The following is a 54755-nucleotide window of genomic DNA, read 5'->3' on the forward strand; positions in this document are numbered from 1 at the left end:
ATCGTCAGGCGATTGTTGTCGCCACCGGGCTCCCGGCATTGGCGCACTAGCATCGGTAACGTATCCGGACGATGTCGCGCCAACCCCTCCCGACATCCGTATATTAGCAGAAAATCAGATAGTGCATTCACAATCTCGGCGACTTCGTAAGTTGAGGGCAGGCTGAAACAGAGCCGAATTTTTCGCGACATCGTACCGAAACAGGCACCACGCAAAACGCCCGCTCCTCTGACGGCCGGCGCAAATCAGCGCTGCCGCAAACCTGACCGGACACTGCAGGAGCAACCTATGGACTGGTACTCGATCGTCAAATTCCTCCACGTCACTACCGCCATTCTGTGGGTCGGAGGCGGCTTCGTGCTGTTCCTGCTGGGCATGCTTGCCGAGCGGGCGGGCAACATCGAGGAAAAACTGCAGGCAATGCGCGCCAGCGGTCAGCTGGGCGGCAGGTTTTTCGCGCCGATGTCGATGCTGACGCTGATTTTCGGCCTCATCATGTGCTGGTTCTGGGTCGGCTTCTCCGACCTATGGATCCTCATCGGCCTGGCCGGCTACGCCACGACCTTTTCGATCGGCATGTTCATCTTCAAGCCGACCGGCGAGCGCATGGGCGCAATGATCGCCAAGGAGGGCGTCACACCGGCTGTTCTTGCCATCGGTCAGCGCATGATGAGCGCGGCACGCTTCGACTATGCGGTGATGCTGGTGATCATCGCCGACATGGTGCTCAAGCCGACCGCGCATGATATCGGCATCCTCGCCGGCATGGTGCTGGTCGTCGTGGCCGGCGCCACACTGGCCTTTGGCGGCAACCGTCGCCTCGTGCCGAGCGCCGCGTGACCCCCGGATAAACAGGGCGGCTGCGCGGCCGCCTTTCTACATCAAGCCAGCGATGCCGTCCCAAAGCAGCTTCAGCGCCACGACCGCGACGGTTGCGTAGGTGAAGGGATAGAAGGTTTCCGGGCGCATCCGTCGCACCAGCCACGCCCCGGCGATGGTCGACAGCGGCGCCAGCGGCATCAGCACCGCCGACGCCGTCAGGTTGGCGGTGTCGAACTGGCCGAGCGCGAAATAGGGCACGAGCTTCAGCGCATTGGTGGCGGCAAAGAAGATCGCGGCGGTGCCCGACAGAACCTTCGGATCGAGCCGGATTGGCAAGGCATAGACCTGGAAGGGCGGCCCGCCGACATGGGCGACGAAGCTGGTGAAACCCGCGACCGTGCCCCAGACGGCGGCGGCCACGCGGTTGGGCGCCGCCGCGTGATCGGCGCCATGGCGGAACTGCAGATAGAGCCAGCGCAGGACGAAGATGATGGCGACGGCGCCGACGATCAGCCGCACCGCCTCTTCGGTGACGAATGCCGCCGTCAGCCAGCCGAGACCAATGCCGATGACGGCGCCCGGCATCATGTCGACCAGCATCCTGCGGTCATAGACACCCCACCATGTCCACACCGATACGATGTCCATCAGGCACAGGATCGGCAGCAGGATGGCGGCCGCCTGCACCGGCGGCATGGTCAGCGCCATCAGCGGCACACCGACGAAGCCCACAGCGCCGCCGAACCCGCCCTTGGACAGGCCGACCAGAATGACCGCCGGAAGGGCAGCCGCATAGAACCACGGATCGAGAAGCAGGCCGGACATGGGAGGGGACTGGTCTGGAGGGAAGCGTATCGACGCTTGAATAGCCCAGAATCCCGAGCGGAGCGACAGCAAATATCGGCATGGCCGCCCCATCCGTTGGCTGACGGCGGCCTGTGCCTATCGACGGGCCGAGACCAGCAGGAACATCGGCCGCTCTAGTTCCTCGGCCAGTTCGGGTTTGGCCGCGATCTGCGCATCGGTCGGGCGGAACTCCTCGACATCGCCGATTGTGAAGCCGGACCGGATCAGAGCGTTGAGAGTGGTGCCGATCGTGCGGTGATGTTTCACGACACCCTTGGCCAGCCAGTTGGTGCTGCGCGGTCCTTCCACTAGATACTGGTCGACAGGCCATGTCTTGCGGCCCTCGGCATCGATCGCCCAGCCGGGATTGGTGGGTGCCATGAAGATCGGATGTTCCGTCGAAAAAACGAAATGCCCGCCAGGCGCCAGGGCCTGATGCACGGTCCCGAACAGATGCGACACATCCTCGACATAGTGCAAGGCGAGCGAGCTGTAGACGAGATCGAAGCTGGCTTCCGGCAGGCTGAGCCGATCGAGATCGGCCGTCTCATAGTCTATGCCCGCATCCGGGCCGGCGGCCCTTGCCCGGGCAAGCATCTTCTCCGACAGATCCAGGCCAAGCACCTGCGCCGCCCCATGCTCGCGGGCCCAGCGGCAGAACCAGCCGAAGCCGCAGCCGAGATCGACGACCCTCAAGCCGCCGACATCGGGCAGCATGGCGCGCAGTGCCGCCCACTCGGCGGCACCCTCCAGCCCTTCGACCGAACGGCCGAGCTGGCTGTAGCCTGCGAAGAAATCCTCACGGTCGTATATGTTCTGCGCCATGGTTCCGGCCTCGTTTGGGCCGGCACACTAACCAACCGGCCACCGGCTTTCCACCAACTCGATCAGGATGCCTGCAAGACCTTTGCCCTGTCGCGCGGTGAAGCTGCATCGAGCGGCGGTGGACGCCGCCGGATCGGCTGCGCCTTGATGATGGCGGTGCTTGTCTCGGCCTTGTCTGCGATACGGTCGAGAATCCCGTCGAGATCGCCGATCGAACGCACGAACAGCCGGGCGACGAAACAGTCATCGCCCGTCACCTTGTCGCATTCGCCGAATTCGGGGATGTCCTCGATCAGCTTCTGGACGATGTGCAGCTTGCCCGGCAAAGGCCGGATGCGCACGATCGCCTGCAAGGTATAGCCGAGCGCCAGCGGATCGATCTCGACGGTGAATGCGCGGATGACGCCGCGCTCCTCGAGCCGTCGCAGCCGCTCCGAAACGCTTGGCGACGACAGTCCGACCTGGGCGGCCAGCTCCTTCAGCGAGGTTCGCGCATCCTTGACCAGGATTTCAAGGAGATTTCGGTCGAGATCGTCCAGCATCTTTTTTCTTTCCCCGATAATTTGGAGTTTCTCCTAATATAATTAGGCCAACAGGCCATACACCCTTTCCAATCAGATGGAAAGCTTCGCGGCAGCATGAGATTATTGCGGCTCAACCGATACGGAGGTTTGTTGTGAACGAGACAGTACGCGGCACGGTCGAAATGTCCGCCGCAATGGCCATCCTGGGAACGATCGGATGGTTCGTCGTCCTGTCCGGCCAGCCGATCATGGATGTGGTGTTCTGGCGTTGCGCTTTCGGCGCGATGACGCTGCTCATCATCTGCGCCGGGCTGGGATTGCTGCGCAACAAGCTGTCGCTGCGCATCATCGGCATCGCCGCGCTCGGCGGTGTCGCAATCGTCGTCAACTGGCTGCTGCTGTTCAGCGCATTCTCGCGCGCGTCGATCTCGATCGCCACCGCTGTCTACAACACGCAGCCCTTCATGCTGGTCGGCTTCGGTGCGCTTTTCTTCGCCGAACGGCTGACCCTGACCAAGCTGACCTGGCTGGCCATCGCCTTCGCCGGCATGGTGCTGATCGTGCAGTCGGCCCCCGACGCCGGTGATGTTGGCACGGACTATTTTACCGGCATCGTCATGGCATTGGGCGCGGCTTTCTTTTGGGCCGTTGCCGCCATCGTCACCAAGAAGCTCAAGGGCACGCCACCGCACCTGATCGCGCTGATCCAGGTCTGCGTCGGCGTCGTCATGCTGGCGCCTTTCGCCAATCTTGCAGAGCTTCCGGCCGATGCCTGGAGCTGGACCATGCTGGCGACGCTCGGCATCGTCCATACCGGCCTGATGTACATACTGATGTACGGCGCCATCCAGAAGCTGCCGACGCATCTGCAGGGATCGCTGTCCTTCATCTATCCCGTCGTCGCCATACTGGTCGATGTCGTCGCCTTCGGCCATCGGCTGCATCTGAGTCAGGTCGTCGGCGCCACCGCCATCCTGATCGCCGCCGCCGGCATGAATCTCGGCTGGACGCTGTGGAAGGGCAAACCGCCCGTGGCGAGCCCGCACCCGATCAAATGAAGCGCCCCGCCGGCTGCCCGGCGGGTCAAACATCGCGATCCCGGCTGCCCGCCTGTTCAAAGCGGGCACTTTGCTCTATGCCGCAATCCAACCATCTTCGCCCGGCATAGGCGAGACGCGGGACCCGAAGAACCATGAATGAAGCAACGCCCCCCAATCGCTGTCGCATCGTGCTGATCGCGCCGTCCGGCGTGCCGGCTGCCCGAATCGCCGCGGCATTCGATGGCGGCGATGTCGCTTCGCTGATCCTGCCCGAGAACGGCATGGATGAAGCCTCCTTCCAGGCTTTCGCCGAACAGATCGTGCCAGCAGCGCAAGCCGCCGGCGTTGCTGTCATCATCGCCGGCGACACCCGCATAGCCGGCCGCGTCCAGGCCGACGGCATCCATGTCGAGGTCTCCAAGGCCGAGCTCGCCGAGACGATCGAGCATTTCCAGGCAAAGATGATGGTCGGCACCGGAGGCGCCAAGACGCGTGACGACGCGCTCGAGCTTGGCGAGACGCGGCCAGACTACATCTTCTTCGGCCGCTTCGGCTACGACAACAAGCCCGAACCGCACCCGCGCAACCTGTCGCTCGGCGCATGGTGGGCGGATATGATCCAAATCCCGTGCATCGTCATGGCCGGATCCGACATCGCCTCGGTCGAAGCCGTGGGCGCCACCGGTGCCGAATTCGTGGCGCTGTCGAGCGCCGTGTTCGCCGACGGCACCGATCCTAGGACAGCGGTCGCCAGCGCCAACGCGCTGCTCGACGAAACCGCGCCACGCTTCGAGGACTGACGTGCCCTCGGCGAGGCTTCCCCTCCAGGCCCTGCTTGCGATGCTGATGGTCCAGGCAGCGGCCGCGGAGACCATCCCGCTGCCGCAGCCCAAGCCGGAAATCGGCGTGCACACCGACAAGCCGATCGACAAGCCGCTGCCGCAGCCCGCCACCACGGCAGAACCGGCGCCGCTGCCGTCGGCCGACACGGTCAATCCCGACCGCTTCGGCGCAAAACCCGCCGACGCGGCCTATGGCGCCTTCCAGCGCGGTCTCTACAAGACAGCTTACAATTTGGCATTGGTCCGGGCGCAAAACGGCGATCCGGCGGCGCAGACCTTGGTGGCCGAGATCCTGTCGCGGGGGCTCGGTGTACCGGTCAATTCGGCGCAGGCGGCGAAATGGTACGCGCTGGCCGCCGAACAGGGTGTGCCGGAATCGCAGTTCCAGTATGCGCTGATGCTGCTCGACGGCCGCTATGTCAAAAAGGATGGAAAAGAAGCCTACGCCCTGATGCAGGCCGCCGCCGAAGCCGGCAACCGGCTGGCGCAATTCAATTTCGCGCAGATGCTGGTCCAGCAGGACCCCGGCGATGCCGGCATGGCCAAGGCGGTCTCCTACTATGAGCGCGCCGCCGCGACCGGCCTCGCGGACGCGCAATATGCGATGTCGCAGATCTACGCCAATGGCGTCGGCGGCAAGCCACGCGACGACGCCCAGGCAAGGCGCCTGCTGGCGCAGGCAGCCAGGCAGAACTACGACACCGCGCAGATCGATCTCGCCGCCTGGATGATCGAAGGCCGCGGCGGTGCGCGCGACCTGAAATCCGCCTTCGGCTGGATGAAGCAGGCGGCGGAAGGCGGCAATGTCGCCGCCCAGAACCGCCTGGCCAAGCTCTATATGCAAGGCATCGGCACCGATCCGGACCTTGTGCTTGCCGGCGCCTGGTACGTCGTCGCCCGTCGTGCCGGCCTCATCGACCCACAGATGGACGACTTCCTGCAGGGGCTGGACGACGACCAGACCAAGCAGGCGCTGCAGAAGGCCAACCGGCTGCCTTGACGGCGGTTCTCGCGGTCATTGCAAGTGTAACCTCGGCTCCCCTCGCCTGGCACCGACCTGCCCGCTCCCTTGCCTCTTCTGGCGATTTGTGGTCTTGGGAGCCCGAAATCGCTTTCCCAGCGAACATCCCATACCGACGGCGTGGCCGTTGGCATCATTCCGGATCATCTCATCATGGCCAAGATCAATGGCAACGAAATCCGTCCCGGCTATGTCATCGAGCATGATGGCGGCCTTTGGGTGGCGGTCAGGACCAACACCGTCAAGCCCGGCAAGGGCGGCGCCTACAATCAGGTCGAACTGAAGAACCTCATCAACGGCACCAAACTCAACGAGCGCTTCCGCTCGGCCGAGACCGTCGAACAGATCCGGCTCAACCTGAAGGATTTTTCCTTCCTCTACGCGCAGGAAGACGCACTGGTGTTCATGGACACCCAGAGCTACGAGCAGCTCGAATTGAACAAGGACTTCGTCGGCGATCGCGCCGCCTTCCTGCAGGACGGCATGATGGTGACGGTCCAGCTCTACGAAGAGCGGCCGATCGGCATTTCGCTGCCCGACTATGTGACGCTGACCATCACCGAGGCCGACCCGGTGGTGAAGGGTCAGACGGCGGCATCGTCCTACAAGCCGGCGATCCTGGAGAACGGCATCCGCGTCCTGGTGCCGCCCTTCATCGGCGCCGGCGAGCGCATCATCGTCGACACCAACGAAATCACTTACGTGCGCCGCGCCGACTGACGCATGTCGCCCCAAAGTGGCCTCGGTTCTGGGTCACCGACATGCATCGAGGCGGAGTTTAAAGCGCAGCACCGGGAAAAAGCACTATGGCACGCTCAGCCCTTCTCAACGTCATGGTCCAGGCCGCAATGAAGGCCGGCCGCTCGCTGTCGCGCGACTTCGGCGAGGTGCAGAACCTGCAGGTCTCGATGAAAGGCCCCGGCGACTATGTCAGCCAGGCCGACCGCAAGGCAGAGGACATCGTCTTTGCCGAACTGTCCAAGGCTCGGCCCGGCTATTCCTTCCTGATGGAAGAGCGCGGCGTGGTCGAAGGCGACGACGGCCAGCATCGCTGGATCGTTGACCCGCTCGACGGCACCACCAATTTCCTGCACGGCATTCCGCTCTTTGCCGTTTCGATCGCGCTGGAGCGCCAGGGCCAGATCGTCGCCGGCGTCATCTACAATCCGGCGATGGACGAACTCTACACCTGCGAACGCGGCGGCGGCGCCTTCATGAACGACCGCCGCTTGCGCGTCGCTGGCCGCATCAAGCTGGTCGACACCGTGATCGGCTGCGGCATGCCGCATCTCGGCCGCGGCCACCATGGCAATTTCCTCGTCGAACTGCGCAACGTCATGGCCGAGGTTTCCGGCGTCCGCCGCCTCGGCTCCGCCTCGCTCGATCTCGCCTATGTCGCCGCCGGCCGCATGGATGGCTTCTGGGAAACCGGCCTGTCGGCCTGGGACATCGCCGCCGGGCTGCTTTTGATCCGCGAGGCAGGCGGCTTCGTCTCCGACATGGACGGCGGCCAGGACATGCTCGATAACGGTTCGGTCGTCGCCGGCAACGAGGTCATCCAGCGCGCTTTGCTGAAGGTCGTGAAGAAGCCGCTCTCCTCCCGCTGACAGCCACGCCGCGCGGATGCGCCGCAGTCGCAAAACCGCAATGGAAGCTTGAAATACTGCCCGGCATGCGCCCAAATTGGAGGGCGCGGTGCAGGAACCCGGCTTAGTGAGAGACAACGAACCTTACCCCGATATCCCGTTCATCGGACGCTGGCACTATTCGCGTGCCGAGATGATCGCAGACGGTATCGTCCACGCGGTCGGCATCGTGCTGGCGATATCGGCCGGTTCGGCACTGCTGGCGCTGGCGGCGTTCCGTGTCGGACCGGGCGAATACATCGCCGCCGCCTTCTACGTGGTTTCGCTGCTCACCGTGCTCTCGGTGTCGATGACCTACAATCTGTGGCCGGTGTCGTCGCCGGCAAAATGGGTGTTGCGGCGTTTCGACCACGCCGCGATCTATCTGCTGATCGCCGCGACCTACACGCCTTTCCTGGCGCAGCTCGAAGGCTCGCCGCTGGCGCGCTGGATGATCGTGCTGGTCTGGACCGCGGCAGTGCTGGGCATTGCCATCAAGGTGTTCTTTCCCGGCCGTTTCGACCGGCTGGCGATCGGCTTCTATCTCGCCATCGGCTGGAGCGGCATCATCCTGGTCAAGCCGCTTGTCCAGACACTGCCGACGACATCGATAGCGCTGATCGTCGCCGGCGGCATCGTCTATTCCTGCGGCGTCATCTTCTTCGCCTGGAAGGGGCTGCGCTTCCACAACGCGCTGTGGCACGGTTTCGTCGTCACCGGCGCCGGCCTGCATCTGGCCGCCATGGTTGACTGTCTGGTCATCAATCGCCTCTGACACTATCGACGCGGCAATATTGCCAAGCGCCATTCAATTTGGTCACAATTCCGTTTAGAGTCGCGGTTTACGTGATCGGCGGCGGCATCGGAAACGGGGCACGGATGGCTTTTCTCAGATCCTTCGGCATGGGCAGACGTTCTGATGTCCTGATCTACGACCCGCATAAACTATCGAGCCCGCAGGTCTTTTTGCTGACCATGGTGATCTTCCTGGTCATCGTCGCCTTCATCGCCGCCATTCTGACCCGACAAATCTCGACCGCCTTTGGCAGCAATCCCGGCCTCAATGGCCTGATCGTCGGCGTGCTGGTGGTCGGCATCCTTTTGGCCTTCGCCCAGGTCGGGCGACTGTTTCGCGAGGTGCGCTGGGTCAACTCCTTCCGTGCCGGCTCTGAGACGACAGAACCGGTGCTGCTGGCGCCGATGAAGGCGATGATCGGCCGTTCCTCGGCGATGGCCTTCTCGACCAGTTCGATGCGCACCATGCTCGATTCCATCGCCACCCGCCTCGACGAAAGCCGCGACACCTCGCGCTATCTCGTCGGCCTGCTGGTGTTCCTCGGCCTGCTCGGCACCTTCTGGGGCCTGTTGAACACCATCGGCTCGATCCGCGAGACCATCGAATCGCTCGATCCCGGCACCGGTGACGCCGCCGCGGTGCTCGATTCCCTGAAGCAGGGGCTTTCCGCGCCGCTGGCCGGCATGGGCACGGCCTTCTCGTCCTCGCTGTTCGGCCTCTCCGGCTCGCTGGTGCTCGGCTTCCTCGACCTGCAGGCCGGCCGCGCCCAGACGCGCTTCTACACCGAACTGGAAAACTGGCTGTCCTCGGTGACCGACCTGTCGTCGGACATCGTAGTCGCCGACCCAGCCAAGACCGAATCCTCCGACGAGATCCGGGTGCTGTCCGAACGGCTGCGCAGCATGCAGGAGAATGGCGGCGGCTCCAACCCGCGCGTCGCCACCGCCATGGCCAATCTCGCCGACGGCATTTCCGGCCTGGTCAAGAACATGCGCTCGGAACAGCAGATCATGCGCGACTGGGTCGAGGCCCAGTCCGACGAGCAGAAGGCGATGCGCAACACGCTGGAAAAGATCGCCGATGCCTTGAAGAAGCCCGGGGTGCACTGAAGTGGCACTCGCCAGGGGCCGGCGCACCGATCGCCGCATCGACTACTGGCCGGGCTTCGTCGACGCGCTGTCGACGCTGCTTTTGGCGATTATGTTCCTGCTCACGGTCTTCGTGCTGGCGCAGTTCCTGCTGGGACGCGAAATCTCCGGCAAGGATACGGCACTCTCGCGCCTCAACTCCCAGATCAACGAACTGACGCAGCTGCTGGCGCTGGAGCGCTCGACGGCGCAGGACAAGGATGACTCGCTGGCCAATCTGCAGGCATCGCTGTCGGCGGCGGAAGCGGAAAGGAGCCGGCTCCAGCAATTGCTGGCGCAAGGTGCGGGCGCCGGCGACGCCGCCAACCAGCGCGCCGCGGCGCTCGGCGGCGAACTCGACAGCCAGCGCCAGATCAGCCAGCAGGCACTGAGCCAGGTCGAGATCCTCAACCAGCAGATCGCGGCACTGCGCAAGCAGATCGGCGCGCTCGAGGATGCGCTCAACGTCTCCGAAATCCGCGACCGCGATTCAAACACCAAGATCGCCGACCTCGGCCGTCGCCTCAACGTCGCACTGGCACAGCGCGTGCAGGAGTTGAACCGCTACCGCTCCGACTTTTTCGGCCGCTTGCGCGAAATCCTCGCCGACCGCGAGAACATCCGCATCGTCGGCGACCGCTTCGTCTTCCAGTCGGAAGTGCTGTTCCCGACCGGCTCCGAGGTGATCAACGATGCCGGCAAGGTCGAGATGAAGAAGCTCGCCGACGCCATCATCGAGTTGCAGAAGGAAATCCCGCCCGAGATCAACTGGGTGCTGCGCGTCGACGGCCACACCGACAACAAGCCGCTCTCCGGCGCCGGCCGCTACCGCGACAATTGGGAACTGTCGACGGCCCGTTCGACCTCGGTGGTGAAATTCCTGATCGAAAACGGCGTGCCTGCCAACCGGCTCGTCGCCGCCGGTTTCGGTGAGTTCCAGCCGCTCGATCCCGCCGACACCGAAGAGGCGCGCAACAAGAACCGCCGTATTGAACTGAAGCTCACCGAACGTTGATCCATCATCACGCGAACTCACGCGAACTTGTTCGTCGGCTCAACTCTAGGGCGCATATCGAGGCCGGCAAGGCCTGAAAAGATTATCTTTTTTTAATTACACATTGTCGCGGGGCGGTCCTAGCTTGCCGCCTGGGCCGAGAACCGCCGGCGATGAATCCCCGCTCATCGCGACGCGACGGAACCGGACGGCCCAAGGCCGGAAGGCGGGCGGACAACCGCCGCTTTCCTCTACAAGAGGAGACGCGTGATGCGCTCTTTCAAGACCTCGCTTAGAACTGCGACACTCACGGCGTTCCTCATCGCCGTTCCGCTTGCCGGCGCCTATGCCGCGGGCCATCACAAAGGCGCTCTCGACGCGACCGATCCGACCGACATGACTGGCCCGCGTGTCGAGGCGCTCATCCAACAGGTGCAGGGCGTGCATCAGGGCATCGTGGACGCGAGACAGGCCAACAACATCACCCCAGCCGTGGCGGAACGCCTGGAAATGCGCACGGCCTACATCGGTCAAACGGCCGAGAAAGTCGCCGCGTCCTATCATGGCAGGATACCGGCCGCGCAATACCATGACCTGTTGCGTCGTCTCGACAATATCGACCGGCGGTTGATGGTCGATACCGGCAGTGGTTTTTTGATAGGCGACGGCGCCGACGGCGGCAATTACCCGAACGGCTAAACGGTCCAAGAGGACGGCTGAAACGGTCCAAGAGGAAGGGACCGCCTGACGCCTTCGGGGGCCTCCCGCGGGCGTCCTTTTTACCAGCCGAGCCACACCGCGATCAGGGCAGCCGCCGCCGGCACGGTCTGGATGAACAGGATCTTGCGCCCGACCGTTGCCGCGCCATAGAGGCCGGCAATGGCCACGCAAGCCAGAAAGAAGACTTTGACCTGGAAACCGGCCGCACCAAGGTATAACCCCCAGATGAGCCCGGCGGCGAGGAACCCGTTGTAGAGTCCCTGATTGGCGGCGAGCACTTTCGAGGCACTGGCGAATTCCCGGGTCAGGTTGAAAGCCTTGTGTCCGCGCGGCGTGTCCCACAGCACCATCTCCAGATAGACGATGTAGGCATGGATCAAGGCCACCAGCCCGACCAGGATGTTGCCGATCATTTTTTCCCCCCTTGATGTGTTGCCGGCAGCATTTCATGCGCGGCCTCGCCTGCGCAAGGTGCATCTGCTGGACGGCGTCTGAGGGTTGCCAACGCCTTTGCGTTGGTATCTTTTCGCGCCGTCCCCAATCACGGAAGCCGCCATGTCCTTTCAGAAACTCGATAATCTCGGCCACAAGCTCGAAGCACTCGAGCATGCGCTGGCCATCCTCGGTGCCGACGAGGCCACCCACATGGCCGTCGGCGGCGGCGAGAAGCGTGCCGAGGCGATGTCGGCACTGGCCGGCATGTATCACACCAGGGCAACGGCGCCGGAGATAGCAGACTGGATCGCCGCGGCAGAGCAGGAAGCGTTGGGTGAAGAGCAGCGCACCGCGGTCTCGGAACTGCGGCGCCAATATACCAACCTGACCTGCCTGCCGGTCGAATTCGTCGAACGCCAGACGACCGCGCGCATGCGTTGCGAGCAGCTGTGGCGCGGCCTGCGCGGCAAGAACGACTGGGCAGGCTTCCAGCCGGCGCTGGAGGGCGTCGTGGCGCTGGTGCGCGAGGAGGCGGCGCTGCGTGCCGATGTGCTCGACCTAGCCCCCTATGACGCGCTGATGGAGCAATACGACCCCGGCAACCGCACCGCCGACATCACGCCAGTCTTCACCGACCTGAAGGCTTTCCTGAAAAGCTTCGTGCCGGAGGCGCTGGCGGTCCAGGACGCGCGGCTGCGCAAGCGCCCGCTGAAGCCGCTCTCAGGCACCTATGCGATCGACCGGCAGCGCGAGCTCGGCCTTGCCATGATGGCGGCGGTCGGCTTCGACCTGACACACGGGTCGCTGTCGGTGTCGCACCATCCTTTCTGCGGCGGCGTGCCGAGCGACGTGCGCATCACCACCCGCTACAAGACGTCCGACTTCCTGTCGGCGCTGATGGGCGTGCTTCACGAGACCGGCCATGCGCTCTACGAACAGAACCTGCCCAAGGCATGGTCGCACTGGCCGCTCGGCAAGGCGCGCGGCATGGCCGTGCATGAAAGCCAGAGCCTGTTCGTCGAAAAACAGCTCGGCCGCAACCCGGCCTTCTGGAACTGGGCGCTGCCGGTGGTTGAAAAGCATCTCGGTGAGGCCTGGTCGCTCGACGATATCCTGCCGCATGTGCATCGCGTCGAGCGCGGCCTGATCCGTGTCGATGCCGACGAGGTGACCTACCCCCTGCATGTCATCCTGCGCTACGAACTGGAGCAGGAGCTCGTCGCGGGCCGGCTGGAGGTCGCCGACCTGCCCGAAGCCTGGGACGCCAAGATGCGCGATTACCTCGGTCTTTCCACCATCGACAATCCGGCCGACGGGCCGATGCAGGACGTGCATTGGCCAGGGGCCGCCTTCGGCTATTTCCCCTCCTATACGCTGGGCGCGATGATGGCGGCGCAGCAATGGGCGGCGCTGACGCGGGATCATCCTGCCGCCGATGACGATCTCGCCAAAGGCAATTTCGAGGCGATCAACGAGTGGCGCCGCAAAAAAATCTGGTCGCAGGGATCACGCTGGTCGACGCCGGATCTGCTCGAACGCGCCACCGGCGAAAAGCTCAACGCTACCTATTTCGTGAACCATCTGAAGCAGCGCTACGGAACCGCGTAGAGCGGCACATCAGGAACGTAGTTGGTTCTGACTACTCCGCCGCGCCCCTGAAAGCAGTGGCGCCGGTTTCGAACTGCAGCTTGGCCAGCCGCGCATAGATGCCGCCCTTGGCGACAAGGCTTTGATGCGTGCCTTCCTCGACGATCGAGCCGCCATCCATGACCAGGATCCTGTCGGCCTTCAGCACCGTTGCCAGGCGGTGGGCGATGACGATCGTGGTGCGGCCCTGCATCAGCCGTTCCAACGCCGTCTGCACCAGCGTCTCGCTTTCGGCGTCGAGTGCCGAGGTGGCCTCGTCGAGCAGCAGGATCGGCGCGTCGCGCAGGATGGCACGGGCGATCGCCACCCGCTGGCGCTGGCCGCCTGACAGCGTCACGCCGCGCTCGCCGACCTGGCTGTCATACCCGTTCTTGAGCTTGAGGATGAATTCGTCGGCAAGCGCATCCTTCGCCGCCGTCTCGATCTCGGCCTTGCTGGCTCCCGGCCGGCCGAAACCGATATTTTCACGCGCGCTTGCCGCGAAGATGGTGACGTCCTGCGGCACGATCGCGATGCGCTGGCGGACCGAAACGGGATCGGCCTCGCGCACGTCGACGCCGTCGATCAGGATCTTGCCTGTTTCGGGATCGTAGAAGCGCAGGATCAGTGAAAACACGGTGCTCTTGCCGGCCCCTGACGGCCCGACGATCGCCACCGTCTCGCCCGGCATGACCTGAAAGCTCAAGCCATGCACGGCGGCACGGTCCGGCCTTGCCGGGTAGGAGAAGGAGACATTGTCGAAGGCGATCGCGCCCTTGGCGACGGCCGGCAGCGGCTTCGGAGCGGCGGGAGCCTGGATCGCCGGCTTCTCGGCCAGGATCTCGGTCAGCCGTTCGGCAGCACCCGCCGCTTGCGCAAGCTCGCCCCAGACTTCCGACAACGCGCCCAGCGCGCCGGCGGCGAACACCGAATAGAGCAGGAACTGACCGAGCGTACCCGGCGATATCGAGCCTTCGAGCACGTCGCGCGAGCCAAACCACAGCACCGCCACGACGGACGAGAAGATGGTGAAAATGGCGAAGAAGGTAAGGAAGGAGCGCGCGAAGATCGAGGAGCGTGCCGCCTCGAAAGCGGCTTCCACGGCAGCCGAGAAGTGCCCGGTGACCAGCTTCTCATTGGTGAAGGCCTGCAGTGTGCGCACCGCGCCGATCTGCTCGCTGGCATAGGCGGTGGCATCGGCAAGCGTATCTTGCGCCTGGCGTGATTTGCGCCGCACCGAACGGCCGAAAGCGACCAGCGGCAGCACGATGACAGGAATGGCGGCAATGACGAGGCCTGATAGCTTCGGGCTGGTGATGACCATCATCCCCACCGCGCCGAGACCAAGGATGACATTGCGCAGCGCCACCGAGGCCGTCGCTCCGACCGCCGACTTGACCTGCGTCGTGTCGGCGGCAAGCCGCGACACGATCTCGCCGGACTGGGCGGTGTCGAAGAAGGCAGGCGACAGCGTCGTCACATGGGCAAAGACATCGCGCCGGATGTCGGCGACGACGCGCTCGCCCAGCGTGATGACGAAATAGTAGCGGCCGGCGGATGCCGCCGCCAGCAGGGCGGCCATCGCCACCAGGGCGGCGAAATATTCGGCAATGAAGGTAGTGCTGGACGACGAAAAACCATGATCGATCATGCGTCGCACCGCCAGCGGCAGCGCCAGCGTGGTTGCCGCCGCGATGACCAGCGAGATGATGGCGCCGACGACCAGTGTGCGATAGTGCGTGATGTACGGGAACAGGCGCCGGAGCGGCTTGAGCGAACGCCGGCGCTCGTCTGCGCTGGTGATTTGCGCCATCCCGATGTTTCCTCCAGCCGCCCTTGGGGTCTGCGCCTCAATATGCGCTTGCCGCGGCCTTGTGATTCAATTCCGGCTGATGTATAGGCTCGCCGACCGTTTTAGAAGCCGTGGCTCCTCAATAGCTGCGGCTTCGAGTTTTAAAAAGAGGCGCATCGACGCAGGCTTATGCCCGTCGGCAGCGCCGGCAAGCCAGGAACCGAGCCATGAAGAGCGCTATTCATCCCGACTACCACACCATCAAGGTCGTCATGACCGATGGCACCGAATACACGACCCGTTCGACCTGGGGCAAGGAAGGCGATACGATGAACCTCGATATCGACCCGACCACCCACCCGGCCTGGACCGGCGGCCAGCAGACCCTGCTCGACCGCGGCGGCCGCCTGTCGAAGTTCAAGAAGCGTTTCGAAGGTTTCGGCATTTAGGCCAAACGACCTATCGCAGATCAAAACCCGCCTCCGTGGCGGGTTTTTTGTTGCGGCGCGGCGCTACTCGGCCAGCAATTCCCTTAGCGCCATGCGCTTGTAGGCGGCGACCAGCCTGTCGCCCTCCTGGCGCTCGACGGAGATCGCCAGCCGCATGGCGGCCTCGCCCATCTGCCAGACCAGAAACGCCGTGGTGTCCAGTGTCGCCGGATCGACCGCCGGCCGCAGCCGTTTCAGCACCGCGGTGAGGAATTCGGCGTTGGCGCGGCTGTCGGCGAGTTCGAGTTGGCGCAGCGCCTTGTCGGCCTGCGTGCCCGACCAGATGTCGCGCATCACCGGTTCGGCCAGGAACAGCCGGTAATAGATGTCGACTAACTCTGAAAACGCGGACTGCAGGCCTTCGGCGTCGCTGACACTAGCCAGTGCTGCCGAAATGCAGGACTGGCTTTCGGCGGTGTAGCGCTCGGCCAGCGCCCAGATGATCGCCCGCTTGTCCGGAAAGAACTGGTAGAGCGACCCGATCGACACCCCTGCCCGTTCCGCCACCTCCCCCATGCGCATGGCATCGCTGCCTTGCTCGGCGATCAGCGCCGAGGCAGCCGCCAGCATGCGCTCGACCCGCTCGCGGCTGCGCTGCTGGCTCGGCGCGCGGCGCGGTGAAGCAACCTGCTCCCGCGGGGAGACCGGCGCGGCCGTGTCTTCCATGACTGACTCCAATGCCAGCAAAATCGCTTGACTCGCAAAATACGAGGGTTTATCACGTTTTGCAAATGTGAGGATTATTCATGTTTTGACGCGAAGGAAAACACAACGGGCATATGGAGCAAATGACATGATCGCGAAACTTCTTCCCACCCTCATCTTCATTGCCGCACTCGGCTCAGGCGTCGTCGGCGGCGTCTTCTTTGCTTTCTCCAGCTTCGTCATGCCGGGCCTCGCCCGCATGCCGGCCGCAAGCGGCATTGCCGCGATGAATTCGATCAATGTCACAGCTGTAACCCCGCTGTTCATGACAGCGCTGTTCGGCACGGCGCTCGTCTGCATCGTTGTCGCCATCGGTGCGGTGATTGGCTGGAGCCAGCCGGGTTCGCTCTGGCTGATTGCCGGCAGCCTGCTCTATCTCATCGGCATCGTGGTGGTGACGATGATCTTCAACGTCCCGCTCAACGATGCGCTCGCCGCCGTCGATCCAGCCAGCAGCAATGGCGCAGCCCTGTGGCCACGCTACCTCAATGAATGGGTAATGTGGAACCATGTCCGCGCCATCAGCGGCATGGCCGCGCTGGCATCCTTCTGGTTCGCCACGCGTTGACGACGATGGAGCGACCGATGAAGGATCAATACGCAAATATGGCCTTCGGCATGGCAATCGGAGTTGGTGTCGGTGCCGCGATCGGCACCGCTCTGGATGACCTTCCGATGGGCGTTGCCGTGGGTATTGCGATTGGCGCCGCCTTCGGTGCGTGGCCACGCAAGTGACGGCAGCGCCGGCGGCCTCTACGCCTTTGTCTTCCGATCGGAATGACCGAGGTCGCGATCCGGGTCGATGACATCGCGGACCAGCTGCTTCAGTTTGGCCGCGTCCGGAAAACCGCCGTCGCGCTTGCGGTCCCAGACCAGCACGTCATTGCAGCTGATGGTGAAGATGCCCCCAGTGCCGGGCACCAGCGTCACTTCACCAAGGTCCGTGCCAAAGGTCGACAGCAGTTCCTGAGCCATCCAGCCGGCGCGCAACAGCCACTGGCACTGCGTGCAGTAGGTGATGACGACGCAATGCTTCCCTGACGCGTTCATTGGTCCACCTCCAGAACGCGCACGGTCGTGCCGGCAACCCGGTCATGTATTGGCTCGTTGCCGAGTGCGACGGTCAGCGCGATCCAACATGGCCAGAGAATAGCTAGGGCAGACGCGGTAAAGGCGATTACGATTTCCAGTCGGGAATAGTTCAGCATGGGCGCCGGAGCGGTTTTCCAGGTCTGGAAAGCAAAGAAAGCTCCGACCAGCGTGGCGGGTAGATAGCCCAGGAATTTTACCAACTGCCGACAAACGGTTTTTTGCAAAGCGAGGCCTTCCCTATGCCAATCCAGCTCGTCATGGACGAAGAGGGCCAGGACCCCCTTGCCAAGCGACCGACTGAAGGCCCCTTCCATCACAAGAAGATAGGTCGCAAGGACCAGCACTTGGAGAAAGCCTAGATCCAGTGCCGCAGTTCGAAAATTTCCGTTTGAATCAAGGTCTATCGAAAGGGTTGATACTGCCTTCGATTGAGCGTCCGTGCTCGTGCCGGCTGCCCATCTGGCCACCGGAAGACCGAAGAAGGATGTTGCACAAACCTGCCAATCGTAGCGGGAAAGGACAGGATCGCCTGTTCCTTTCAGACTGGCGGACTGGCAGGTTTTCCAGTTCAGCCAGAAGCTGCCTTTCACTCCGCCGTCGGTCATCAGAAACAAGGCCGCAACCAACGCATAAAGAGCGACGAAGATGACAAGGTAGTCGATAAGCGAAGCGAAAAGCCGTCGCCAAAGGCCGCCTGGACGAGGCCAGGTCACTGCAAGTTCAACGCCTTCGTCAGTCATCTTCCCCCTCGCCGACAACCGACTGCGCTACACCTTTGGCGGAAGTCTCAAGCAGCGAGGCCATGCTACCCCGCCTGTAGCGCCGTTGGCCACCACCTTGCAGTCCTATGCCGCGCTGAGCTTGGCCATGGTCTCGTCGTCGACTTCAAAGTTGGCGTAGACGCTCTGCACGTCGTCGTCGTCCTCGAGCGTGGCAACCAGCTTCATCAGCGACTGTGCCCGGTCCTCGTCGACCGGAACATTGTTTTGCGGCTTCCAGATCAGCTTCACCGATTCCGCCTCGCCGAGCGAGGCTTCCAGCGCCTTCGACACTTCGCCGACATTCTCGAAGCCACAATAGATCGTGTGGCCTTCCTCGTCGGTTTCAACGTCATCGGCACCGGCTTCGATCGCCGCATCCATGATCTTGTCGGCGCTGCCGGCCGATGCCGGATAATAGATTTCGCCGGCACGGTCCCACATGAACGACACCGAGCCGGTTTCGCCCATTGCCCCACCGGCCTTGGTGAAGGCGGCGCGCACATTCGAGGCCGAACGGTTGCGGTTGTCGGTCAGCGCTTCGACGATGACGGCGACGCCGCCTGGGCCATAGCCCTCATAACGCACGGCTTCGTAGCTCTCGGCATCGCCCATCGAGGCCTTGTTGACGGCACGCTGGATGTTGTCCTTCGGCATCGACACCGCCTTGGCGTTCTGGATAGCCAGCCGCAGGCGCGGATTCATCGATGGATCGGGCGTCCCGCTCTTGGCGGCGACGGTGATTTCGCGCGCCAGCTTGGAAAACATTTTCGACCGCACCGCATCCTGGCGGCCCTTGCGGTGCATGATGTTCTTGAACTGTGAATGGCCAGCCATGGCACCCCTGTCGTCTTCTCGGCTAGAGCATCCCGAAGCGAAGTGATCTGACCTCGTCTGCCGCAATGCCCGAATTCAAAATTTCAGAGCGTCCCAGGTGCAACTCGTGGAAGCACGGCGTTCTCTGTCGGAATGGCCGGCTTATAGATAAATCGGCTCAATTCGTCCAGCCGCACCGCGCAAGACATGGCACTGCATGGCATGCTGCGACCGCTCACGCCTCGAGATCCGACTTCAGCCGGTCGATGATGCTGAGCGCATGACCGGCATACTGGCTGATCCAGCGATCATGGATCTGCTTGATCGGCAGCGCGTTGAGATGGTTCCAGCGCTCGCGGCCGTCGCGCCGCGCAACGATCAGGTCGGCCTCCTCCAATACGTTGAGATGCAGCATGACGGTGCAGCGATCGATGTCGGGAAAGGCCTCGCACAGCATGCCGGTCGTCTTCGGCGTGTCCTTCAGCTGATCCAGTATTTCACGCCGGCGCGGATGCGCCAGCGCCTTGAAAACATTGTCGTCTTGCGATCGGCTTGACATGTTATGTTTCTATAACATATTGTTGGGCCGATCAAGGGAAGGAGTTGTGGATATGTCACTTGGATTCAGCGTTTCCGGACGCATCGGCAAGCCGGTCGCCGACGTCTTCGACGCGGTCGTCAATCCGAAGAAACTGAGCGGCTATTTCACCACGATCGGCGGCGCCAGCGCCCCGCGGAAAGCTGGCGCCAGCGTCGTCTGGTGGGGCAAGGTGCCGGTCGAGGTCGACGAAGTGGTCAAGGACAGCCGCATCGTGCTGCGCTGGGATGCCACCGACGACGGCAAACCCGCCTACAAGACCCGCATCGAGATGAATTTCGAGCCGCTGGACGATGGCGGCACCTTCGTCACCATCGCCGAGAGCGGTTGGCAGGAAGGCGCGGTCGGCCTGAAGAAGTCCTACCTCAATTGCGAGGGCTGGTCGCAGATGCTGGCCTGCATGAAGGCCTATGTCGAGTACGGCATCAATTTGCGCGACGGCTACTACCGCAGCGAGATGAAGGGCGAACCCGCCAACGAGACCAATATCTGAGCGGCCCCCATATCTGAGCGCCAGGGAGCAAGACGGAGGTCAACGATGAAGAAAGTAACGCCATTCCTGATGTTCGAGGGCAAGGCCGAAGAGGCAATGACCCTCTATTGCGAGACCATTCCCGGCAGCAGCGTCCTTGACGTCACACGCTACGGCCCCGGCGAAGACGGCCCGGACGGCACGGTCAAGCTTGCGCGCGTGTCGATCGCCGGCCTGGAAGTCATGATCTTCAATACCCCCGTCAACCACGCTTTCACCTTCACGCCGTCGGTCTCGCTGTATGTGGACTGTTCCGCCGAGGACGAACTGGACCGGATTGTCGAGACACTGGCCAAGGACGGTGGATTTCTGATGCCGCCCGACAATTACGGCTTCAGCTTCCGTTTCGCATGGCTCAACGACAGGTTCGGGGTCTCCTGGCAGGTCAATCTCGCATAACCAGCCTGGGCAAGGGCGACCAACAACAGCTGAACACGACAAGGGAGCCAGCAATGACCGCGACAATCACCGGCGGCATCAACATCGCCATGAAGGTGCCGCCGCACCAGTATGAGGCGACGATCGCCTTCTACCGCGACGTCGTCGGCCTGAAGCCCTTTACAGACAAGGCACCGGCCATCGGCTTCGAGCTTGGCCCCAACCGCCTGTGGATCGATAAGGCGCCGATGATGAGCCACGCCGAAGTGTGGCTGGAGCTGTTCACCAAGGATTTCCCCATGGCTGCGGATCATTTAGCCAAGGCTGGCGTTGTGCGTTGCGATGCCATCGAGCCACTGGGCGAGGGCTTCCGCGGCGGCTGGATCACCAACCCCGCCAACATCATCCACATGCTGCGCGAACCGGACGCCTGGTGAACGCCAAGCCTCGAAAGGAGCATCCGATGGACATCCGCGAAAAGCCAACCGCCGCGGCCGGCATGCTGATCCGGCGGCCTGTCGCCGATGTATTCGAGGCCATCGTCGATCCGGCCACAACCACGAAATTCTGGTTCACCCATGGCAGCGGCCGGCTGGACAGCGGCAAGCAAGTCCTCTGGGAGTGGCGCATGTACGGTGTCTCGACGACCATCGACGTCAGCGAGATCGTCGCGAATGAAAAGATCGTCATGCAATGGAGCGATCCGCCAACCACCGTGGTCTGGAGCTTCACCGAAATGCCAGGCGGTACGACCTTTCTCGAGGTTCGCAACTTCGGCTTTGCCGGCAATGGCGACGAGCAGGTAAAAGAAGCCATCGGCTCAACCGGCGGCTTCACGCTCGTGCTGGCCGGCGCCAAGGTCTGGCTTGAGCAGGGCCTGACGCTCGGCCTGATCGGCGACCGCCACCCGAAGGGCGTGCCGGCTAACTAAATCGGATCAACCTCGCCGCTTTTCCTGTTCGGTCACATGATGGCGAAGTACGCGATTGATTTCGGTTTGATAGCCACCGCCTCCGACATGTTCCTTAAACCAGGATAGCACATCGGCATCGAGCCTAATGGTGACCGGCTGCTTGAGTGGTCGGTAAAGATGTCCACGGCGAGCATGAATCCAGTTCTCGGCCGGAGCTTCTGGAATGTCCGAGGTATCAATCTCGCTGTCGGGCAAATCGGCCAGCTTGGCAAGTTGATTGCGCAGATCCTGGCTAAGGTCCTTCCTGTTCATAGCGCTTCCTTTCATGCGTTGTCGCTTTCCGAGCACCAACGATCCGAACCCGTTCTTCATCTTCGCGACCGGGGTAGGTATGCACAACCAGCAATACCGCGACAGCCTCAATCATCCCGATCGCGTGCCATCGTTGCTCACCATCTTCAAACCGGTCAGGCACGATGAGATGGAGCGGATCATCGAACACCTTTCGTGCAAGATCAAAGGCGATGCCGTGCTTGGCAAGATTGCGCCTCGTTTTTTCAGGATCCCATTCAAACTGCAAAGTAGCACCATCGACTACAGTATTGTATGTACAAATCCGTAAAAGTCAATCCAAACGCGGCATGCGCCCAAGCCCAAGCTCAGTGCCCGCCACCCGATTTCGCCTTCCTACGTCGCCGCGCCAGCATGTTGAGTCCCTCGACCAATGCCGAAAAGCCCATCGCCGCATAGATGTAGCCCTTGGGCACATGGTAGCCCATGCCGTCTGCGATCAGTGTCATGCCGATCATCAGAAGGAAGCCCAGCGCCAGCATGACAATGCTCGGGTTCTTGGCGATGAAGTTGGCCAGCGGCCCGGCCGCCAGCATCATCACGCTCACCGCCACGATCACGGCGATGTACATGATGGCGATCTCGTCGGTCATGCCGACGGCGGTGATGATCGAATCGATCGAGAAGACCAGGTCGAGCAGCAGGATCTGGAAGATCGCGCCGGCAAGGCTGATCTGCAGCGTCTCGCCCATCATCGTATCCTTGTGGTCGTCGGGATCGACCGTGTGATGGATCTCCTTGGTCGCCTTCCAGACCAGGAACAGGCCGCCGGCAATCAGGATCAGGTCGCGCCAGGAAAAACCGTGGCCGAAGGCCGTGAACACCGGCGTGGTCAGCTGGACGATGATCGAAATGGTGGCCAGCAGCACCAGCCGCATGATCAGCGCCGCCGAGATGCCGAGCCGGCGGGCACGGGCCCGTTGTGCTTCCGGCAGCTTGTTGGTCAGGATCGAGATGAAGATCAGGTTGTCGATGCCGAGCACGACCTCGAGCACAATCAGCGTCAGCAGCGCGACCCAGGCGGTCGGGTCGGACACGAATTGGAAATGCGGCGCCAGGAATTCGATGAGCTGCATGGAGGTCGTCCCCTCTTTTAACGATCTAGAGCAGTGTCGCCGGCAGTTAGGTACTAAGCGTGCCTATATCAATGTCAGGACCAGAAGGACGGTGCGGTTTCTTCCAGCCGTGGCCCGCGACGAAACGGCGCGATCCGCTCGGTCAGCCCTGTGCGGTCGGAAATATCGACGCCAACGCCGCACAAGGTCGCCGGTCCGGTCGCCGCCTCGAAGCGGCCTTTCGGCACCTTCGACAGGAACCGGTTGAGCGGCTCCTCCTTGTCCATGCCGAGCGAGGAATCGTAGTCCCCGCACATGCCGGCGTCGGACATATAACCGGTGCCGCCGTTGAGGACCTGGTGATCGCCGGTCGGCTGGTGGGTGTGGGTGCCGACGACGAGGCTGGCGCGGCCGTCGACGAAATGCGCGAAGCACATCTTTTCCGAGGTCGCCTCGGCGTGGAAGTCGATAATCACGGCATCCGCCTGCTCGCCGAGCGGACAGGCGGCAAGCTCGCGTTCGCCGGCCTGGAACGGATCGTCGAGCTCGGGATGCATGAACACCCGGCCCATGATGTTGGCGACCAGCACGCGCGCGCCGCTCCTGGCGATATAGACACCGGAGCCGCGCCCGGGCGTGCCCTTGGGAAAGTTGGAGGGACGCAGGAAGCGCTCTTCGCGCGGCGCGAAGGCGAGCGCGTCGCGTTGGTCCCAGACATGGTTGCCGGTGGTGACGACATCAGCACCAGCGGCGATCGTCTCGCGAAAGATATCTTCGGTGATGCCGAAGCCGCCCGCGGCGTTCTCGCCATTGACGATGACGAAATCGAGTTTGAAGTCGGAGATCAGGCCGGGCAGTTGTTCCCACACCGCCGTCCGTCCTGTCTTTCCAACCATGTCACCGAGGAAGAGAAGTCTCATATGATCCCGCACCGAAGGTCAGCGAAAGCTGCATGACGCCAGTGAAGATCATGCGTCCCTTGTACTTATCTACAATTTTGGCGCGAAGCGGCGCAACCCGCTCTCGGTCAGTATTTCCGGAATGACGACGTCATGTTCCTCATCCGGCACCATTGCCACCTCCTGGCAGTCGAAGGCGATGCCGACCAGCCGCGGCGGCTGTCCCTTGTCGATCAGCTTGGCGATGGCGCGGTCGTAATAGCCGGCACCATAGCCGATGCGATGGCCGCGCGCATCGAAAGCGGCGAGCGGCACCAGCATCACAGAGGGGTCGAGCACCTCGGCTTCCTCGTGAGGGCCGACCGTGCCGAAACCCATCTCGACCATCGGCGCGCCGCGCACCAGTTCGCGAAAGACGATGGTGGTCTTGTCGAGAATGGCCGGCAGGCAAAGCCGCGCGCCCTTTTCACGCAAGGCAAACATCAACGGCCGAACGTCGACTTCGGAACGCATCGGCCAGAAGCCGGAAACGATCTGGCCCGGCTCGACGTGGAGGAGATCGCGTGCCGTCTCGGCCATTTCAAGCGCGACCTCCACCCGCCAGAATTCATCGAGCGCATCGCGGCGTCCGAGGGCCTCACGGCGAAGCTGCTTTTTCAGGTCTTTGAGAGAGGTCATTCAGCCAGGCTAGAAAAGGTCAGATCTGGATGGAGTTTTGGGAGCGACGTTTTCCACCGCAATCATCCACCGAAATGCGGGACGCGTGGCAATAAGTGACGATCCACACAACCGGTGGAGAGAGCGATCCCGGGAACCTACAAAGTAGGTGGGCGCCGTGTGAGAAAACCCACGGGTCTTCCCAGGGACAGCTCCCTAAGGATCGTTAAGGCCCCGGGGAAAATGTTCTCCTGCCGGGAAGCACAGACCGTCCCGCCCAATATAGGCTGCCGGCCGGCTAAGCGCCAGTGAGACGGGCATATGTTTCCATCAGGGTTCAAGCCCATTCGTCGCGGCCGGCGCACCCTTGCACGGGGTGAGCCGCGTCCTTACGGTTGCCATGATCAACCGAGGAGCAAGAATGCGTTTCGAAGGCACGGCGGCCTATGTCGCCGACAAGGATCTGATGGTGGCCGTCAACGCGGCGATCGCGCTGGAGCGGCCCTTGCTGGTCAAGGGCGAGCCAGGCACCGGCAAGACGGAGCTGGCCCGCCAGGTGGCGTCAGCACTTGGCCTCGACCTCATCGAATGGCACGTCAAGTCGACCACCAGGGCGCAGCAGGGCCTTTACGAATATGACGCCGTCTCGCGCCTGCGCGACAGCCAGCTTGGTGACGAGCGCTTCAACGACATCAGGAACTACATCAAGCGCGGCAAGCTCTGGGAGGCGTTCGCCGCCGGCAGGAAGGTCGTGCTTTTGATCGACGAGATCGACAAGGCCGACATCGAATTCCCCAACGACCTCCTGCAGGAACTCGATCGGATGGAGTTCTTCGTCTACGAGACCGGCGAAACCATCCGCGCCGCCGTCAGGCCGATCGTCATCATCACCTCCAACAACGAGAAGGAGTTGCCGGACGCGTTCCTGCGCCGCTGCTTCTTCCACTACATCCGCTTTCCCGACGTCGACACGCTGCATAGAATCGTCGATGTCCACTATCCCGGCATCAAGCAGAACCTGGTGCGCGCGGCGCTGACCCAGTTCTACGAAATCCGCGACGTGCCCGGCTTGAAGAAGAAGCCGTCGACCTCCGAGGCGCTCGACTGGATAAGGCTGCTGGTCGCCGACGACATCGCGCCGGAAGATCTGCGCGCCGATCCGAAGAACGCCCTGCCCAAGTTGCATGGCGCATTGCTGAAGAACGAGCAGGACGTGCATTTGTTCGAGCGGCTGGCGTTCATGGCACGAAGGCAGCAATAGGTAGCAGCAGCGCTTTCGCTTCTGTGGACCGTTGCCAGCAGCCGAACAGGCAGGCAGCCTCGGCCAAACCTTCAGAGGAGATGACATGGCTGAGATTATCGTCCGCCCGCTCGCGCAGTCCGACCGCGCCGATTGGCGGCGGCTGTGGACCGACTACCTCACCTTCTATGAGACGAAGCTGCCGGAAGAGGTCTACGCCATCACCTGGAAGCGGCTGTTCACCGAGGGTGAGTTCGAGCCGAAAGGCTTCATCGCCACGCTGGACAGCAAGGCGGTTGGCCTCACCCACTATCTCTACCACCGCTCAGGCTGGTCGGAAAAAAACAACTGCTATCTGCAGGATCTGTTCGCCGACCCTGACGTGCGCGGCAAGGGCATTGGTGCTGCGCTGATCGAGGCAGTAAGACAAGAAGCCGCGAAAATCGGCGTCAAGAACGTTTACTGGATGACGCACGAAACCAACACCACCGCGCGCAGACTCTACGACCATGTCGCGCGCCGCACCGGCTTCATCGAGTATGATCTGCTGTAGATAGACAATGTTCATCCCCTTCTTCCTCGAACTGAAGGCCGCGCGTGTTCCCGTTTCGCTCAGGGAATATCTGTCGCTGCTGGAGGGACTGGAAGCCGGGCTGGTCGACTACGACGTCGAAGGTTTTTATTACCTCGCCCGTGCGGTGCTGGTGAAGGACGAGCGCCATATCGACCGCTTCGACCAGGTGTTTGCGCATGTCTTCAAGGGCATCGAAGCGCTGGGCGGGCCGGATGCCGTCGATGTCGCTGACATTCCCGAGGAATGGTTGCGCCGCATCGCCGAAAAGCACCTGACCGACGAAGAGAAAAAACTGGTCGAGGCGCTGGGCGGTTTCGAGAAATTGATGGAGACCTTGAAGCAGCGGCTGGACGAGCAAAAAGGCCGCCACCAGGGCGGCTCGAAATGGATCGGCACCGGCGGCACCTCGCCCTTCGGCGCCTATGGCTACAATCCCGAAGGTGTGCGTATCGGCCAGCATGAAAGCCGCAACCGCCGCGCGGTGAAGGTGTGGGACAGACGTGAGTTCAGGAATTTCGATGATGCCGTCGAACTCGGCACCCGCAACATCAAGATCGCGCTGAAGCGCTTGCGTCGCTGGGTGCGCGAAGGCGCCGAGGAGGAATTCGACCTGCCCGGCACCATCCACGCCACCGCCGAACATGGCTATCTCGACGTGCAGACGCGGCCCGAACGGCGCAACGCGGTGAAGCTTTTGATGTTCTTCGATGTCGGCGGCTCGATGGACGACCACATCAAGAGCGTCGAGGAGCTGTTCTCGGCCGCCCGCGCCGAATTCCGCCAGCTCGAATATTTCTATTTCCACAACTGCCTCTATGAGGGTGTGTGGAAGGATAATCGCCGCAGGCATGCCGAGGTGATTCCGACCTTCGACCTCCTCCACAAATATGGCCCGGACTACAAGGTGATCGTCGTCGGTGACGCCTCGATGAGCCCTTACGAGATCGCTCATCCCGGCGGTTCGGTCGAGCACTGGAATCCGGAGGCAGGCAGTGTCTGGCTCGGCCGTCTGCTGCAGCAATGGCCGAACGCGGTATGGCTGAACCCCGAAGACCCCAAGAACTGGGGCTACACCCATTCGACTGCGATGATCCGCGACATCTTCGGCGGCCGCATGTTCCCGCTGACTTTGGCCGGGCTTGAGGGCGCGACCAGGCAGCTTTCAAGAAAACACTGAAAGACTGACAGGAGATCCGATGACCTGCTTTCTCTGCCTGCAATGCGGCGTCCAGTTCGCGGCGACAGAGACGCCTCCAAAACATTGCCCTCTGCGAGGACGAGCGCCAATATGTGCGCTGGGAAGGGCAGGCGTGGATCACGCCGGAGGAACTTGCTGAAGGGCATCGGCTTGTGATGAAGGATGATGCCGGCGTTCTCGCCTTCGGCATCGAGCCGCGCTTCGCCATCGGCCAGCGGGCGCTGCTGGCACAGACGCCACACGGCAACGTGCTGTGGGACTGCGTTTCGATGGTCAGCGACGAGGCGGTGGCCGAGATCAACCGCCGCGGCGGCCTGGCGGCGATCGCCATCTCGCACTGCCATTATTATTCGGTGATGGTCTGTTGGAGCGAGGCGTTTGGCGGCGTGCCGATCTATCTCCACGCCGATGACCGCCAGTGGATCATGCGGCCGCACAAGGCGATCGTCAGCTGGGAAGGCGAGACGCTGGCCATAAACCCTTCGCTGACGCTCATCCGCTGCGGTGGCCACTTTGCCGGCGGTCAGGTGCTGCACTGGAAACGCGATGGCGGCGACGTCTTGCTGGCCGGCGATATCCTGCAGGTGACGCCGACGCGCCGCCATGTCAGCTTCATGTACAGTTATCCGAACTACATTCCGCTCAATGCAGCGGCCGTGCGCCGCATCGCGGCGGCGCTGGAGCCATTCGCATTCGAGCATATCTACGGCGCGTGGTGGAACCAGAATGTCATCGGAGGCGCAAAAGCGGCGTTGGCTGCTTCGGTCGATCGCTATCTGGCGGCGATCGCATGAAGGTCACGATCGAAAATGCGGGAAAATGCCGTAACAAATGCCTATCTTGGTGCGAATATGAGGTTGCAATCCGCGCATGACCCCGAGCCTCCGGTTCGGAAAGGATCGTGCGCAAAACCAAAGTGCTACAGCGTCCCTTGCGCGTCCGATGGACGCGCGGCGCTGTAGGAGCGAGCCGGCAAGGCTGAGGAGATCACATGGACACCCACACCTACCCTGTAACTCGCACCGACGCCGAATGGCGCGCCCGGCTGACGCCCGAGCAGTATGCCGTCATGCGCGGTCACGGCACCGAGCGGCCGGGAAGCTGCGCTTTGCTCTACGAGAAGCGCGCCGGCACCTTTTCCTGCGCCGGCTGCGACCAGCCTTTGTTCGAATCCAAGCTGAAGTTCGAGAGCGGCACCGGCTGGCCGAGCTTCAACGACCCGGTGCCGGGCTCGGTCGAAAACACCGTCGACCGCAGCTACGGCATGGTTCGCACCGAATGCCATTGCGCCCGCTGCGGCAGCCATCTCGGCCATGTCTTCGAGGACGGCCCGCCGCCGACCGGCCTGCGCTATTGCATCAACGGCGTGGCGCTGAAATTCGAGCCCTCGGCCTGAGCCATCCGGGTTCGACACTATGAAAGGGCGGCATCTGTCGCCCTTTTCGTTTAAATATCCGTCGCCCCCCTCTGGGCAGACGATCAGACCACGGTCATCGCCACCAGCCACAGCGTGGCGCCCAGCGTCATCATCCAGGCCTTGGCCCCGGGAATCTTTTCGGTGGTCCGCCACACCGCCAAGGTCAGGAACAGGCTGTAGGGCACCGACGCGAAATGCACTGCCAGCACAAGCCCGAGCGGCAACTTCAATCCGAGCAAGACGAGCGCCAGCACCGATGCGACGATGCTGACCGCGGTGCCGACGAGGACAAGGTCGCGCCAGAACAGCCGGTCGAGCGGCACCTGGCCTTGCCAGCGTGAGCGGAAAAAGGAGCCGATACCTTCTGGCAACACCGGATATCTATCCCTGCCCCAGGACTTCGGTTACCGCACGCTCGAAGCGCGAACATTCGGTCACCAGCCAGTCGGCCATGGCTGGCCAGTTGTCCTCGGCATAGCAGTTCACCCGCCACATCGAATTGATGCCGAGGCCCTCGCAACTCTGTTCCGGCCTGAGCTTCAGCCTGTCTTCGATTTCACGCTGAAACGGCTTCAGCCGCGACCAGGCTTGCGTGGCGCCGAACTTCTCGTTGCGACCGAAGAAGACGCCGACCTGGTTCTGCGCCGGCGCGACATACATGGAAAGGACCAAGGCGAAGTCGGGCAGCCCGCGCTGCCAGAACCAGGGTCCGCGCCGCGCCATCAGAGCCCTTTCTTCCGGATGCCGCTCAGCGAACAGCGTCCAGAAGCCGCGCTGGCGGAATTCAGAGGCGCGGCGGGCGCCGAAGTCGAATTCGCTCATGGCTTAAACCGTATCTCCGGCAACCGTGTCGGTGCCGGGGCCGGCTGATCTTACACCATGCCGAGTGCGGCCTTATACAGATCGAGGATGGTTTCCTCTTCCTGCCGCTCGGCCTGGTCCTTCTTGCGCAGCCGGATGATCGTGCGCATCGCCTTAGTGTCGAACCCAGTGCCCTTGGCCTCGGCGAACACTTCCTTGATATCGTCGGAAATGGTTTTCTTCTCTTCCTCGAGCCGCTCTATGCGCTCGATGAAGGCACGCAGCTGGCCGGCGGCAACAGTCTGGCTGGTATCGGTGATATCGTCGGCCATATTTTTCTCCAAAAGCATCGGCTCCGCGACTCGCGGACGACTGCGGCAAAATTTGAGCCGGTTCGATGCCCGACCGGCGGCGACGGGTCAAGCCGTTATCGACCAAGCCACGCGGGCTGCCGCCAGAAGCCGACAACCAGTCCGTTTTGCGAACTCTAATTGAAAGCGATCAGCAGATCCTTGGCATCGATCTGGTCGCCTGCCTTGACCAGCACCTCGGCGACCGTACCGTCGCGCTCGGCATGCAGCGCCGTCTCCATCTTCATCGCTTCGATGGAAAGCAGCACGTCACCGGCCTTCACAGCCTGGCCGGCAGCCACCGAAAGCGCCGAGACGACGCCCGGCATCGGTGCGCCGACATGCGCCTCGTTGCCGGGTTCGGCCTTGCGGCGGGCCTTGGCGGCGGACGCGCCATGCGCCCGGTCGGGCACCTTGACACGACGCGGCTGGCCGTTGAGCTCGAAGAACACGGTGACCATGCCCTTTTCGTCGACATCGCCGATGGCAAGGCATCGGACCACCAGCGTCTTGCCTTTCTCGATGTCGACGAAGATCTCGTCTTCCGGCTTCATGCCGTAGAAATAGGTCGGCGTCGGCAGGACGCTGACCGGCCCATAGGTTTCCTGCGCTCCGGCGAAATCCGTAAACACCTTTGGATACATCAGCCACGAGGCGAATTCGAACTCCGATAGCTTGCGCTCGAGCTTCTCCTCGATTTCCTTGCGGTTGGCCTTTAGGTCGGCTGGCTTGAGCAGTGAGCCGGGCCGCACCGTGATCGGCTTGTCGCCCTTCAGCGCCTTCCCCTGCAGCGCCGCCGGCCACCCGCCTGGCGACTGGCCAAGGTCGCCGCGCAGCATCGAGACGACCGAATCCGGGAATGCGATATCCTTGTCCGCGTTTTCGACATCGGCAACGGTGAGATCCTGGCTGACCATCATCAATGCCATGTCGCCGACGACCTTGGAGGACGGCGTCACCTTGACGATGTCGCCGAACATCAGATTGACGTCGTGATAGGTCTGCGCCACCTCGTGCCAGCGCGTCTCCAGTCCGAGCGAGCGCGCCTGTTCCTTCAAATTGGTGAACTGCCCGCCCGGCATCTCGTGCAGATAGACTTCCGAAGCCGGCCCCTTGAGGTCGCTTTCAAAGGCGGCGTACTGGTTGCGCACCGCTTCCCAGTAGAACGAGATTTTCCTGATCCATTGCGGGTCGAGACCGGGGTCGCGTTCGGTGCCCTTCAGCGCCTCGACGAGCGAGCCAAGGCATGGCTGCGAGGTGTTGCCGGAGAAAGCATCCATCGCCGCGTCTATGGCGTCGACGCCGCTTTCCACCGCCGCCAGCACCGTCGCCGCCGACAGGCCCGACGTGTCGTGGGTGTGGAAATGGATCGGCAGGTCGGTCGCCTCGCGCAGCGCCTTGAACAGCACGCGTGCCGCCGCCGGCTTCAGCAGTCCGGCCATGTCCTTGACGGCAATGATGTGGGCGCCGGCCGCCTGCAATTCCCTGGCCAGGCCGACATAGTATTTGAGGTCGTATTTCGCCCGCGCCGGATCGAGGATGTCGCCGGTGTAGCAGATCGCCGCTTCGATCAGCTTACCCTCGGCGCCGACCGCATCCATGGCGACGCGCATATTGTCGACCCAGTTCAGGCAATCGAAGACCCGGAACAGGTCGATGCCACCGCTTGCTGCCTGCTTGACGAAATGCTGCACGACATTGTCGGGATAGTTGGTGTAGCCGACGCCATTGGCGCCGCGCAGTAGCATCTGCAACAGCAGATTGGGCGCCGCCTCGCGCACCAGCGACAGCCGCTCCCACGGATCCTCGGTGAGGAAGCGCATGGCGACATCGAAGGTGGCGCCGCCCCAGCATTCCAGCGATAGAAGCTGCGGCAAGGCACGCGCATAGGTACCGGCGATGCCGGCAATGTCATGCGTTCGCACACGCGTGGCGAGCAACGACTGGTGGCCATCGCGCATCGTCGTGTCCGTGACCAGCACTTGCCTCTGATCGCGCATCCAGGCGGCGAACTTCTCCGGCCCGAGCACATCCAGCTTCTGCTTGCTGCCGCCGGGCACATTGCCGTTGAGGTAAGGCACCACGGGTGCGGCCGCATCGGCCTTCGGCTGCGGCCGGCCGCGCGTCTCGGGATGGCCGTTGACGCTGACGTCGGCGAGATAGTTGATGAGCTTGGTGGCGCGGTCCTGGCGCTTGACCTGCTGGAACAGTTCCGGCGTCGTGTCGATGAACTTGGTCGTGTAGGAATTGTCGGCGAAGCTCGGGTGGTTGATGATCGCTTCGAGGAAGGTCAGATTGGTGGCGACGCCGCGGATGCGGAACTCGCGCAGCGCCCGGTTCATGCGGGCGATCGTCTCGGCCGGCGTCGGCGCCCACGCCGTCACCTTCTCCAGCAGCGGATCGTAGAAGCGGGTGATGACAGCGCCCGAATAGGCGGTGCCGCCATCGAGGCGGATGCCGAAGCCTGTTGCGCCGCGATAGGCGGTAATGCGTCCGTAATCGGGGATGAAATTGTGCTCGGGGTCTTCCGTGGTGATGCGGCACTGCAGCGCATGGCCGTTCAGCCTTATGTCCTTCTGCGCCGGCACGCCTGATTCCGGTGTGCCGATGGCAAAGCCGTCGAGGATATGGATCTGCGCCTTGACGATATCGATGCCGGTCACCTGCTCGGTGACGGTGTGCTCGACCTGGATGCGCGGGTTGACCTCGATGAAATAGAATTTGCCGGTGTCGGCGTCCTGCAGGAACTCGACCGTGCCGGCGCCGATATAACTGGTCTCGCGGGCGATCTTCAGCGCATGGCCGCAAAGCTCCTCGCGCTGCGACATTTCGAGATAGGGCGCCGGCGCCCGCTCGACGACCTTCTGGTTGCGGCGCTGGATCGAACAGTCGCGCTCGAACAGGTGCACCGCATTGCCATGGGTGTCGCCCAGCACCTGAACTTCGACATGGCGCGCGCGCTCGATCAGCTTTTCGAGATAGACCTCGTCCTTGCCGAAGGCGGCTTTCGCCTCACGCTTGCCTTCGGTGACTTCACGGGCAAGGTCGGCTTCGGCGCGGATGGCGCGCATGCCGCGGCCGCCGCCACCCCATGATGCCTTCAGCATCACGGGATAGCCGATTCCCTTGGCCAGTTTCTTGACCGCCTCCATGTCATCCGGCAACGGATCGGTGGCGGGGATCACCGGCACCCCGACCTCGATGGCGAGATTGCGCGCCGCGACCTTGTTGCCGAGCCGCCGCATTGTGTCCGGCTTCGGCCCGATGAAGGTAATGCCGGCTTCGGCACAGGCGTCGGCGAATTCGGGACTTTCCGACAACAATCCGTAGCCGGGATGGATAGCATCGGCACCCGACAGCCTGGCGACGCGGATCACCTCCTCGATCGACAGATAGCTTTCGATCGGCCCCATGTCCCGGGTCAGATGCGGTCCGCGCCCGACCTGGTAGCTCTCGTCGGCCTTGAAGCGATGCAGGGAGTATTTGTCTTCTTCGGCCCAGATCGCCACGGTTTTGAGGCCGAGTTCGTTGGCCGCGCGAAAGACGCGAATGGCGATTTCGGACCGGTTGGCGACGAGGATCTTCGTGATGGCCAAGGACTGGGCTCCAGCAACGGAAGGAAGAGAAATCGGCGCAATGATTAGCGTGAAAATGCTGCAGTGCAAACAAATTTGACGCGCATTTAAACCGATTGAAATGGAATCATTGCGCCAGAGGCCATCGCATTCATCCAAACAGCCAGAAAAAGCGCCGGCTCTGCCGTGACGCACGATCATTCCCGGCTAAGGGACCCGGCTCCATCGGTCGCCCCCTGAATGGCAAAAGAAAATGCCCGGCGCGAGGCGCCGGGCATCCGCAAACGGTCTGGAGACTGACGAGTCTTACATCTTCTGGATGTAGGTGTACTTGCCGTCGTCGCCCTTCTTCCATTCGTACATCACGTAGCCGGGCAGCGTCGGGTCGCCCTTGGCGTCATAGGACAGATCGCCGAGCACGGTCTTGAACGGGCCGTTTTCATGCAGCGCCTTGGCAACTGCCTGCGGGTCGTTCGACTTGGCAGCGGTCGCTGCCTCGGCGATAGCCTGTACTGCGGCGTAGGAGTAGAGCGTATAGGCTTCCGGTTCGAAACCCTGCGCGCGGAACTTCTCGACGAGTTCCTTGTTGGCGGGGATCAGGCGCGGATCCGGACCGAACGTGTTGAGCGTGCCTGCAACAGCGTCGCCCGCGATCGAAGCCAGTTCGTTCGACACGATGCCGTCGCCGGAAATCAGTGTCGCCTTGAGGCCCTGGTCGGCCGCCTGGCGGATGATCAGGCCTGCTTCGGTGTGCAGGCCGCCCCAGTAGATGATCGAAACGCCGGCTTCCTTCATCTTGGCGATCAGCGCCGAGAAGTCCTTGTCGCCGACATTGATGCCTTCATACATGACTTCCGTCAGGCCCTTGGCATTCATTGCCTTCTTGGTTTCGTCGGCAAGACCCTGGCCATAGGTGGTCTTGTCGTGGATGACCGCGATCTTGGCGTCCTTGAAGTTCGCGGCGAGATAAGCACCGGCAATGCTACCCTGCTGGTCATCGCGTCCGCAGGTGCGGAACACATTCCACAGGCCGCGCTCGGTGAACTGCGGGTTGGTCGCGGCCGGCGTCACTTCGACAATGCCGTTTTCCGCATAGACTTCCGAAGCCGGAATCGAAACGCCCGAGTTGAAGTGGCCGACCACGAACTTGACGCCGTCGCCGACGAACTTGTTCGCAACCGAGATGCCCTGCTTCGGATCGGAGACGTCGTCGCCGACTTCGAGCTTGATCTGCTCGCCGTTGATGCCGCCCTTGGCATTGATGTCGGCGACGGCCGCTTCCGCACCCTTCTGAAGCTGTGCGCCGAAGGCGGCGTTCGGACCGGTGATCGGACCGGCGACGCCGAACATGACGTCAGCCCACGCGTTGCCGCCGAACGCGACCAGCGCGGTCAGGGCGACGGCGGACAAAAGTGACTTTTTCATTTAAACGCTCCCATTTACGGAGTGGGCGTGGATGAAGCTTTCATGCGATGCCCACCCTTATCGCAGAAAGCATAGTTTGCCGATTTTCAGGCACTTGTCACGCCGATTCAATTTCGAGACGGCGTTAATGATGAACGTCAGCCTTTCGGTTTCCAGCTCAAGAGTGAAGCTCTTTCGTAGAGCCAATTATACTGTGTCACCATCTGGTTGGTGCGCGTGTATTGATAGCCGACGAAGCCGAGGATCATCAGCACGATGGTGTCGACGACATAATAGTGCAGCGAGAACATGGTGCCGCCGAACAGCGCGTGATGGATGAAGCGGATCGCGATGCCGAGGCCCAGCATATAGGCGAACAGCTGGATGAAGCTGCGCCACGTCTGAGCACTGGCCTTGCCGGTCATCCACGCCGCCCAGCCGCCGAGCAGACAGGTGACGAAGAAGAACTGCCAGATCGAGGGTTCCTCGTAAAGAATGCCCTGCATGGTGAAGTCTCCTTAGCATGATCCCGAAAAGTTGCGGACTTTCCGGACAAGATCATGCGACAAACAAACAATCTGGAGCGGAATGGCGAATGCACGCATTCCGCTCCGAACTCAGTGGTGTCCGCCTTCGAGATAGGCGGCGCGCACTTCCGGATTGGCGAGCAGCTCCTTGCCGGTGCCGCTCATCGTCACATTGCCGTTGACCATGACGTAGCCGCGCGTGGCGAGCTTGAGCGCGCCGAAGGCGTTCTGCTCGACCAGGAACACGGTCAGCCCCTGGGTGCGGTTCAGTTCGCGGATGGCGTCGAAGATCTGCTTGACGATCAGCGGCGCGAGACCCAGCGACGGCTCGTCGAGCAAAAGCAGCTTCGGTCGTGCCATCAGCGCGCGTCCGATCGACAGCATCTGCTGCTCACCGCCCGACAGCGTGCCGCCGCGCTGGGTGATGCGCTCTTTCAAACGCGGGAACAGCGTGAACACCTTCTCGACGTCCTCGTCATAATGCTTGAGGTTGTCGAGGCTGGCGCCCATCTGCAGGTTTTCCATCACCGTCATGCGCGGAAAGATCCGCCGGCCCTCGGGCGACTGGGCAATGCGCATGCGCGCGATCTCGTGCGTCGGCATCTGGGTTATGTCGGTGCCGGCAAAGGTGATGGTGCCGGCGCGAGCCCGCGGCGCGCCGAAAATGGTCATCATCAGCGTCGACTTGCCGGCGCCATTGGCACCGATCAGCGCCACGATCTCACCTTCCTTCACAGTGACATCGACGCCGTTCAAGGCTCGGATGTTGCCGTAGTAAGTCTGCACGCCCTTGATATCGAGCAGCGTTGTCGCGGCCATCACTTGCCCCCTCCGCGCTTGCCCGCCACGGGCTTGGCAGCGGTCTTGCTCGCGGTCTTTCCGGAGGCTGCCTTTGCAGTCTTTGCGGAAGCATGGCTTGTCGCCACCTTGCCCGCATCGACGCGGCGCGAGAATTCCGTGTCCTTGCCTTGGCCGAGCAACCTGGCCTGTTTGACCCATTCCTCGCGCGCGATACGTCCGTCAAAGGCGAGATAGGCTTCGGCGGCCTCGACGTCGGCCTTTTTCCAGGCGCCGATCTGGTCGAAGTGGAAGATGCCGTGATCGTTGAGCTTCTTCTCGTTGACCGTACCGATGCCCTTGATGCGGGTCAAATTATCGGCCTTGCCGCCGCGAGGCGCCGCCAGCCGATTGGAGATCTCTCCAGCCTTCGCCGTGGCCTTGACTGCCGGCTTGGCCGACGCGGTCGACTTCGCCGCCGTGCCGGTTGCCGCCTTTGAAGCCGCTTTCGGAGCAGGCTTTGCCTTCGCCGCCGGTACGGCTGCCAGCGAGGCTGCCTTGTTTGCCGCGGCGAGCGACCTGGCGTCGACCTGACCGGCCTTTGACGCTCCCTTGGCCACCGTAACCCGCTCGCCCGAACTGTGGCCGACCGTGTCGGTCACCGGCCCGGCGAGATAGGACGACGATGTTCCCGGACCATGCGCGGCATCCGGCCCTGTATCCAGCTGTTCAATGACATCTTCGTCGCCGACTTCGGTAAGGACGGCTTCGACTTCTTCGTCGTCGACGCCGAGATAGGCGGCGATGACGCGCGGATCTGTGCGCACGGACTGCGGGCTGCCGTCGGAAATCTTGCGGCCATACTCCAGCACCACGACATGGTCGGAGATTTGCATGACCACCGACATGTCGTGCTCGATCAACAGGATCGAGGTGCCAGATGTGTTCTTGATGTCGATCAGCAGCTCGTTGAGCGCCGCCGATTCCTTCGGATTGAGGCCGGCCGCCGGTTCATCGAGGCACAGAAGCTCGGGTCCCGTGCACATGGCGCGAGCGATTTCGAGACGGCGCTGCGCGCCATAGGGCAGGTCGCCGGCCGGGTCGTCGGCACGGTCGACAAGATCGGCCTTTTCCAGCCAATGCTTGGCGAGCTCCACCGATTCGGCCGAGGCCTTGCGATAGCCGCTGAAGCCGAACAGGCCAAGCACCGTGTAGCCCGATGCCTTCATCAGTTTGTTGTGCTGGGCGACCAGCAGGTTCTCCAGCAGGGTCATGCCGGAGAACAGGCGGATGTTCTGGAAGGTGCGCGCCACCTTGGCGCGCGCCGGGATTTCATGGTTGGGCAGCCGCTCGAGCAGGAAGGTCGAACCATCGTTCCGGTTGAGCGTGATCATGCCTTCCGAGGGCTTGTAGAAGCCGGTGATGCAGTTGAACACCGTGGTCTTGCCGGCGCCATTGGGGCCGATCAGCGCGGTGATCTCGCCGCGCTTGGCGGCGAAAGACAGATCGCCGATGGCCACCAGACCACCGAACTTCATCGACAGATGATCGACCTGCAGGATAGCGTCGTTCGTGCCCGAAGTGGCTTTCTGAACAGGGTTCGCATTCATCAGCCGTGTCCCTCCTTGGTGAAGGAGCTTGAGACAGCCTTTCGCTCCTTGAGGAAGGCGGTTGGTTCACGACTGCCGACGAAGCCGCGCGGCTTCCACAGCATGACGATGACCATGGCCATGCCGAACAGAAGCATGCGGTAGAGTTCCGGTGTGAAGTCCGGTCCGAAGACCTGCTTGAGGAAGTCGAGTTCGCGCAACGCCTCGGTACCGCCGATCATCACCATTGCGGCGACCGCGATGCCGACCAGCGAGCCCATGCCACCGAGAACGACGATGGCCAGGATGATGGCCGATTCCAGGAAGACGAAGGATTCCGGGCTGACGAAGCCCTGCCGTGCGGCGAAGAACGCGCCGGCGAAGCCGCCGAACATCGCACCCGTGGCAAAGGCTGTAAGCTTCGTAGTGGTGGTGTTGATGCCGAGCGAACGGCAGGCGATCTCGTCCTCCCGCAACGCTTCCCAGGCACGGCCGACCGGCATGCGCCGCAGCCGGATGGTAACGAAGGCTGTCAGCAGCGCCAGCGCCAGGATCAGGTAATAGAGGAAGATCTTGTAGTAGGCGCTCGATGTCGCGAGATGCAGCACCTTGGCGATGTAATTGGGGTCCGACACGTTGAAGGTCATCAGGCCGAAGAAGGTGACCTTCGGAATGCCGGAAATACCGGCCGAACCGTTGGTGACCTCACGCCAGTTGATCAGGACCAGGCGGATGATCTCACCGAAAGCCAAGGTGACGATCGCCAGATAGTCGCCACGCAGGCGCAGCACCGGAAAACCGAGCAGCACGCCCCAGAAGGCGGCCATGGCGCCGGCGGCCGGCAAAAGGATCCAGAACGACAGGCCGTATTGCGTGCCGAGCAGCGCATAGGCATAGGCGCCGACCGCGTAGAAAGCGACATAACCGAGGTCGAGCAGGCCGGCGAGGCCGACGACAATGTTCAGGCCCCAGGCCAGCATCACATAGATCAGGATCTGGATGCCGAAATTGTCGACCCATTTCAGCGAACCTTGCAGACCGCCGACGAACGACCAGGACATCAGCGACAGGATCGCCACTACCAGGATCGGATAGAGGATCAGCGCGGCAATGCCGAGTTTGGTGAAGTTAGCATGGATGAAGCCCCGGAAATAATAGATCACGCAGGCCAGCACATAGATGACTGCCAGGGCGCGCAGGAACTGCAGATAGCCCGCCGGCTCGGCTCCCACCCATCCGACGAGAGAGCTGTTGACCGCAAACAACACCACCGCCGCGACCAAGGCCACGATGAAGGCCGGCAACTGGAAGAAGCGTGACGCCACGCTGGCCGGCAGCAGGCCGGTGGCGACGTCGGTGATCTTCTGGTTGGCGAGGAAGGGCTGGCCATAAGCGACATAGAGGAAGCGCCCGACAGCCGTGGCGATCACCACGGCGGCAAGCAGGCCCCAGCGTGTCGTCAGGACCAGTTCATTGGAAATGTTCTGGCCGGTCTTCAGGCCGATGAACAGCACGAACAGGCCGAACGATATGGCAGCGGCATAAAGTGCCTCGCGCAACGCGCGCTGCATGGGGGTGGCGACGGTGTCGCGCTCCGGAGATACGGTGACGGCCATAGTCTCAGACCTTTTCGACTTCTGGCCGGCCCAATATGCCGGAAGGCAGGAAGATCAGCACGATGGCCAGGATCGAGAACGCCGCGACGTCCTTGTAGTCGATCGAGAAATAGGCCGACCACATGCTCTCGATGAAGCCGATCATCAGCCCGCCGACCACCGCCCCAGGCAGCGAACCAATGCCGCCCAGCACCGCCGCCGTGAAGGCCTTCACGCCCGGCGTGAAGCCATCCGAGAAGGCAATGACGCCGTAATACATCAGGAACAAAGTGCCGGCGACCGCGGCAAGGGCCGCACCCATGATGAAGGTGATCGAGATGGTACGGTCGACATCGATGCCGAGCAGCGCCGCCATCTTGCGGTCCTGCTCACAGGCCCGTTGCGCTCGCCCGAGCGAGGTCTTGTTGACCAGATACCAGAACAGCGCCAGCAGCAGCGCCGTGACGACGACGATGATGATCTGCTTCAGCGACACGCTGATGCCGTTGATGTTGTAAACCTGGCTGACCATCGGCGGGATCGGCTTGTTGCGTGGACCCTGCGTCACCTGGACGAAGTTCGACAGCGCGATCGACATGCCGATGGCAGTGATCAGCGGGGCCAGTCGGAACGAACCGCGCAACGGCCGGTAGGCGACCTTTTCGATCGTCCAGTTATAGAGGCTGGTGAGCAGCATCGCCACGATCATCATGATCAGCAGCGCCAGCACAACCGGCACCGAATAGAACAGCGCGCCAAGGGCGAGGAAGACGATCAGTGCCGTGAAGGCACCCACCATGAAGATGTCGCCATGGGCGAAATTGATCATGCCGATGATGCCGTAGACCATCGTGTAGCCGATCGCGATCAGCCCATAGATCGATCCCAGCGTCAGCCCGTTGATAAGCTGCTGGACAAAATACTGCATGTGTACATGGCTCCCCTGGAATGTCGCCCATGCAGACGCATTCCTTTTCGTATTTCCCCTAGTCGTAAAGTTTCGAGCCCGGATTGCAACGTCATTTTTCAATCGTCATGCGTGTTTTCGAAGCACGCTGTCCGATTGCCCGTTTTCCATCATCCAGCCCCTGGACTATCGCGGACCCTACCATTGGCATAACGCAATGTCTTTGACGATTCGACCGCATCATGCGCTCCGTTTCGAAGAAATCGCCGTCAAAATTAGGTGATGAAAGGAATCCTTGCGTTTTTGGCACGATCCATTTTTCAAGCCGTTGCTTTCCGCAAGGTCAGGATCCCCATCACTTGACAACAAATCCGTGAGCGAACGGGTCGCGGTCGTCGATGAAGATGGTGTTCAGTCCGGTCATCCGCGCCCAGCCGCCGATCGAGGGAATGATGGCCGGCTTGCCGGCCACGCTGACATCCTTTTCGACCTTGCCCTTGAACAGCGAACCGATGATCGATTCATGGACGAAGCTGTCGCCGGCCTTGAGTTTGCCCTTGGCATGAAGCTGCGCCATGCGCGCCGAGGTGCCGGTGCCGCAGGGCGAGCGGTCGATCGCCTTGTCGCCGTAGAACACGGCATTGCGGGCATCCGCGCCATCCACCGTCGGCGCACCGGTCCACAGCATGTGCGACAGCCGGTTGATGCCAGGGTTCTCGGGATGGACGAAGGAATATTTCTCGTTGAGCCGCTGGCGCACCACCGGGCTCCAGGCGATGAAGTCGCCCGCCGAATAATCGGCCATGTCGCGATAGTTCTCCTGCGGCTCGACGATGGCGTAGAAGTTGCCGCCATAGGCGACATCGACGGTGATTTCGCCGAGCCCAGGGCATTCGACCGTCAGCCCCTCGGCATGGAGGAAGGACGGCACATTGGTGATGCGCACCTCCTCGACATAGTCGCCGACCTGTTTGTATTCGGCGATGACAAGGCCGGCCGGCGTGTCGAGCCGAAGCACGCCCGGCGTCTTCGGCTTGATCAGTCCGTGTTCGATGGCCATCGTCACCGTACCAATGGTGCCATGCCCACACATCGGCAGGCAGCCGGAGGTTTCGATGAACAGGATGGCGATATCGCAATCCTCGCGCGTCGGCGGATAGAGGATCGAGCCGGACATCACGTCGTGGCCGCGCGGCTCGAACATCAGTCCGGTGCGGATCCAGTCATACTCGGCCAGAAAATGCGCACGCCGCTCCATCATAGTCGCGCCCTGCAGCAGCGGGCCGCCGCCAGCGACCAGCCGCACCGGATTGCCGCAGGTGTGGCCGTCTATGCAGAAGAAGGATTTCTTGGCCATGACGCTCCTCGAAAATCAAAAACCCGAAAAATCAAAATCGTTGCGGACTGAAGGGGGCCAGATCGATCGGTGGAGTCTGCCCCAGGACAAGATCCCTGATCAACCGTCCGGTGGCCGCCGCCTGGGTCAGGCCGAGATGGCCATGGCCGAAGGCATAGACCACCGACCGCTTTCCCGGCGCGCCGCCGATGACGGGCACTGAATCCGGCAGCGAGGGGCGGAACCCCATCCATTCGCGCCCACCCGAGGGATCGAGCCCCGGCAAGAATTTCTGTGCCTTCCGCAGCAGCGCTTTCGACCTGGCATAATTGGGCGGCCGCTCGATGCCGCCGAGTTCAACGGCGCCACCGACACGCAGGCCCGTTTCGAGCGGCGTGACGACGAAACCATGGCCGGAGAAGATCAGCATCCGCTTCACGTCGAAGGCACTCGTCGGCAACGTGGTGTTGTAGCCGCGCTCGGTCTCCAGCGGAATGCGATCGCCGAGCTGCCGCGCCAGCAGATGCGACCATGCGCCGGCGGCGACGACAAGTTGTCGCGCCTGCCTTGTGGTGCCGTCTGCCAACGTCAGCGTCGCACCATCCTGATCCGCCGCGACTTGGCTGATCCGGGCCAGCTCAAAGCGGGCGCCCTTGGCCTGCGCATAGGCCCACACCGCCTTGCCCAGCAGTTTCGGGTCGGCGACCGTCTTCCATCCCGGCACGAACGTGCCTTTGATGAAGCGCGGCGACAGCCCCGGCTGCAAGGCGGCCAGTTCCTCGCCCTCGACATGGCGGAAACCGATGCCGAAACGCTCACGCGCCGCCCAGCCAGGCAGCCCGGCCTGAAATTCGGCTTCGCTTTCATAGAGCTCCAGTGAACCGTCCTCGCGCAGCATCGACCGCGTACCGGAGCGATCGAGCAAGCCCATCCACTCCGCCTCGGCGAGCTTCATCATGCCCGCCTGAGCGGCAAGGCTCGCCTCGTATTTCCCGGGCGCCCCGGCGCGCCAGAAGCGGATTAGCCAGGGCAGAAGCCTCGGCAGATGGGCGGGCGGAATGCTGAGCGGGCCAAGCGGATCGGCCAGCCATTTCGGCAGCTGCCGGATCATGCCCTTGTGGGCCAGCGGCAGCACGTCGGAGAACGCGAAGGCGGCGGCATTGCCGGAGCTCGTCTCCTCGCAAATGCCGGTGCGGTCGAAGACGGTGGCCCTGCGTCCGGCCTCGGCGAGAGACGCAGCGGCACAGATGCCGATGATGCCGCCACCGATGATGGCGATGTCGATTGGAACATCGCTATTCATCTTTGTACGTCACCCCTGCATGCATGTCCCAGTCTCCGCCCCGCTCGCTTCATACCAGCTCAGAACTGCGGCAGTGTCGGCCGCACGGCGAGCGCATCCTTGACGATCTTCTCGACAGCCTTGCGGCGCTCTCCAGACAGCGGCTGGCGCGGCATGCGAACGCGGTCATTTGTGTTGATCGCGAACACTTCGGCAAGCTTGATGTTTTGGACCAGGTAAGTCGAGACATCGAGATCGAGCAGCGGCCGGAACCAGCGGTAGATGGCGAGCGCCTCCTCGCGGCGGCCCTGCTTCATCAGCTGGAATATGGCGACGGTCTCGCGCGGGAAGGCTGTGACCAGTCCCGCGACCCAGCCGATGGCGCCGACCGACAGCGCCTCGAAGGCCAGATTGTCGACGCCGGTGAACAGGTCGTAGCGGGTGCCCAGGCGATTGATGATCTCGGTCGAACGACGGATGTCGTCGGAGGATTCCTTGATCGCGACAAAGCGCTTGTCCGACGCCAGCTCCTCCATCTGGTCGACGGTGACGTCGACACGGTAGGCGAGCCGGTTCGAGTAGATCATGACCGGCAGGTCGCCCGCCTCGGCGACCGCACGAAGCGCTGCAACCGTCTCTTCCGCATTGGTGTGGTAGATCGGGCTCGGCACGACCATGAGGCCGTTGGCGCCTTCCCGGCTCGCGCGCTTGGCGATGCTGGCCGCCTCGCGTGTGCCGGCCTCGTTGACGGTCAGCAGCACCGGCTTCTTGCCGGCGACCTTCTGTGCGGTCTTCAGCACCTCGATCTTCTCGTCGGGCGACAGCATCGGCCCCTCGCCGAGCGATCCGCAGACGATGATGCCGTCGCAGCCGGCCTCCATCTGCAGGCTGAAGCAGCGCTCCATCTCGGCATGATCGAGACGATCATCCGCGGTGAATTTGGTCGTGACGGCAGGAAAAACTCCGGTCCACATGATCATCTCTCCATCTGATATATCAGTGGTATATCTATTAACAAACCCGCTGTCAATGCGGATTCCGTTATGATATATTCAAGATATATCAGGAGAGCGCATTTGATATCCACGGCAGCAAGCACCGCGACGGAGCCAGCCGCGACCAGGGCCTACCATGTGCTCGAGCACATGATCGTCACGCTCGAACTGGCCCCGGCAAGCTTCGTCACCGAGGGCGCTCTGATCGACAGGCTCGGGCTTGGCAGGACACCAGTGCGCGAGGCGATCCAGCGGTTGGCCTGGGAAGGGCTGCTTGACATCAGGCCGCGCGCCGGGATCGCCATCGCCCCGCTCCATGCCGGCGACTGGCTGCGCGTCCTCGATGCACGTCGCGGCGTCGAGGTGGTGCTCGCCCGCTCGGCCGCCCGCTTCGTCACCCGCGAAGCCGCCGACTTGTTTCACGAAGCAGCGCTCGCCATGCAGAAAGCGGTGATCTCGGGCAATGTGCTTGCCTTCATCCAGGCCGACAAGGCACTCGACGAAGCGCTGGCGCTGGCTGCCGACAATCCCTTCGCCGCCCGTTTGGCCGCCCCCTTGCAGACCCACAGCCGCCGCTTCTGGTTCCGCTACAAGGCCGAAACCGGTCTTGCCGAATCCGCCGAGCACCATGTAGCGCTGATCCGCTCGATCCTTGCGGGCGACGAAGAGGCCGCGGCCAAGGACGCCAAACGCCTGATGGCGCTGTTGCGCGGCCACGCCGAGACGGCCGCCACGCGCTGAACGTCCTTTTATATCCGGTGCGCTCTCGTCGTTGGCGCTTCCTCGAAGCTCGGGTTAAGTCCCGGGCAAGGCAGCCGCCGCCATCAACGGACCGTCCCAGCCTTCGCCTGCCGTGATGACGCAGCTCTGACCATGCGTGTCGGTGGCAAGAATTGTCCAGGTGCCCTGGTCGGAGACGAATATCTCAAGAATCAGGCTCGGGTTGACCAGGCCCCGCGCCGCTTCGCTTTCGTGGAATTTTTCCCCGAGCGCTTTGATCATATCCGCACGGGCCGCGCATTGCTCTGCCATCGCCGGGGCGGCCGGAAACGCGGAAACCGCCGCGAAAAATAGCGTTGCGACAAGACGGGTCATCTGACACCTCCTTGCGCCAGACGATGTCCCCGAAGCTGTCGCCAGCGCCGTTGCTTGATCTGCCGTACCTCCTTGCGGCAGGACTGCAAACCAAGACGGCAGATGCTACTTGGTTCCATCACATTAGCGTTCAACGGATAGGGTCGCCACCGATTGCAAAAAAACGCCCGGGCGCGAGCGCCCGAGCGTTGAATCCAAACCAATTTGTTGTCCGGCTCAGTTCATCGTCGGGATGACGAATTCGGCACCGTCCTTGATGCCGGACGGCCAGCGCGAGGTCACCGTCTTGGTCTTGGTGTAGAAGCGGAACGCGTCCGGGCCATGCTGGTTGAGGTCGCCGAAGGAAGATGCCTTCCAGCCGCCGAAGGTGTAGTAGGCGATCGGCACCGGGATCGGCACGTTGATGCCGACCATGCCGACCTGGACACGGCTTGCAAAGTCGCGCGCAGCATCGCCGTCACGGGTGAAGATGGCGACGCCATTGCCCATCTCGTGATCGTTGGCGAGCTTGATCGCGCTCTCATAGGTCGGCGCGCGCACAACAGAGAGCACCGGCCCAAAGATCTCTTCCTTGTAGATGCGCATATCGGCGGTCACGTTGTCGAACAGGCAGCCACCCATATAGTAGCCGTCTTCATAACCCTGCATCGAGAAGCCGCGGCCGTCGACGACCAGCTTGGCGCCTTCCTTGACGCCGGTGTCAACATAGCCCTTAACGCGTTCCAATGCCTGCGCCGTCACCAGCGGGCCGAAATCGGCGGAAGAGTCCGTCGAAGGACCGACCTTCAGGCTTTCAACGCGCGGGATCAGTTTTTCCATCAGCCGGTTGGCGGTATCGTTGCCGACCGGGACGGCGACCGAGATCGCCATGCACCGCTCGCCGGCCGAGCCGTAGCCGGCGCCGATCAACGCATCGACGGTCTGGTCCATGTCGGCATCGGGCATGATGATCATGTGGTTCTTGGCGCCGCCGAAGCACTGCACGCGCTTGCCGGCGGCCGTGCCGCGCGAATAGATGTAATGGGCGATCGGCGTCGAGCCGACAAAGCCGATGGCCTGGATGTCGGGATCGTCGAGGATGGCGTCGACCACGTCCTTGTCGCCGTTGACGACGTTGAGGATGCCTGCCGGCAGGCCGGCTTCGAGGAACAGTTCGGCAATGCGCATCGGCACGCCGGGATCGCGCTCCGAAGGCTTCAGGATGAAGGCGTTGCCGCAGGCGATGGCCGGCGCGATCTTCCACAGCGGGATCATTGCCGGGAAGTTGAACGGCGTGATGCCGGCGACGACGCCGAGCGGCTGGCGCATCGAATAGACGTCGATGCCGGGGCCGGCGCCGTCGGTGAATTCGCCCTTCATCATATGCGGCGCGCCGATGCAGACTTCGACCACTTCGAGGCCGCGCTGGATGTCGCCCTTGGCGTCGGCGATCGTCTTGCCATGCTCACGCGCCAGGATGTCGGCCAGTTCGTCATAGTCGCGGGCGACCAGTTCGAGAAACTTCATCAGCACGCGCACGCGGCGCTGCGGGTTGGTCGCGGCCCATTTCGGCTGCGCTGCCTTGGCATTCTCGACCGCCGCGCGCAGTTCCGCCTGCGAGGCCAGCGCCACCGTGCCGCGCACGGAGCCGTCCATCGGCTGCATGACATCCTGCTTGCGGCCGCTGGTCCCGGCGACATGCTTGCCGCCGATGAAATGACCATAGTCGATCATGATTTCTCTCCCTTGTTTGTGATGCTGCATTGTCCGCCTTTGGCCGGCGGATGGCAACGCGAGTGAGAACGCAACCGTTGTGCGGAGAATAGATAACGATTGACGAGCGAGCATCAATTCCCGCAAATGGCGGGGTCACGCGACGACCCAAGGATCGATAGGCTGAGTTCCTTCGCGCCCCCCTCTGTCCTGCCGGACATCTCCCCCTCTAGGGGGGAGATTGCGCCGTCACCTCTGCTTTCGCCGATCATCGAGGCAGTCAACGACGAGCTGTCGGCGAAGCTGCCAATCTCCCCCCTAGAGGGGGAGATGTCCGGCAGGACAGAGGGGGGCGCCAAAGAACACAGCGTCGATAATTGTCATCTGGACCATCCCCATGAACTGGGATGACGTCCGCATCTTCCTCGCCGTGGCGCGCGCCGGCCAGATCCTTGGCGCGGCCAAACGGCTGGAGCTCAACCACGCCACTGTCTCGCGCCGCATCGCCGCACTCGAGGATGCGCTGCGGACAAAGCTGTTTCGCCGGTTGACCACCGGCAGCGAGCTGACGCCTGCCGGCGAGCGCTTTCTCGACATTGCCGAGCGCATGGAAGGCGACATGATCGCCGCACGTTCGACCGTTGCCGGCGAAGGCGACGATGTCTCCGGCACGGTGCGCATCGGCGCGCCGGACGGGTTTGGTGTCGCCTTCCTGGCCAAGCGCCTTGGCGCGCTGACCGCCCTGCACCGCGAGCTGACGATCCAGTTGGTGCCGGTGCCGCGCTCCTTCTCTCTGTCGCGGCGCGAGGCCGACATCGCCATCACCGTCGAGCGGCCGACGGAGGGTCGGCTGGTGGCGGGAAAGCTGGTCGACTACTCGCTCGGCCTGTTTGCCTCCCGCGCCTATGCTGACGTGCATGGTTTGCCCCAAACCGCCGCCGAGCTTGGCCAGCACACATTGATCGGCTATGTGCCGGACCTCATCGTCAGTCCCTCGCTCGACTACGCGGCCGAATTCAGCGCCGACTGGCGCACCAGCTTCGCCATCTCCTCGGCGCTCGGCCAGGCCGAAGCGGTGCGCTCGGGCGCCGGCATCGGCATCCTGCACACATTCGTCGCCCGCTCGATGCCGGAACTTGTGTCCGTCGATGCTGTCGCGCCCATCCGCCGTGCCTACTGGCTGGTCTATCACGAATCGGTCAGGCCGCTGCGCCGCGTCCAGATCGTTGCCAGCTTCATCACCAAGGCAGTGGAGCGGGAGCGAAACCTGTTTGTCTGATGCATGTCGCCCAAAAGTGATCTCGGTTTTGGGAGAACGACATGCATAAACAAAGACGCTAAAGCGCATCGCATGAATCCTTTCAAACGCGCTGCGCTTTAGCCGTGCGCCTTTTCCTTGCCACAAAACCGGCGAGTGTGGCATCAGGCGCGCGGTCGCCGCGTAGGGACATCTTTCAGAAAGCTGGCGCGGATAGACATGCGAGCCGTTCTTGCCATCCTGCCGCTGCTTTTCGTTTCCGCTTGCGCCAATCCGTGGACGAAGGTCCCGGAGGCGAACTGCCCAAACCGATCCGCAACGCCATGGCGCGGCCTTCGCCTTTCGTCTTCGGCAATTATTGCGGCCCCGGCACCCGCACCGGCGATCTGTCGTTCCGGCCGGTCAACCGCCTCGACACGGCCTGCCGGACGCATGACGCCTGTTACATCGCCCGCCACAACCATTGTGACTGCGATGGCGCCCTCGTCACCTCCGCGAAAGCGATACGCGACGACAAGACAGCGCCGCGCAAAATGCGCGGCGAGGCCGAATTGCTGATCGCCACCTTCGCCATCCCCGTCTGCAAGGTCTTCCCGCAGGGCTTCATGCCGCCGCGTGACCCGGCGCAACTGAGCGTCCTGAATGCCGGAGCGGCCGGGTGAAGGGCCGCGCACCTGTCGCCCTCGTTCTATTCGGGCTGGCCGCCCTTGGCGGCTGTGCCGGCGGCGCTGGTCGCAGTGCCTGCGATCTCCTGCAAGGCCAGACGGCCTGCGCTCGACCCTCGCTATCGGCCAGGACACCCGGGCCGCAGATCGCCGCCGCGCAGTTTTTCGGCGACGCCAGCACAAGCGACTACGAAAAGCGGTTCCTGGCGCTGCTCGCCCACCACCAGCTCGGCGCGATGGACCGCGCCAACGGCACCGGCCCTTTCGGTCACGACCGCTATGAGATCCGCAATGGCGATTTCCAGGCGACTTACCGGACACTGCAGCAACTGGCCGGGCCGGTTGCCGAAACGCATCTGCCGCCGGCCAGCGGCAGCAGCGGCGACGGCCATTTCGACGGACGCTGGCGGGTGTCGCGGCAGACGCTCTACATCGATGCGGCAGCGCAGCCTTCGACGCCCAGGATCTTCGATTTCTCCGGTCTGCAGGCGCGCAGCGTCGAGATCGTGCTGCGCCAGGCTGGAAAGCAACCGGCCGACATCGAGGGCACCTGCGACGGCTCGCTGGCGATCCGTGCCGGCGGCGGTTCACGCACAATCGCCACGGGCACCGCATTCCGCTTTCGCCTGTCCGGCGAGGACGACACGGTCAGCCTGTTCCCGAGTGACGGCCTGAACCGCTGCACGGCAAGGATCCGCTCCAGCCTTGCCCCGGCCGGCGCGCCGCTCACCATCCAGCGCGAAGAGACCGCCGATCCGGCTCTCGCCGCCTTCGACAGCCGCTACGAGCGTTGCCCGACGCCAGACCCAACCGGCCTCGATCCGCTCAGCCGCGCCTTCTATGCCAGCCGCTGGCTCTCGCAGACCTGTGCCTTGCCGATCGGAAAGCCGCGCCTGCTGCGCAAATCGCGCGACGGCTTCAACGCCAAGGTCGAGGCGCTGATGGGAGCACCACTGTCCGACAGCGCCATCGACAAGGGCGATCCGGAACTGCCGCTCGATTTCTCCAGGGCGCCAAGGCTGAAGCTGATCTATCTGTCGTCGCTGGAGTTCAAGGCCGACTTCTCCGGTCGCATCATCGAGCGGTTGATCCGCCATCATGCAGCACTAGGCACCAAGGTCCGCATCATCGTCACCGACGTTCTGGAGCGCGACAAGGACGACGCCCTGCTGCACCGGCTGGCCGCCGAATTCCCCAATGTCGAATTGCAAGAATATCGCTGGCGGGCGGACCATGGCGCGCCGATCGACGAGCAGACCTCACAACTGCACAAGGTCCATCACGTCAAGATGCTGGCAACGCTTGCCGACGATCCCGGGCGCTCACGCGCCATCATCGGTGGCCGCAACATCCATGACGGCTTCCTGTTCCACCAGCCGATCGATCTGTCGCGCTATCCAGACCTTGAGCAATACGACAAGACCGACGGGTTTTCGCTGAACTACTATTCGAACTGGAGCGACTTCGACATCGAGTTCGCCGATCCGGCCACGGTCGAAACGCTGGCTGCGCATCTTTCGACAATGTGGCTGCGCGACGCCGACACCAATCTGGCGCGCCCCTTCTCCATTCCGGTCCGGTCCGACGGCGCCCGCCCGTCAGGCACGGCACGACACTTCATTTCGGTGCCTTACGAGGATGGTCATGCGCTGGAGGACTATTTCGTCGAGCTGGTCGACGCCGCCCGGCACCATATCCAGATCGTCAACCCCTACCTCAACCTGACGCCCAAGCTTGCCCAGGCTGTTGACCGGGCGCTCGCCCGCGGCGTCAGGATCGACATTGTCGGCCGCATCGATCTCAAGGGCGATATCGGCGGCAAGTTTCTCACCGCGCTCAACAAGCTGTTCGTCGAGAAATATGGCGACCGCATCAACATCCGCGAGTTCAAGTCGCCTGACGTGGTGCTGCATTCCAAGATCATGATGATCGACGAAAGGCTGGTCGCCATCTCGTCGGTCAATCTCAACAACCGCAGCTTCTTTCACGACTCGGAGAACGGCATGATGGTGCTCGATCCGGCCTTCTACACCAGGATGAAGCCGATCTATGACGACTATGTCGCCCACTCGAACCCGGTCGCCACCAATGTGACGATACCGTGGGCCTACCGGCTGCTGTTCGACGAGGACTGGGTCCGACAGGCGTTCTGACCTCTTATCGCAGATAACGCTCCTGAGCGAGGTCGCGGACATCGATGTCCGGCACCCGGCTGGAGATGATGTCGGCCAGAACCTTGCCCGAGCCGCAAGCCATGGTCCAGCCGAGCGTGCCGTGGCCGGTGTTGAGATAGAGATTGGAGAGCTCGGTGCGGCCGATCAGCGGCGGACCGTCCGGCGTCATCGGCCGCAGCCCGCACCAGAACGTCGCGTCCCGCATCGCGCCGGCGCCCGGAAAGAGATCGCCGACCGAGTGTTCCAGCGTGCGCCGCCGCGATTCGTGCAGCCTGAGGTCGAAGCCGGAAATCTCGGCCGTACCGCCAACCCGGATGCGGTCGCCGAGCCGGGTGATCGCCACCTTGTAGGTCTCGTCCATCACCGTCGACACCGGTGCCGCGGCGGCGTCCTTGATCGGCACGGTGATCGAATAGCCCTTGACCGGATAGACCGGGATCGGCCGCTTCACCCGGCGCATGAAACCTGCCGAATAACTGCCCAGCGCCATCACATAGGCGTCGGCGGTCTTCCAGCCTTTGCTGGTGCTGAGATTGGCGATGCGGTTGCGGCTGCGGATGACGCGCCAGATCGTCACGTCGTATTCGAACTTGACGCCGCGGGCCACACAGAGTTCGGCCAGCCTGTCGGTGAACATCTTGCAGTCGCCGGTCTCGTCGTGCGGCAGCCTGAGGCCGCCGACGAACTTTTCGCGCACCCCGGCAAGGCCAGGCTCAGCCGCGATGCAACCGTCCTGCTCGAGGATCTCGTAGGGCACGCCGTACTTCTTCAGCACCTCGACATCGCCGCCGGTGCCGTCGAGCTGCTTTTGCGTACGGAACAGCTGCAGCGTGCCCTGGGTACGCTCGTCATAGGCGATGCCGGTCGCTTCGCGCAGCGCCTTCAGCGTGTCGCGGCTGTATTCGGCGAGCGGAACCATGCGCGCCTTGTTGATCGCATAGCGCTCGGCGGTGCAGTTGCGCAGCATCTTGATCAGCCATGTCCACATATGCGGATCGAAGGCCGGCCGCACCACCAGCGGGCCATGCTTCATCAGCAGCCATTTGATCGCCTTCAGCGGAATGCCGGGTCCGGCCCAGGGCGAGGCGTAGCCGGGCGAAATCTCGCCGGCATTGGCGAAGCTGGTTTCCAGCGCCGGGCCTTTCTGGCGGTCGAGAACCGTCACCTCGTGGCCGGCCTCGGCAAGGAAGTACGCCGTGGTCACTCCGATGACGCCGCCGCCCAGCACCATGATCTTCATCGTTCACTCCTTGCCGCGCCGCACGTCCTAGGGACGCCTGGACGCGGCCGCATTTCCGATTTGCGCACGATCCCCGGCGAAAATCGATGCCGACTTTCGGGATCGTGCAGTGTTGCCTGTTCACGCCGCCGTGGGACCGGGGTCGTCATCCCCTGTCTGCCGCATTCCGGCCCTTTCGCCAAGGGGCCGCCAATCGGCTGCGGCGCTGTAGACGAGGGTGAGCCCATGCGGCCGTCGCGCCTCGACTTGGGATCTCTCCCTGACGGCACGCCGCGCGGCCTCCGGCTGGTAGAGCACGGTTGCGACCAGGACCGACTCCCGCCTGCCGTCGGCCTGTTCGATCCATGCAGTCCGGCCCTCGGCCATGCCGAGCATGCAAAGCCCCCGCCTTGTCATGATCGACAGGCTGGAGCCGACCGGACCGCGCACCTCGTTCTGCACCAGGGTCCGGGTCTGGGCAGGGCCGGCATCGACACGAAACACCAGCCTGCTGTTCAGCGTCACGATATCGGATCCGACCGAATCGATCGCGACGACCTCGGCTTTGGAAAGCTTGTCTTCAAGCATTGGAACAATCGGATCCGCGAAAGCCCGCCGACGCTCCAACATGATCTCGAGGACGGCGAAGTCCTTTGTCGTCAGCCGGAAATTCGCGCCTGTCATCGCCGTCTCCATGATCAGGACCCTTCCCGCCCGCAGACCGGCGCATCGACCACTTCGATGGTCGCCGACAGTTCCCGGCCGCCACGACTGCTCCAGCGCACTGTCTGCCCGATGGTGGCGCCGATGAGCGCCGTCCCCAACGGCGTCAGCACCGAGATCCTGTTTTCAGTGATGTCTGCTTCGCCGGGATAGACCAGCGTGATGCGCTGAGTGTGGCCGCCATCGTTGCGGATTGTCACTGTCGAACCCATCCGCACCACGTTGGCCGGCATGGAAGCCGCTGCCGTCACGAAGGCACGGTCCATCTCTGAAAGCAGTTCTTCGGCCGTCTCGGGCACGCGGTCGAGCGACGCCCGCGCCAGGCCGGTCAGCCTGTGGTGGTCGGCATCGCTGACCAGAGGCCGGCTCGGTGGACGCAATCCTGTTGCATGTTGCATGGCAAACCTCGATGACTTGGCGCATCGAACAGACGCGCGCCTGCCGCCGCACAAACGGTGGCTTGATGAAAAGCCGGCAGCCGCGAAGCTGTCTGGCTCGGGAATGATGATCAGGTAGAAATGCCCCGGTTCGGACGGACGCCAAAAGGCGGCCGCGCCGGGGCTACGATCCCGCGATCGGGCAGACCCTGAACAAGGTTCTGATATAAGCTGGGTTGCTCATGCAAGGAGCCTTGCCGACAGGCGTCCGCTTGTCAAGCGTGGCCAAACCGCTCAACCGCCGACATAGCGCCGATGGAAGCGCGAGCCGAGGCTGGTCAGAATCTCGTAGCCGATGGTGCCGGCATGGCCGGCAGCGTCGTCGACACTTTGCGAGGGACCGAGCAGTTCGACGAGATCACCCTCGCGCAGCCTGCCGGCCGGCAGGGCGGAAATGTCGAGAATGATCGAGTCCATCGACACTCGCCCGAGGAAAGGCAGGCGCACGCCCTCGAACCAGGCGGCGGACGCGGCGCGGCGCTGCCAGCCATCCGCGTAGCCGAACGAAATCGTCGCCAGCCTGAGCGGGCCTTGCGCTTGATAGGTATGGCCATAGCCGACGCCCGCGCCCTTTTCGACGCTGCGCGTCTGTGCCACCTTTGCCTGCAGCCGCACCACCGGCAGCATCGGATTGGGCTTTGCCGGCGTCGGATTGATGCCATAGAGCGCGGCACCGGGGCGGGCGAGATCGTAGCGAAAGCGTTCCCCAAGAAAGATGCCGGAGGAATTGGTCAGCGAGGCCGGTGCCGCCGGCAGCATCTTGCGCAGCTGCTCGAATGCCAGCCGCTGCCGCTCATTGGCCGGGTGCTCCGGCTCGTCGGCGCAGGCCAGATGACTCATCACGAACCGGATGTCGATGCCGTCGAAGGCCTGCGGATCGGCGGCAACGCGCTCCACATCCCGGGGCGCCATGCCGAGCCGCGACATGCCGCTGTCGACCTGGATCGCGGCCGGCAGTTTTCGGCCGGCGCGGCGAGCCGCCACACGCCAGGCCACCAATTGTTCCGGGCTGTTGATGACGGCGCAAATGTCTGCCGCCACAGCGTCCCGCTCGGCACCGGGCGGAATGCCGTTCAACACGAAAATGGCAGGGCCCGGACCAAGCGAGCGGCGCAGGGCGACGCCTTCGCCCAGGAGCGCAACGAAGAAGACATCGCAGCCTTCGCGCAGCAGCGCCGCCGCGACCTGGCCGGCGCCAACGCCGTAGCCGTCCGCCTTGAGCACACCAGCGCAGGCAACATCGCCCAACCGCGCTTTCAGCCGCCGGTAGTTTTCACGGATTGCACCGAGATCGATGGTGAGGATGGCCCCAGCCGCCACTTCGCTTGTGGCGGTGACCTCTTCTGGCGGCGGCTTTTGGGGGGCGTCGTTCATGGCGACCCTTCGCGTGGTAGTGGATACATCAATAGGACCGCCGGGCCGGCGCGGCAACCGCGGTTGTTGTATAGCGGCTATTGCACCAGATGCCGGAACGCCGCCACCACATCCTCATAGACATGGCGCTTGAACGGCACGATCAGGTCGGGCAAATCCTGCATAGGCCGCCATGCCCATTCGTCGAACTCTGCGGTGTGGCCGCCCGGCGGCGGGTTGATTTGGATCTCGTTGGTGTCGCCGTGGAAGCGAAAGGCGAACCATTTCTGCGTCT

The 54755-nt window shown here is 63.0% G+C and carries 61 protein-coding genes, 1 other RNA gene and 1 pseudogene (1 of these 63 running past the window's edge); 27 read left to right on the plus strand and 36 right to left on the minus strand.

The window, feature by feature from the left end; translation table 11 throughout:
* Positions 1-288 precede the first annotated feature (288 nt).
* Positions 289-840: a DUF2269 family protein gene (locus tag NKH97_RS17610; RefSeq protein ID WP_352798190.1), complete on the plus strand. Its 552-nt coding sequence runs from the start codon at positions 289-291 to the stop codon at positions 838-840.
* A 36-nt stretch (positions 841-876) separates the two neighbouring features.
* Here NKH97_RS17610 and NKH97_RS17615 read toward each other — a convergent pair whose 3' ends face one another.
* The 3 genes from NKH97_RS17615 to NKH97_RS17625 all read right to left on the minus strand — a co-directional run bounded on the left by NKH97_RS17615 (position 877) and on the right by NKH97_RS17625 (position 3035).
* Entirely contained in the window at positions 877-1647 is a 771-nt protein-coding gene (locus tag NKH97_RS17615; RefSeq protein ID WP_352772950.1) for a sulfite exporter TauE/SafE family protein, read from the minus strand.
* A 117-nt stretch (positions 1648-1764) separates the two neighbouring features.
* Positions 1765-2493, minus strand: a complete 729-nt coding sequence (locus tag NKH97_RS17620; RefSeq protein ID WP_352772953.1) for a class I SAM-dependent methyltransferase — start codon at positions 2491-2493, stop codon at positions 1765-1767.
* A gap of 62 nt (positions 2494-2555) precedes the next feature.
* Complete coding sequence (locus tag NKH97_RS17625; protein ID WP_127296193.1) at positions 2556-3035, minus strand: Lrp/AsnC family transcriptional regulator; 480 nt, start codon at positions 3033-3035, stop codon at positions 2556-2558.
* A 134-nt stretch (positions 3036-3169) separates the two neighbouring features.
* On the opposite strand from NKH97_RS17625, the gene NKH97_RS17630 reads away from it, so the two are divergent.
* The 9 genes from NKH97_RS17630 to NKH97_RS17670 all read left to right on the plus strand — a co-directional run bounded on the left by NKH97_RS17630 (position 3170) and on the right by NKH97_RS17670 (position 11161).
* The gene (locus tag NKH97_RS17630) at positions 3170-4075 is read left to right on the plus strand and encodes a DMT family transporter (protein WP_352772956.1); all 906 of its coding nucleotides are present in this window, start codon (positions 3170-3172) and stop codon (positions 4073-4075) included.
* A gap of 134 nt (positions 4076-4209) precedes the next feature.
* Positions 4210-4857 (plus strand): thiamine phosphate synthase, encoded by a 648-nt coding sequence (locus tag NKH97_RS17635; RefSeq protein ID WP_352772959.1) that lies wholly within the window; start codon positions 4210-4212, stop codon positions 4855-4857.
* Position 4858: 1 nt separating this feature from the next.
* Positions 4859-5899, plus strand: a complete 1041-nt coding sequence (locus tag NKH97_RS17640) for a tetratricopeptide repeat protein (RefSeq protein WP_352554257.1) — start codon at positions 4859-4861, stop codon at positions 5897-5899.
* Positions 5900-6073: 174 nt separating this feature from the next.
* Positions 6074-6640: an elongation factor P gene (gene efp, locus NKH97_RS17645; RefSeq protein WP_352611396.1), complete on the plus strand. Its 567-nt coding sequence runs from the start codon at positions 6074-6076 to the stop codon at positions 6638-6640.
* A gap of 86 nt (positions 6641-6726) precedes the next feature.
* Entirely contained in the window at positions 6727-7527 is an 801-nt protein-coding gene (locus NKH97_RS17650) for an inositol monophosphatase family protein (RefSeq protein ID WP_023811836.1), read from the plus strand.
* Positions 7528-7633: 106 nt separating this feature from the next.
* Complete coding sequence (trhA, locus tag NKH97_RS17655) at positions 7634-8320, plus strand: PAQR family membrane homeostasis protein TrhA (protein ID WP_164780293.1); 687 nt, start codon at positions 7634-7636, stop codon at positions 8318-8320.
* Positions 8321-8424: 104 nt separating this feature from the next.
* Complete coding sequence (locus NKH97_RS17660; protein WP_013529124.1) at positions 8425-9450, plus strand: MotA/TolQ/ExbB proton channel family protein; 1026 nt, start codon at positions 8425-8427, stop codon at positions 9448-9450.
* A 1-nt stretch (position 9451) separates the two neighbouring features.
* Entirely contained in the window at positions 9452-10483 is a 1032-nt protein-coding gene (locus NKH97_RS17665) for a peptidoglycan -binding protein (protein ID WP_023811834.1), read from the plus strand.
* Between the two features lie 249 nt (positions 10484-10732).
* Positions 10733-11161: a hypothetical protein gene (locus NKH97_RS17670; RefSeq protein ID WP_352798200.1), complete on the plus strand. Its 429-nt coding sequence runs from the start codon at positions 10733-10735 to the stop codon at positions 11159-11161.
* A gap of 80 nt (positions 11162-11241) precedes the next feature.
* Here NKH97_RS17670 and NKH97_RS17675 read toward each other — a convergent pair whose 3' ends face one another.
* Positions 11242-11595, minus strand: a complete 354-nt coding sequence (locus tag NKH97_RS17675) for a DUF1304 domain-containing protein (protein ID WP_352554260.1) — start codon at positions 11593-11595, stop codon at positions 11242-11244.
* 142 nt (positions 11596-11737) lie between these two features.
* Between NKH97_RS17675 and NKH97_RS17680 the strand changes: the two genes are divergently transcribed.
* Positions 11738-13225 carry a carboxypeptidase M32 gene (locus NKH97_RS17680; protein WP_352798203.1) on the plus strand — a complete coding sequence of 496 codons (1488 nt, stop codon included), beginning with the start codon at positions 11738-11740 and terminating at the stop codon, positions 13223-13225.
* Positions 13226-13256: 31 nt separating this feature from the next.
* Here the strand turns inward: NKH97_RS17680 and NKH97_RS17685 are convergent, their stop codons facing one another.
* Positions 13257-15056: an ABC transporter transmembrane domain-containing protein gene (locus NKH97_RS17685; protein WP_352798206.1), complete on the minus strand. Its 1800-nt coding sequence runs from the start codon at positions 15054-15056 to the stop codon at positions 13257-13259.
* A 206-nt stretch (positions 15057-15262) separates the two neighbouring features.
* On the opposite strand from NKH97_RS17685, the gene rpmE reads away from it, so the two are divergent.
* Positions 15263-15484: a 50S ribosomal protein L31 gene (gene rpmE / locus NKH97_RS17690; RefSeq protein WP_023811830.1), complete on the plus strand. Its 222-nt coding sequence runs from the start codon at positions 15263-15265 to the stop codon at positions 15482-15484.
* Positions 15485-15547: 63 nt separating this feature from the next.
* Here the strand turns inward: rpmE and NKH97_RS17695 are convergent, their stop codons facing one another.
* Positions 15548-16189 carry a TetR family transcriptional regulator gene (locus tag NKH97_RS17695; protein ID WP_352798213.1) on the minus strand — a complete coding sequence of 214 codons (642 nt, stop codon included), beginning with the start codon at positions 16187-16189 and terminating at the stop codon, positions 15548-15550.
* Positions 16190-16316: 127 nt separating this feature from the next.
* On the opposite strand from NKH97_RS17695, the gene NKH97_RS17700 reads away from it, so the two are divergent.
* Positions 16317-16796 carry an anthrone oxygenase family protein gene (locus tag NKH97_RS17700; RefSeq protein ID WP_352554264.1) on the plus strand — a complete coding sequence of 160 codons (480 nt, stop codon included), beginning with the start codon at positions 16317-16319 and terminating at the stop codon, positions 16794-16796.
* A 5-nt stretch (positions 16797-16801) separates the two neighbouring features.
* Positions 16802-16963, plus strand: a complete 162-nt coding sequence (locus NKH97_RS17705) for a glycine zipper domain-containing protein (RefSeq protein WP_502895188.1) — start codon at positions 16802-16804, stop codon at positions 16961-16963.
* Between the two features lie 18 nt (positions 16964-16981).
* On the opposite strand, the gene NKH97_RS17710 is transcribed toward NKH97_RS17705, so the two are convergent.
* From NKH97_RS17710 to NKH97_RS17725, 4 genes are all read right to left on the minus strand, one after another.
* Positions 16982-17278 carry an Rdx family protein gene (locus NKH97_RS17710; RefSeq protein WP_023811826.1) on the minus strand — a complete coding sequence of 99 codons (297 nt, stop codon included), beginning with the start codon at positions 17276-17278 and terminating at the stop codon, positions 16982-16984.
* On the minus strand, positions 17275-18060 hold the full coding sequence (locus tag NKH97_RS17715; RefSeq protein ID WP_352772971.1) for an RDD family protein: 786 nt from the start codon (positions 18058-18060) through the stop codon (positions 17275-17277). Before NKH97_RS17715 ends, NKH97_RS17710 begins: the two co-directional genes overlap by 4 nt.
* A 105-nt stretch (positions 18061-18165) precedes the next feature.
* Positions 18166-18915, minus strand: a complete 750-nt coding sequence (locus NKH97_RS17720) for a YebC/PmpR family DNA-binding transcriptional regulator (RefSeq protein WP_352722980.1) — start codon at positions 18913-18915, stop codon at positions 18166-18168.
* A 214-nt stretch (positions 18916-19129) separates the two neighbouring features.
* A complete protein-coding gene (locus tag NKH97_RS17725; protein ID WP_352629176.1) occupies positions 19130-19453 on the minus strand; it encodes an ArsR/SmtB family transcription factor in 324 nt (107 codons plus the stop codon).
* A 52-nt stretch (positions 19454-19505) separates the two neighbouring features.
* Here NKH97_RS17725 and NKH97_RS17730 point away from each other — a divergent pair, with 52 nt between their 5' ends.
* The 4 genes from NKH97_RS17730 to NKH97_RS17745 are packed head-to-tail and all read left to right on the plus strand — an operon-like array spanning position 19506 to position 21333.
* The gene (locus NKH97_RS17730) at positions 19506-19985 is read left to right on the plus strand and encodes an SRPBCC domain-containing protein (protein ID WP_352629174.1); all 480 of its coding nucleotides are present in this window, start codon (positions 19506-19508) and stop codon (positions 19983-19985) included.
* Between the two features lie 45 nt (positions 19986-20030).
* The gene (locus NKH97_RS17735; protein ID WP_023811821.1) at positions 20031-20423 is read left to right on the plus strand and encodes a VOC family protein; all 393 of its coding nucleotides are present in this window, start codon (positions 20031-20033) and stop codon (positions 20421-20423) included.
* 53 nt (positions 20424-20476) lie between these two features.
* Positions 20477-20839: a glyoxalase/bleomycin resistance/dioxygenase family protein gene (locus tag NKH97_RS17740; protein WP_023811820.1), complete on the plus strand. Its 363-nt coding sequence runs from the start codon at positions 20477-20479 to the stop codon at positions 20837-20839.
* Between the two features lie 26 nt (positions 20840-20865).
* Positions 20866-21333: an SRPBCC family protein gene (locus NKH97_RS17745; protein WP_352629170.1), complete on the plus strand. Its 468-nt coding sequence runs from the start codon at positions 20866-20868 to the stop codon at positions 21331-21333.
* A gap of 6 nt (positions 21334-21339) precedes the next feature.
* Here NKH97_RS17745 and NKH97_RS17750 read toward each other — a convergent pair whose 3' ends face one another.
* From NKH97_RS17750 to ssrS, 6 genes are all read right to left on the minus strand, one after another.
* Complete coding sequence (locus NKH97_RS17750; protein ID WP_023811818.1) at positions 21340-21627, minus strand: BrnA antitoxin family protein; 288 nt, start codon at positions 21625-21627, stop codon at positions 21340-21342.
* Complete coding sequence (locus tag NKH97_RS17755) at positions 21608-21895, minus strand: BrnT family toxin (protein ID WP_352798223.1); 288 nt, start codon at positions 21893-21895, stop codon at positions 21608-21610. Before NKH97_RS17755 ends, NKH97_RS17750 begins: the two co-directional genes overlap by 20 nt.
* A gap of 79 nt (positions 21896-21974) precedes the next feature.
* On the minus strand, positions 21975-22742 hold the full coding sequence (locus NKH97_RS17760) for a TerC family protein (RefSeq protein ID WP_031213449.1): 768 nt from the start codon (positions 22740-22742) through the stop codon (positions 21975-21977).
* A gap of 74 nt (positions 22743-22816) precedes the next feature.
* A complete protein-coding gene (locus tag NKH97_RS17765; RefSeq protein WP_023811815.1) occupies positions 22817-23641 on the minus strand; it encodes a TIGR00282 family metallophosphoesterase in 825 nt (274 codons plus the stop codon).
* A gap of 69 nt (positions 23642-23710) precedes the next feature.
* Positions 23711-24298, minus strand: coding sequence for a 5-formyltetrahydrofolate cyclo-ligase (locus tag NKH97_RS17770; protein WP_023811814.1), 588 nt, complete (start codon positions 24296-24298; stop codon positions 23711-23713).
* 96 nt (positions 24299-24394) lie between these two features.
* Positions 24395-24550: non-coding RNA, 6S RNA (gene ssrS / locus NKH97_RS17775), on the minus strand.
* 148 nt (positions 24551-24698) lie between these two features.
* Here ssrS and NKH97_RS17780 point away from each other — a divergent pair.
* The 5 genes and pseudogenes from NKH97_RS17780 to msrB all read left to right on the plus strand — a co-directional run bounded on the left by NKH97_RS17780 (position 24699) and on the right by msrB (position 28685).
* Positions 24699-25538 carry an AAA family ATPase gene (locus tag NKH97_RS17780; protein WP_023811813.1) on the plus strand — a complete coding sequence of 280 codons (840 nt, stop codon included), beginning with the start codon at positions 24699-24701 and terminating at the stop codon, positions 25536-25538.
* Between the two features lie 85 nt (positions 25539-25623).
* The gene (locus tag NKH97_RS17785; protein ID WP_352798229.1) at positions 25624-26070 is read left to right on the plus strand and encodes a GNAT family N-acetyltransferase; all 447 of its coding nucleotides are present in this window, start codon (positions 25624-25626) and stop codon (positions 26068-26070) included.
* Positions 26071-26077: 7 nt separating this feature from the next.
* A complete protein-coding gene (locus NKH97_RS17790; protein WP_352611383.1) occupies positions 26078-27268 on the plus strand; it encodes a vWA domain-containing protein in 1191 nt (396 codons plus the stop codon).
* 19 nt (positions 27269-27287) lie between these two features.
* Positions 27288-28083: pseudogene (locus tag NKH97_RS17795) on the plus strand (MBL fold metallo-hydrolase).
* A gap of 197 nt (positions 28084-28280) precedes the next feature.
* Positions 28281-28685: a peptide-methionine (R)-S-oxide reductase MsrB gene (gene msrB / locus NKH97_RS17800; protein ID WP_127270383.1), complete on the plus strand. Its 405-nt coding sequence runs from the start codon at positions 28281-28283 to the stop codon at positions 28683-28685.
* 83 nt (positions 28686-28768) lie between these two features.
* Here msrB and NKH97_RS17805 read toward each other — a convergent pair whose 3' ends face one another.
* The 13 genes from NKH97_RS17805 to NKH97_RS17865 form a co-directional block, all read right to left on the minus strand.
* Complete coding sequence (locus NKH97_RS17805; RefSeq protein WP_352798233.1) at positions 28769-29080, minus strand: hypothetical protein; 312 nt, start codon at positions 29078-29080, stop codon at positions 28769-28771.
* Between the two features lie 7 nt (positions 29081-29087).
* Positions 29088-29528 (minus strand): hypothetical protein, encoded by a 441-nt coding sequence (locus NKH97_RS17810; RefSeq protein WP_127296220.1) that lies wholly within the window; start codon positions 29526-29528, stop codon positions 29088-29090.
* Positions 29529-29578: 50 nt separating this feature from the next.
* On the minus strand, positions 29579-29839 hold the full coding sequence (locus NKH97_RS17815; protein ID WP_013529099.1) for a DUF2312 domain-containing protein: 261 nt from the start codon (positions 29837-29839) through the stop codon (positions 29579-29581).
* Between the two features lie 155 nt (positions 29840-29994).
* Positions 29995-33453 (minus strand): pyruvate carboxylase, encoded by a 3459-nt coding sequence (gene pyc / locus NKH97_RS17820; RefSeq protein WP_352798236.1) that lies wholly within the window; start codon positions 33451-33453, stop codon positions 29995-29997.
* A 285-nt stretch (positions 33454-33738) separates the two neighbouring features.
* On the minus strand, positions 33739-34857 hold the full coding sequence (locus tag NKH97_RS17825; RefSeq protein WP_023811805.1) for a branched-chain amino acid ABC transporter substrate-binding protein: 1119 nt from the start codon (positions 34855-34857) through the stop codon (positions 33739-33741).
* A 137-nt stretch (positions 34858-34994) separates the two neighbouring features.
* Positions 34995-35342: a DUF6867 family protein gene (locus tag NKH97_RS17830; RefSeq protein ID WP_023811804.1), complete on the minus strand. Its 348-nt coding sequence runs from the start codon at positions 35340-35342 to the stop codon at positions 34995-34997.
* Between the two features lie 111 nt (positions 35343-35453).
* Positions 35454-36182, minus strand: coding sequence for an ABC transporter ATP-binding protein (locus tag NKH97_RS17835; protein WP_127296224.1), 729 nt, complete (start codon positions 36180-36182; stop codon positions 35454-35456).
* Positions 36182-37750 (minus strand): ATP-binding cassette domain-containing protein, encoded by a 1569-nt coding sequence (locus tag NKH97_RS17840; protein WP_352722976.1) that lies wholly within the window; start codon positions 37748-37750, stop codon positions 36182-36184. Before NKH97_RS17840 ends, NKH97_RS17835 begins: the two co-directional genes overlap by 1 nt.
* Positions 37750-39345, minus strand: coding sequence for a high-affinity branched-chain amino acid ABC transporter permease LivM (gene livM, locus NKH97_RS17845; protein ID WP_023811802.1), 1596 nt, complete (start codon positions 39343-39345; stop codon positions 37750-37752). Before livM ends, NKH97_RS17840 begins: the two co-directional genes overlap by 1 nt.
* A 4-nt stretch (positions 39346-39349) precedes the next feature.
* A complete protein-coding gene (locus tag NKH97_RS17850; RefSeq protein WP_013529092.1) occupies positions 39350-40252 on the minus strand; it encodes a branched-chain amino acid ABC transporter permease in 903 nt (300 codons plus the stop codon).
* A 334-nt stretch (positions 40253-40586) separates the two neighbouring features.
* Positions 40587-41588: a 4-hydroxyproline epimerase gene (locus tag NKH97_RS17855; protein WP_023811801.1), complete on the minus strand. Its 1002-nt coding sequence runs from the start codon at positions 41586-41588 to the stop codon at positions 40587-40589.
* 31 nt (positions 41589-41619) lie between these two features.
* The gene (locus NKH97_RS17860; protein WP_023811800.1) at positions 41620-42870 is read right to left on the minus strand and encodes an NAD(P)/FAD-dependent oxidoreductase; all 1251 of its coding nucleotides are present in this window, start codon (positions 42868-42870) and stop codon (positions 41620-41622) included.
* A gap of 59 nt (positions 42871-42929) precedes the next feature.
* Entirely contained in the window at positions 42930-43823 is an 894-nt protein-coding gene (locus NKH97_RS17865; RefSeq protein ID WP_023811799.1) for a dihydrodipicolinate synthase family protein, read from the minus strand.
* 69 nt (positions 43824-43892) lie between these two features.
* On the opposite strand from NKH97_RS17865, the gene NKH97_RS17870 reads away from it, so the two are divergent.
* Positions 43893-44585, plus strand: coding sequence for a GntR family transcriptional regulator (locus tag NKH97_RS17870; RefSeq protein ID WP_352722972.1), 693 nt, complete (start codon positions 43893-43895; stop codon positions 44583-44585).
* A gap of 54 nt (positions 44586-44639) precedes the next feature.
* Here the strand turns inward: NKH97_RS17870 and NKH97_RS17875 are convergent, their stop codons facing one another.
* Together NKH97_RS17875 and NKH97_RS17880 are read right to left on the minus strand one after the other, a co-directional pair.
* Positions 44640-44939 (minus strand): hypothetical protein, encoded by a 300-nt coding sequence (locus NKH97_RS17875; protein WP_023811797.1) that lies wholly within the window; start codon positions 44937-44939, stop codon positions 44640-44642.
* A 216-nt stretch (positions 44940-45155) separates the two neighbouring features.
* Positions 45156-46652, minus strand: a complete 1497-nt coding sequence (locus NKH97_RS17880; protein WP_352798242.1) for a CoA-acylating methylmalonate-semialdehyde dehydrogenase — start codon at positions 46650-46652, stop codon at positions 45156-45158.
* Between the two features lie 376 nt (positions 46653-47028).
* On the opposite strand from NKH97_RS17880, the gene NKH97_RS17885 reads away from it, so the two are divergent.
* The 3 genes from NKH97_RS17885 to NKH97_RS17895 all read left to right on the plus strand — a co-directional run bounded on the left by NKH97_RS17885 (position 47029) and on the right by NKH97_RS17895 (position 50707).
* Positions 47029-47910, plus strand: a complete 882-nt coding sequence (locus NKH97_RS17885) for a LysR family transcriptional regulator (protein WP_023811795.1) — start codon at positions 47029-47031, stop codon at positions 47908-47910.
* Positions 47911-48164: 254 nt separating this feature from the next.
* Positions 48165-48551: a phospholipase A2 family protein gene (locus NKH97_RS17890; protein WP_352793046.1), complete on the plus strand. Its 387-nt coding sequence runs from the start codon at positions 48165-48167 to the stop codon at positions 48549-48551.
* Positions 48548-50707 carry a phospholipase D-like domain-containing protein gene (locus tag NKH97_RS17895; RefSeq protein ID WP_352793047.1) on the plus strand — a complete coding sequence of 720 codons (2160 nt, stop codon included), beginning with the start codon at positions 48548-48550 and terminating at the stop codon, positions 50705-50707. Before NKH97_RS17890 ends, NKH97_RS17895 begins: the two co-directional genes overlap by 4 nt.
* Positions 50708-50711: 4 nt before the next feature.
* Here the strand turns inward: NKH97_RS17895 and NKH97_RS17900 are convergent, their stop codons facing one another.
* The 5 genes from NKH97_RS17900 to NKH97_RS17920 form a co-directional block, all read right to left on the minus strand.
* A complete protein-coding gene (locus tag NKH97_RS17900) occupies positions 50712-51968 on the minus strand; it encodes a D-amino acid dehydrogenase (RefSeq protein ID WP_128304957.1) in 1257 nt (418 codons plus the stop codon).
* 120 nt (positions 51969-52088) lie between these two features.
* The gene (locus NKH97_RS17905) at positions 52089-52643 is read right to left on the minus strand and encodes a GreA/GreB family elongation factor (protein ID WP_352554279.1); all 555 of its coding nucleotides are present in this window, start codon (positions 52641-52643) and stop codon (positions 52089-52091) included.
* A gap of 2 nt (positions 52644-52645) precedes the next feature.
* A complete protein-coding gene (rnk, locus tag NKH97_RS17910; RefSeq protein ID WP_352798246.1) occupies positions 52646-53068 on the minus strand; it encodes a nucleoside diphosphate kinase regulator in 423 nt (140 codons plus the stop codon).
* 273 nt (positions 53069-53341) lie between these two features.
* The gene (gene alr / locus NKH97_RS17915; protein ID WP_352772993.1) at positions 53342-54481 is read right to left on the minus strand and encodes an alanine racemase; all 1140 of its coding nucleotides are present in this window, start codon (positions 54479-54481) and stop codon (positions 53342-53344) included.
* A 77-nt stretch (positions 54482-54558) separates the two neighbouring features.
* Positions 54559-54755, minus strand: the end of a protein-coding gene (locus tag NKH97_RS17920) for an RNA pyrophosphohydrolase (protein ID WP_352793049.1). 319 nt of this gene lie beyond the right edge of the window; the window shows 197 of its 516 coding nt (coding positions 320-516); its start codon lies beyond the right edge, outside the window; its stop codon occupies positions 54559-54561.

It is taken from the genome of Mesorhizobium sp. M0870 (assembly GCF_040319775.1).
Lineage (GTDB): Bacteria > Pseudomonadota > Alphaproteobacteria > Rhizobiales > Rhizobiaceae > Mesorhizobium.

Excerpts from the sequence above, each read along its gene's own strand:
- NKH97_RS17610 (WP_352798190.1), top strand. The coding sequence starts at position 289 with ATGGACTGGTACTCGATCGTCAAATTCCTCCACGTCACTACCGCCATT.
- NKH97_RS17615 (WP_352772950.1), bottom strand. The coding sequence starts at position 1,647 with ATGTCCGGCCTGCTTCTCGATCCGTGGTTCTATGCGGCTGCCCTTCCG.
- NKH97_RS17620 (WP_352772953.1), bottom strand. The coding sequence starts at position 2,493 with ATGGCGCAGAACATATACGACCGTGAGGATTTCTTCGCAGGCTACAGC.
- NKH97_RS17625 (WP_127296193.1), bottom strand. The coding sequence starts at position 3,035 with ATGCTGGACGATCTCGACCGAAATCTCCTTGAAATCCTGGTCAAGGAT.
- NKH97_RS17635 (WP_352772959.1), top strand. The coding sequence starts at position 4,210 with ATGAATGAAGCAACGCCCCCCAATCGCTGTCGCATCGTGCTGATCGCG.
- efp (WP_352611396.1), top strand. The coding sequence starts at position 6,074 with ATGGCCAAGATCAATGGCAACGAAATCCGTCCCGGCTATGTCATCGAG.
- NKH97_RS17650 (WP_023811836.1), top strand. The coding sequence starts at position 6,727 with ATGGCACGCTCAGCCCTTCTCAACGTCATGGTCCAGGCCGCAATGAAG.
- NKH97_RS17660 (WP_013529124.1), top strand. The coding sequence starts at position 8,425 with ATGGCTTTTCTCAGATCCTTCGGCATGGGCAGACGTTCTGATGTCCTG.
- NKH97_RS17670 (WP_352798200.1), top strand. The coding sequence starts at position 10,733 with ATGCGCTCTTTCAAGACCTCGCTTAGAACTGCGACACTCACGGCGTTC.
- NKH97_RS17675 (WP_352554260.1), bottom strand. The coding sequence starts at position 11,595 with ATGATCGGCAACATCCTGGTCGGGCTGGTGGCCTTGATCCATGCCTAC.
- NKH97_RS17680 (WP_352798203.1), top strand. The coding sequence starts at position 11,738 with ATGTCCTTTCAGAAACTCGATAATCTCGGCCACAAGCTCGAAGCACTC.
- NKH97_RS17685 (WP_352798206.1), bottom strand. The coding sequence starts at position 15,056 with ATGGCGCAAATCACCAGCGCAGACGAGCGCCGGCGTTCGCTCAAGCCG.
- rpmE (WP_023811830.1), top strand. The coding sequence starts at position 15,263 with ATGAAGAGCGCTATTCATCCCGACTACCACACCATCAAGGTCGTCATG.
- NKH97_RS17695 (WP_352798213.1), bottom strand. The coding sequence starts at position 16,189 with ATGGAAGACACGGCCGCGCCGGTCTCCCCGCGGGAGCAGGTTGCTTCA.
- NKH97_RS17700 (WP_352554264.1), top strand. The coding sequence starts at position 16,317 with ATGATCGCGAAACTTCTTCCCACCCTCATCTTCATTGCCGCACTCGGC.
- NKH97_RS17705 (WP_502895188.1), top strand. The coding sequence starts at position 16,802 with ATGGAGCGACCGATGAAGGATCAATACGCAAATATGGCCTTCGGCATG.
- NKH97_RS17710 (WP_023811826.1), bottom strand. The coding sequence starts at position 17,278 with ATGAACGCGTCAGGGAAGCATTGCGTCGTCATCACCTACTGCACGCAG.
- NKH97_RS17715 (WP_352772971.1), bottom strand. The coding sequence starts at position 18,060 with ATGACTGACGAAGGCGTTGAACTTGCAGTGACCTGGCCTCGTCCAGGC.
- NKH97_RS17720 (WP_352722980.1), bottom strand. The coding sequence starts at position 18,915 with ATGGCTGGCCATTCACAGTTCAAGAACATCATGCACCGCAAGGGCCGC.
- NKH97_RS17725 (WP_352629176.1), bottom strand. The coding sequence starts at position 19,453 with ATGTCAAGCCGATCGCAAGACGACAATGTTTTCAAGGCGCTGGCGCAT.
- NKH97_RS17730 (WP_352629174.1), top strand. The coding sequence starts at position 19,506 with ATGTCACTTGGATTCAGCGTTTCCGGACGCATCGGCAAGCCGGTCGCC.
- NKH97_RS17735 (WP_023811821.1), top strand. The coding sequence starts at position 20,031 with ATGAAGAAAGTAACGCCATTCCTGATGTTCGAGGGCAAGGCCGAAGAG.
- NKH97_RS17740 (WP_023811820.1), top strand. The coding sequence starts at position 20,477 with ATGACCGCGACAATCACCGGCGGCATCAACATCGCCATGAAGGTGCCG.
- NKH97_RS17745 (WP_352629170.1), top strand. The coding sequence starts at position 20,866 with ATGGACATCCGCGAAAAGCCAACCGCCGCGGCCGGCATGCTGATCCGG.
- NKH97_RS17750 (WP_023811818.1), bottom strand. The coding sequence starts at position 21,627 with ATGAACAGGAAGGACCTTAGCCAGGATCTGCGCAATCAACTTGCCAAG.
- NKH97_RS17760 (WP_031213449.1), bottom strand. The coding sequence starts at position 22,742 with ATGCAGCTCATCGAATTCCTGGCGCCGCATTTCCAATTCGTGTCCGAC.
- NKH97_RS17765 (WP_023811815.1), bottom strand. The coding sequence starts at position 23,641 with ATGAGACTTCTCTTCCTCGGTGACATGGTTGGAAAGACAGGACGGACG.
- NKH97_RS17770 (WP_023811814.1), bottom strand. The coding sequence starts at position 24,298 with ATGACCTCTCTCAAAGACCTGAAAAAGCAGCTTCGCCGTGAGGCCCTC.
- NKH97_RS17780 (WP_023811813.1), top strand. The coding sequence starts at position 24,699 with ATGCGTTTCGAAGGCACGGCGGCCTATGTCGCCGACAAGGATCTGATG.
- NKH97_RS17785 (WP_352798229.1), top strand. The coding sequence starts at position 25,624 with ATGGCTGAGATTATCGTCCGCCCGCTCGCGCAGTCCGACCGCGCCGAT.
- NKH97_RS17790 (WP_352611383.1), top strand. The coding sequence starts at position 26,078 with ATGTTCATCCCCTTCTTCCTCGAACTGAAGGCCGCGCGTGTTCCCGTT.
- msrB (WP_127270383.1), top strand. The coding sequence starts at position 28,281 with ATGGACACCCACACCTACCCTGTAACTCGCACCGACGCCGAATGGCGC.
- NKH97_RS17810 (WP_127296220.1), bottom strand. The coding sequence starts at position 29,528 with ATGAGCGAATTCGACTTCGGCGCCCGCCGCGCCTCTGAATTCCGCCAG.
- NKH97_RS17815 (WP_013529099.1), bottom strand. The coding sequence starts at position 29,839 with ATGGCCGACGATATCACCGATACCAGCCAGACTGTTGCCGCCGGCCAG.
- NKH97_RS17825 (WP_023811805.1), bottom strand. The coding sequence starts at position 34,857 with ATGAAAAAGTCACTTTTGTCCGCCGTCGCCCTGACCGCGCTGGTCGCG.
- NKH97_RS17830 (WP_023811804.1), bottom strand. The coding sequence starts at position 35,342 with ATGCAGGGCATTCTTTACGAGGAACCCTCGATCTGGCAGTTCTTCTTC.
- NKH97_RS17835 (WP_127296224.1), bottom strand. The coding sequence starts at position 36,182 with ATGGCCGCGACAACGCTGCTCGATATCAAGGGCGTGCAGACTTACTAC.
- NKH97_RS17840 (WP_352722976.1), bottom strand. The coding sequence starts at position 37,750 with ATGAATGCGAACCCTGTTCAGAAAGCCACTTCGGGCACGAACGACGCT.
- livM (WP_023811802.1), bottom strand. The coding sequence starts at position 39,345 with ATGGCCGTCACCGTATCTCCGGAGCGCGACACCGTCGCCACCCCCATG.
- NKH97_RS17850 (WP_013529092.1), bottom strand. The coding sequence starts at position 40,252 with ATGCAGTATTTTGTCCAGCAGCTTATCAACGGGCTGACGCTGGGATCG.
- NKH97_RS17855 (WP_023811801.1), bottom strand. The coding sequence starts at position 41,588 with ATGGCCAAGAAATCCTTCTTCTGCATAGACGGCCACACCTGCGGCAAT.
- NKH97_RS17860 (WP_023811800.1), bottom strand. The coding sequence starts at position 42,870 with ATGAATAGCGATGTTCCAATCGACATCGCCATCATCGGTGGCGGCATC.
- NKH97_RS17865 (WP_023811799.1), bottom strand. The coding sequence starts at position 43,823 with ATGTGGACCGGAGTTTTTCCTGCCGTCACGACCAAATTCACCGCGGAT.
- NKH97_RS17870 (WP_352722972.1), top strand. The coding sequence starts at position 43,893 with ATGATATATTCAAGATATATCAGGAGAGCGCATTTGATATCCACGGCA.
- NKH97_RS17875 (WP_023811797.1), bottom strand. The coding sequence starts at position 44,939 with ATGACCCGTCTTGTCGCAACGCTATTTTTCGCGGCGGTTTCCGCGTTT.
- NKH97_RS17880 (WP_352798242.1), bottom strand. The coding sequence starts at position 46,652 with ATGATCGACTATGGTCATTTCATCGGCGGCAAGCATGTCGCCGGGACC.
- NKH97_RS17885 (WP_023811795.1), top strand. The coding sequence starts at position 47,029 with ATGAACTGGGATGACGTCCGCATCTTCCTCGCCGTGGCGCGCGCCGGC.
- NKH97_RS17900 (WP_128304957.1), bottom strand. The coding sequence starts at position 51,968 with ATGAAGATCATGGTGCTGGGCGGCGGCGTCATCGGAGTGACCACGGCG.
- NKH97_RS17905 (WP_352554279.1), bottom strand. The coding sequence starts at position 52,643 with ATGGAGACGGCGATGACAGGCGCGAATTTCCGGCTGACGACAAAGGAC.
- rnk (WP_352798246.1), bottom strand. The coding sequence starts at position 53,068 with ATGCAACATGCAACAGGATTGCGTCCACCGAGCCGGCCTCTGGTCAGC.
- alr (WP_352772993.1), bottom strand. The coding sequence starts at position 54,481 with ATGAACGACGCCCCCCAAAAGCCGCCGCCAGAAGAGGTCACCGCCACA.